The organism is Sulfitobacter sp. M05 (assembly GCF_029285175.1).
Taxonomy (GTDB): Bacteria; Pseudomonadota; Alphaproteobacteria; order Rhodobacterales; family Rhodobacteraceae; genus Sulfitobacter.
Genome location: NZ_JABEDH010000006.1, coordinates 115,343 through 156,742, shown reverse-complemented (window position 1 = coordinate 156,742; position 41,400 = coordinate 115,343). Strand labels below are relative to the sequence as shown.

The 41,400-nt window shown below is 57.4% G+C and carries 39 protein-coding genes (1 of these 39 running past the window's edge); 13 read left to right on the top strand and 26 right to left on the bottom strand.

Annotated features, from left to right (window positions below; all coding sequences use genetic code 11):
* From HKX44_RS18085 to HKX44_RS18075, 3 genes are all read right to left on the bottom strand, one after another.
* A partial coding sequence (locus HKX44_RS18085) for an autotransporter-associated beta strand repeat-containing protein (RefSeq protein WP_276152643.1) occupies positions 1-1,483 on the bottom strand: 1,483 nt, incomplete at its 3' end.
* 587 nt (positions 1,484-2,070) lie between these two features.
* Positions 2,071-2,631, bottom strand: coding sequence for an invasion associated locus B family protein (locus tag HKX44_RS18080; RefSeq protein WP_276152644.1), 561 nt, complete (start codon positions 2,629-2,631; stop codon positions 2,071-2,073).
* Between the two features lie 99 nt (positions 2,632-2,730).
* On the bottom strand, positions 2,731-3,870 hold the full coding sequence (locus HKX44_RS18075) for a pyridoxal phosphate-dependent aminotransferase (RefSeq protein WP_276152645.1): 1,140 nt from the start codon (positions 3,868-3,870) through the stop codon (positions 2,731-2,733).
* A gap of 24 nt (positions 3,871-3,894) precedes the next feature.
* Here HKX44_RS18075 and HKX44_RS18070 point away from each other — a divergent pair, with 24 nt between their 5' ends.
* Positions 3,895-4,653 carry an MBL fold metallo-hydrolase gene (locus tag HKX44_RS18070; RefSeq protein WP_276152646.1) on the top strand — a complete coding sequence of 253 codons (759 nt, stop codon included), beginning with the start codon at positions 3,895-3,897 and terminating at the stop codon, positions 4,651-4,653.
* A 47-nt stretch (positions 4,654-4,700) separates the two neighbouring features.
* Here the strand turns inward: HKX44_RS18070 and HKX44_RS18065 are convergent, their stop codons facing one another.
* From HKX44_RS18065 to HKX44_RS18055, 3 genes are read right to left on the bottom strand one after another with little or no spacing between them, the layout of a single operon-like run.
* On the bottom strand, positions 4,701-5,000 hold the full coding sequence (locus HKX44_RS18065) for a CcdB family protein (protein ID WP_276152647.1): 300 nt from the start codon (positions 4,998-5,000) through the stop codon (positions 4,701-4,703).
* Positions 4,993-5,223: a type II toxin-antitoxin system CcdA family antitoxin gene (locus tag HKX44_RS18060; RefSeq protein ID WP_276152648.1), complete on the bottom strand. Its 231-nt coding sequence runs from the start codon at positions 5,221-5,223 to the stop codon at positions 4,993-4,995. The genes HKX44_RS18065 and HKX44_RS18060 overlap by 8 nt, the downstream gene beginning before the upstream one ends.
* 52 nt (positions 5,224-5,275) lie before the next feature.
* Entirely contained in the window at positions 5,276-5,998 is a 723-nt protein-coding gene (locus HKX44_RS18055; protein ID WP_276152649.1) for an SDR family oxidoreductase, read from the bottom strand.
* A gap of 68 nt (positions 5,999-6,066) precedes the next feature.
* Here HKX44_RS18055 and HKX44_RS18050 point away from each other — a divergent pair, with 68 nt between their 5' ends.
* Positions 6,067-7,230 carry an aminotransferase class I/II-fold pyridoxal phosphate-dependent enzyme gene (locus tag HKX44_RS18050; RefSeq protein ID WP_276152650.1) on the top strand — a complete coding sequence of 388 codons (1,164 nt, stop codon included), beginning with the start codon at positions 6,067-6,069 and terminating at the stop codon, positions 7,228-7,230.
* Positions 7,231-7,283: 53 nt separating this feature from the next.
* Here the strand turns inward: HKX44_RS18050 and HKX44_RS18045 are convergent, their stop codons facing one another.
* Complete coding sequence (locus HKX44_RS18045; RefSeq protein ID WP_276152651.1) at positions 7,284-8,396, bottom strand: aminotransferase class V-fold PLP-dependent enzyme; 1,113 nt, start codon at positions 8,394-8,396, stop codon at positions 7,284-7,286.
* 11 nt (positions 8,397-8,407) lie between these two features.
* Positions 8,408-9,409, bottom strand: coding sequence for a replication initiation protein (locus HKX44_RS18040; protein ID WP_276152652.1), 1,002 nt, complete (start codon positions 9,407-9,409; stop codon positions 8,408-8,410).
* Between the two features lie 615 nt (positions 9,410-10,024).
* On the opposite strand from HKX44_RS18040, the gene HKX44_RS18035 reads away from it, so the two are divergent.
* Together HKX44_RS18035 and HKX44_RS18030 are read left to right on the top strand one after the other, a co-directional pair.
* Entirely contained in the window at positions 10,025-11,227 is a 1,203-nt protein-coding gene (locus tag HKX44_RS18035; RefSeq protein ID WP_276152653.1) for an AAA family ATPase, read from the top strand.
* Positions 11,224-12,213, top strand: coding sequence for a ParB/RepB/Spo0J family partition protein (locus HKX44_RS18030; RefSeq protein ID WP_276152654.1), 990 nt, complete (start codon positions 11,224-11,226; stop codon positions 12,211-12,213). Before HKX44_RS18035 ends, HKX44_RS18030 begins: the two co-directional genes overlap by 4 nt.
* A gap of 157 nt (positions 12,214-12,370) precedes the next feature.
* On the opposite strand, the gene HKX44_RS18025 is transcribed toward HKX44_RS18030, so the two are convergent.
* From HKX44_RS18025 to HKX44_RS18000, 6 genes are all read right to left on the bottom strand, one after another.
* Positions 12,371-13,165, bottom strand: coding sequence for an ATP-binding cassette domain-containing protein (locus HKX44_RS18025; protein WP_276152655.1), 795 nt, complete (start codon positions 13,163-13,165; stop codon positions 12,371-12,373).
* Complete coding sequence (locus HKX44_RS18020; protein WP_276152656.1) at positions 13,162-14,031, bottom strand: ABC transporter ATP-binding protein; 870 nt, start codon at positions 14,029-14,031, stop codon at positions 13,162-13,164. Before HKX44_RS18020 ends, HKX44_RS18025 begins: the two co-directional genes overlap by 4 nt.
* Entirely contained in the window at positions 14,028-14,879 is an 852-nt protein-coding gene (locus tag HKX44_RS18015; protein ID WP_276152657.1) for an ABC transporter permease, read from the bottom strand. Before HKX44_RS18015 ends, HKX44_RS18020 begins: the two co-directional genes overlap by 4 nt.
* Positions 14,872-15,882, bottom strand: a complete 1,011-nt coding sequence (locus tag HKX44_RS18010; RefSeq protein WP_276152658.1) for an ABC transporter permease — start codon at positions 15,880-15,882, stop codon at positions 14,872-14,874. Before HKX44_RS18010 ends, HKX44_RS18015 begins: the two co-directional genes overlap by 8 nt.
* 65 nt (positions 15,883-15,947) lie before the next feature.
* On the bottom strand, positions 15,948-17,474 hold the full coding sequence (locus tag HKX44_RS18005) for an ABC transporter substrate-binding protein (RefSeq protein ID WP_276152659.1): 1,527 nt from the start codon (positions 17,472-17,474) through the stop codon (positions 15,948-15,950).
* Between the two features lie 31 nt (positions 17,475-17,505).
* Positions 17,506-19,074 carry an NAD(P)/FAD-dependent oxidoreductase gene (locus HKX44_RS18000; protein WP_276152660.1) on the bottom strand — a complete coding sequence of 523 codons (1,569 nt, stop codon included), beginning with the start codon at positions 19,072-19,074 and terminating at the stop codon, positions 17,506-17,508.
* A 110-nt stretch (positions 19,075-19,184) separates the two neighbouring features.
* Between HKX44_RS18000 and HKX44_RS17995 the strand changes: the two genes are divergently transcribed.
* The 8 genes from HKX44_RS17995 (at position 19,185) to HKX44_RS17960 (ending at position 29,147) form a co-directional block, all read left to right on the top strand.
* Positions 19,185-19,976, top strand: coding sequence for a cyclase family protein (locus HKX44_RS17995; protein WP_276152661.1), 792 nt, complete (start codon positions 19,185-19,187; stop codon positions 19,974-19,976).
* A gap of 4 nt (positions 19,977-19,980) precedes the next feature.
* Positions 19,981-21,543, top strand: coding sequence for an NAD(P)/FAD-dependent oxidoreductase (locus HKX44_RS17990; RefSeq protein ID WP_276152662.1), 1,563 nt, complete (start codon positions 19,981-19,983; stop codon positions 21,541-21,543).
* Positions 21,540-22,019: a MarR family transcriptional regulator gene (locus HKX44_RS17985; protein WP_276152663.1), complete on the top strand. Its 480-nt coding sequence runs from the start codon at positions 21,540-21,542 to the stop codon at positions 22,017-22,019. The genes HKX44_RS17990 and HKX44_RS17985 overlap by 4 nt, the downstream gene beginning before the upstream one ends.
* 9 nt (positions 22,020-22,028) lie before the next feature.
* On the top strand, positions 22,029-24,179 hold the full coding sequence (locus tag HKX44_RS17980) for an indolepyruvate ferredoxin oxidoreductase subunit alpha (protein WP_276152664.1): 2,151 nt from the start codon (positions 22,029-22,031) through the stop codon (positions 24,177-24,179).
* Positions 24,176-25,714 (top strand): indolepyruvate oxidoreductase subunit beta family protein, encoded by a 1,539-nt coding sequence (locus HKX44_RS17975; protein ID WP_276152665.1) that lies wholly within the window; start codon positions 24,176-24,178, stop codon positions 25,712-25,714. The genes HKX44_RS17980 and HKX44_RS17975 overlap by 4 nt, the downstream gene beginning before the upstream one ends.
* A gap of 46 nt (positions 25,715-25,760) precedes the next feature.
* Entirely contained in the window at positions 25,761-26,495 is a 735-nt protein-coding gene (ispD, locus tag HKX44_RS17970) for a 2-C-methyl-D-erythritol 4-phosphate cytidylyltransferase (protein ID WP_276152666.1), read from the top strand.
* A gap of 95 nt (positions 26,496-26,590) precedes the next feature.
* Positions 26,591-27,664 (top strand): OmpA family protein, encoded by a 1,074-nt coding sequence (locus HKX44_RS17965; protein WP_276152667.1) that lies wholly within the window; start codon positions 26,591-26,593, stop codon positions 27,662-27,664.
* 19 nt (positions 27,665-27,683) lie between these two features.
* Positions 27,684-29,147: a caspase family protein gene (locus HKX44_RS17960; protein WP_276152668.1), complete on the top strand. Its 1,464-nt coding sequence runs from the start codon at positions 27,684-27,686 to the stop codon at positions 29,145-29,147.
* A 54-nt stretch (positions 29,148-29,201) separates the two neighbouring features.
* On the opposite strand, the gene HKX44_RS17955 is transcribed toward HKX44_RS17960, so the two are convergent.
* The 11 genes from HKX44_RS17955 to HKX44_RS17905 all read right to left on the bottom strand — a co-directional run bounded on the left by HKX44_RS17955 (position 29,202) and on the right by HKX44_RS17905 (position 38,721).
* Positions 29,202-29,999 (bottom strand): substrate-binding domain-containing protein, encoded by a 798-nt coding sequence (locus HKX44_RS17955; protein ID WP_276152669.1) that lies wholly within the window; start codon positions 29,997-29,999, stop codon positions 29,202-29,204.
* Positions 29,996-30,712 (bottom strand): ATP-binding cassette domain-containing protein, encoded by a 717-nt coding sequence (locus HKX44_RS17950; RefSeq protein ID WP_276152670.1) that lies wholly within the window; start codon positions 30,710-30,712, stop codon positions 29,996-29,998. Before HKX44_RS17950 ends, HKX44_RS17955 begins: the two co-directional genes overlap by 4 nt.
* Positions 30,706-31,410 carry an ABC transporter permease gene (locus HKX44_RS17945; protein ID WP_276152671.1) on the bottom strand — a complete coding sequence of 235 codons (705 nt, stop codon included), beginning with the start codon at positions 31,408-31,410 and terminating at the stop codon, positions 30,706-30,708. The genes HKX44_RS17950 and HKX44_RS17945 overlap by 7 nt, the downstream gene beginning before the upstream one ends.
* Positions 31,411-31,441: 31 nt before the next feature.
* On the bottom strand, positions 31,442-31,570 hold the full coding sequence (locus HKX44_RS17940; RefSeq protein WP_276152672.1) for a hypothetical protein: 129 nt from the start codon (positions 31,568-31,570) through the stop codon (positions 31,442-31,444).
* 52 nt (positions 31,571-31,622) lie between these two features.
* Positions 31,623-32,819, bottom strand: a complete 1,197-nt coding sequence (locus HKX44_RS17935) for a formate dehydrogenase subunit gamma (protein WP_276152673.1) — start codon at positions 32,817-32,819, stop codon at positions 31,623-31,625.
* An 82-nt stretch (positions 32,820-32,901) separates the two neighbouring features.
* Positions 32,902-33,495 (bottom strand): formate dehydrogenase FDH3 subunit beta, encoded by a 594-nt coding sequence (gene fdh3B / locus HKX44_RS17930; protein ID WP_276152674.1) that lies wholly within the window; start codon positions 33,493-33,495, stop codon positions 32,902-32,904.
* Between the two features lie 12 nt (positions 33,496-33,507).
* Positions 33,508-36,576: a formate dehydrogenase subunit alpha gene (locus tag HKX44_RS17925; protein WP_276152675.1), complete on the bottom strand. Its 3,069-nt coding sequence runs from the start codon at positions 36,574-36,576 to the stop codon at positions 33,508-33,510.
* 115 nt (positions 36,577-36,691) lie between these two features.
* Entirely contained in the window at positions 36,692-36,883 is a 192-nt protein-coding gene (locus tag HKX44_RS17920; RefSeq protein WP_276152676.1) for a twin-arginine translocation signal domain-containing protein, read from the bottom strand.
* A 58-nt stretch (positions 36,884-36,941) separates the two neighbouring features.
* Positions 36,942-37,547, bottom strand: a complete 606-nt coding sequence (locus HKX44_RS17915; RefSeq protein WP_276152677.1) for a molecular chaperone TorD family protein — start codon at positions 37,545-37,547, stop codon at positions 36,942-36,944.
* A complete protein-coding gene (locus tag HKX44_RS17910) occupies positions 37,544-38,164 on the bottom strand; it encodes a DUF3306 domain-containing protein (protein WP_276152678.1) in 621 nt (206 codons plus the stop codon). The genes HKX44_RS17915 and HKX44_RS17910 overlap by 4 nt, the downstream gene beginning before the upstream one ends.
* Positions 38,161-38,721, bottom strand: a complete 561-nt coding sequence (locus tag HKX44_RS17905; protein WP_276152679.1) for a DUF3305 domain-containing protein — start codon at positions 38,719-38,721, stop codon at positions 38,161-38,163. Before HKX44_RS17905 ends, HKX44_RS17910 begins: the two co-directional genes overlap by 4 nt.
* Positions 38,722-39,046: 325 nt before the next feature.
* Between HKX44_RS17905 and HKX44_RS17900 the strand changes: the two genes are divergently transcribed.
* Positions 39,047-40,993, top strand: a complete 1,947-nt coding sequence (locus HKX44_RS17900) for a 4Fe-4S binding protein (RefSeq protein ID WP_276152681.1) — start codon at positions 39,047-39,049, stop codon at positions 40,991-40,993.
* Here HKX44_RS17900 and HKX44_RS17895 read toward each other — a convergent pair.
* Positions 40,987-41,400, bottom strand: the 3' portion of a protein-coding gene (locus tag HKX44_RS17895; RefSeq protein ID WP_276152682.1) for a hypothetical protein. Its footprint extends 312 nt past the window's final position; only the last 414 of its 726 coding nucleotides appear in the window; its start codon lies off the right edge, out of view; the stop codon is at positions 40,987-40,989. The genes HKX44_RS17900 and HKX44_RS17895 overlap by 7 nt on opposite strands.

The window sequence follows — 41,400 nt, the reverse complement described above, 5'->3', positions numbered from 1 at the left end:
TGGTCCCGCTGATGGTAAAACCACCGGTATAGGCCGTGTTATCCCCGCTTAGGGTCAAGGTATCACCGCCGATTTTCGCCAGAGTGCCCGCCCCGGCAAGCGTCCCGCTGAACGTCGTGTCCCCCGCCCCGGCAAGCGTCAGGGTGTTGCTGTTCACATCTACAGTGCCCGCGCCCGCAAGCGTGCCTATCGTCTCGCTGCTCTGCACATCCAGCGTGCCGGTCACCGTCACCGCCGTGCTGTCCGCCAGCGCCATGCCACCCGCGTTGTTCAACACCAAAGTGCCCGCCGTCACCGTTGTGGCACCAGTATATGTATTGGCACCACTCAACGTCTGGGTCCCGCCGCCAGCCATAGCCAGATTGCCCGCCCCCGAGATCACCCCAGAATGAGTTTGCGCCCCACCACCGGTATCGCCAAGCGTCAGCGTAACGCCCGCACCGTTCAGATCAACAGACCCCGCACCGCTCAGCAAACCGACATCTTCGGATGCGTCCACCCGCAATGTGCTGTCCGCCGTCACTGTCACAAGGCCGTCATCATGGATCGCAGACCCGCCGCTGATGACAAGAATGCCGGTTTCAATCGTGGTGTCGCCGCTGTAGCTATTGGTTCCGGACAGTGCAAAAACATCCGTTTCAAGCGCGTTGTCCAACGTCAGGCCAAGCGTGTCCGAAGTACCGTCCTGAACACTACCCGAAAATGCGGCACCGGAAACCGTCAGCACGGCATTGCCTGCACCGCCATTGTCGTTGGTGATCGTGCCATCACCGGACAAACCCGCAGCTGTTGTGTCAAAACCGTTCAGATCAAGCGTACCGGGGGTGTTGACGGTCACCGAGGTTGACGCGCCAAGCGCCGCCGCGCTGCCGATATTCAGTGTGCCCGCCGACACTGTTGTCGCGCCGGTATAGGTGTTTGTCCCCGACAGGGTAACCGCCCCCGAACCGACGGTAACAGCGGTTGCGTCGCTAATCACACCGGAAAGTGTCATTACCGCCGTTGTGTCCAGCGACAACGTGGCCGCCGCACCGGTATTTTTAATTGCCCCGGCAAAATCCATGTTTTCGGTTGCGGTGACCGTTAGGTCGGCCCCGTTCAGGTTCAACGTCAGGGAACTGGCCAAGGCCGTTGAATCGGTATCGGAATAGGTGAGGGTCGAGGCACTGCCGCTGTTAAAATCAAAGGTGCCATTCTTGATCGCCCCAATATCGTTCACCACGACATTCCCGACCGTCACAGAAGCGGCATCAAGGGTCACAGTGCTGGAGGGGGTTCCAGAGAACGTTGCAGTATCATTGGAGACAGGGGCCGAACCAGTGTTCCAGTTCCCGTAGAAGGAATAGCTCCCGTTGGCCGGGTTGTTCCATGTCGCGTCTTGGGCATAGCCGGGGAAGGCAATCAAACCGGAGACCAGCGCCGTGGTTAACGACAGACCGCCAAAATAACGTCCACGCAAAAATACTTTGCCAAAAAGCAGCATAACGACCCCCAGTCCAATACCCCATCCGCACAACTAGAGATAAAGGTATCTAAAATCAACGAGGTCAATTCGATTTGACTCCCTCAAAGCACCATCGGACAGCGGCTCAATCTGTCGACAACAAGGCACCCATGCGGCGGGATTAAGGCGGATCAATCCAGCGGATCATCAATGCGTAATATGCACGGTCTCTACCATGGACGACCACATTGACCTTGGGAATGGCGAGTGTCGCGCAACAGATTGGAAGGCATAGGTGCTTGCCTGCAACCCGCTGTAAAATATGCCAGTTCATCGGTCCAGCGAATCCGCCACAAGAACGGTCGAAAACATTTCTCACCTCAAATGATTGCGGAACCGGCCCCTTTCACCATCAACGGGTTGTCAAATTTCCGGCGTTTCAATAGCGCTTTTGACACCGTGGGCCTGCTTCGCGCGCCACACTTTTGCCTCATTGAATCCGGGTGGTCACTTAGTACAGGCCGTTTTGCCGATGCTCCGCCATGCGGGAAACAATCAACGCCTACCGCCCGCATTGTCCGAGAATCGGACCTGCCAGATGCCAGCGATTCCTTGCCCCTATCAACTCAGGGACGAACGGCATCCAACCCGGTTTCCATGCCATTTAATGAAAACTGAAACAGAAACGGTTCGGTCTGCGCAGAAGGGCGAAAGGCCGCCACCATCGCGTTGTCCTCGGCGGAAAGCGCCGCGACCTTTTCCGCATCAATCTTTAGAATCGCCTCGCAGATTTGACCATTGCAGGACTGCCAGGTGAATTCCATCACGGCCTCCTCGTCCTCGCTTTCGGATTGCCGCATGGCAAAACCGGTGGGCAAAAACACCCCGACCGGCACCCGCGCAATCAGGAAGCTGTCGCCGTCAGGGTTTCGCGTTGCAATGATATCCGCAACAAAGGCTTTATCCGCCGCCCGCAGCACCCGTTGGGTCAATGTGCAATCGGTTTCACCCACAGCCACCGCGACACAGCTGACCGACCAAGCGCCGAACTTCTGGCCGTTCACCACCACTGCTGTTGCAGGTGCTTCCGGGGCCACCGCCGCGTCACGATCTGTCGATGTCTGGGCCGAGGCCGGCAAGGTCAGAACAAGGGCAAGCACAATGAAAACGCGCGTGAAAAAGATCATGGTCGGGCTCCGGACAATACCTGTAAGTTGCGCATAAGGGATCGGTAACTGTCTGGCGTGTCAAGGTGCATACGCCAGACACAGGGGGGCCAACCGGCCTTAGCGCAGTTTCCCAACCGGCCAGTCCTTTAACGCCAGCGCCACCCGCTCAAGCCCCTTGGACAGATTCACCGAAGCGCCGCCACCGACCCCCAGGCGGATATGCCCGGGTTGCCCATAGGCACTGCCTGGCAATAGGAATGTCCGATACGGATCGGCCAGCAAAAACTTGGCAAAGGCGTCGCTGTCGATGCCTTCCGGCAAACGCCCCAAGCCGATCAAACCGGCCCGTGGTGCAACCCAACTCAGCCCCTCCTGCCCCGCGATCCATGTGTTCATTTCAGCAAGGTTTGCCGCCCCTTCACGGCGCGCTTTTTGCATCGCTTGTGGGTAACGGTCTGGGCGCAAAGCAATTTCGGCAATGACCTCGCCCATGATATTCATAATCTCTGATGAATTTTCGCGCCGAATCACCGCGTCCATCACCAAATCGGCGTCACGGCAGATCAGCCAGCCGGTGCGCAGCCCCTGTAATCCCAGTGCTTTGCTCACCGACCCGGTGGTGATTCCCCGGGCATAAAGCCCTGCAACCGATGGCGCACGCGGGGCATCCCATTCAAGACCGGCATAAACCTCATCCACCAACAGCCACGCCCCTGCACGTTCGGCAATACGCACCAGCTCTTCCAGATCGGACCGGCCCAAAAGGTCACCCGTCGGGTTGTTGGGGTTGCTGATGAAAATCAGTTTGGTCTTGCTGGACACCGCATCCGCCATCTGATCCAGCGGCAAACGCCAACCATCCGCCTCACGACGTGTGACCTTAACCACTTCTGCCCCAATGGCGCGGGCCAGGACCTCGGCTTGTGGCCAGCCCGGGGTTTCGATGACAATTTCGTCGCCGGGCTGAAGCAGCTGCATCACACTCAGATAATTTGCCTCTGCCGCCCCTGCGGTAATCAACACGTCCTGAGGGGTACACAGGCGATCAAGGCCGGCCTGCGCCAACACGTGGTTTCGCAATTCCGGCAGCCCGCGAAAGTCGCGATTGTTCCAGTCCAACGACTGGTTCGGATCCAGTTCGGCCAGATAATCCCCCAACACCGGCGCACCAGACAAGGAAAAACCGACAATCGCCTCCGGTGCCGCCTGAGTGGTTTCCAGCAGATATTCGAATAACCTGTGTATCTTGACTTTCATCGTCTCCCCCCGCCCAATGGCCTTATGAATACGCCGATCCACCTTAAGGGCAAACCCCGCCGCCTTGCTGTGCTTGATTACGGGTTGTTTGAGGTGCATGCGGGTCCGCGCACCATCGGCATCTGCGGGTTTGTGATTGAAACCGACGCCGGCGAAGTGGTGCTGATCGACACCGGGTTTCCCGCCAAATATGCCGCCGATGCAACAGCTGCGACCGCCGAGGATGATCTGGGCAGTTTTGGCCGTGTGCTGTCTGTGACACCGGACAACCGACCAGCTGCGCAACTGGCGAAACTGGGGCTTTGCAAAACCGACATCACCCTGATGATTCAAAGCCATACACATATTGATCATCTGGGGGATATGGCGGGGTTTCCCGACATACCGATCCTGATCTCCGCCGCCGAACGCGCCTTACCCCGCCCGCTGTATTGGTCTGGGAAACAGGTGATGGACTGGCCGGACCGCGTATATCAATTGGTGAGCCAAGACATTGAACTTGGCACCAGTTTCGAGGTTTTACACTGCCCCGGCCACGCGCCCGGGCAACTGGCCTTCTTGGTCAGGCTGCCACAAACCGGATGGGTTATGCTGACTTCGGATGCGATCAGCCGCGCCTCGGAGATCAACGAAAAATTCGCAGGGTCATGGGATGTCGATCAGGCGATTTTCCACGGCGACCGGTTGATGCAATTGGCCCGCGACCGTGATGCTTTTGTGATTTATGGCCACAGTCCCGAACAATGGCCTTACCTCAAAAAAGCCCCGCACTGGTTCACTTGAAATGTTCCGCCAGCCTAGGCTGGCCTTTTCAGATTGGCTGGCCCGGCTCAATACCCCTGAAACAAGATGTCCAACGCGCGGGTAAACACATCAGACTGGTCTGACAGATTGGCCACCGGCTGGCGCAGCACCGACTGGGGAACCGCCGCCATCAGATGCGTGACCAGACAATACTGCCGGCCCTCAATCAAAATTTCCGGATGCAAGGCCCCCGCCTGTTTTGCCGCGACGGCGACCGGCAACACAGGCGCAACCATACGCGTGCCTTGAAGCACCAAAAAATCGGACTGTAGATCAAGCAGGTATTCGTCGCGTGTTCCCGCTTGATAAAGGTCAAACCTAGACATTGAACATCCGGTGATTTTCCAACGGCAGGCCGTTTTCCTCGATCCACCTGCCCCATTCGGTAAGGGCCTCGCGATTCTCTTCCAGCCAAGCCTCACGCAGCGCATGGCGCACACCGTCCTCTGCCGCCGCTGAGATATTCACCCCCAAAGCCTTGGCATCCTTTAGCAATTCCTGATCCAGCGACAGGTTCGTCGCCTTCTTACCCGATCCTTGAATACCCATAAATGACAGCCTTTCGATGCGCATAACTTATGCGCATGATCATAACACATCCCTAACGCACATCACGCCCTTGATTGAGGATTATCACATTCCCGCTGGAAATATCCCCCGCAGGCGAGGCCAGAAACCCGACCCAAGCGGCAATTTCCTCGGGCTGCATCGCCCTTCCGTGCGGCATCTGCGCCACCGCTTTTGCCAAAACATCCGCCGTCAACACCCCGAACAGCGGCGTTTCCGTCATCGCTGGCGCAATCGAATTTACCGCAATTCTTTCCTGTGCATAACGGCGCGCCAGATCTTTGGTCAGATTGTCCAACGCCGCCTTGGAGGCGCGGTAATGCGGCGGATCGAACACATCAAAATTATAGGCCCCGTTCGAGGAGATATTCACGATTTTGCGCACCCCGTTGCGCCCCGCCATCAACTTGATACCCGCCTGACAGCAATGAAACGCTGCCGAAAAGTTCAACGTCATCTGGCGTTCGAATTCATCAACCGGAATTTCGGGAAACTCTGACATGAAACAGGTACCGGCATTGTTCACCAGCACATCAAGCCCGCCCAGCATGGCCTCGATCTCGGCAAAACCGGCCCGGATGGCATCGGCGTCCATCAGATCAACAACCATGCCGGCAAACCCGTCTTGCGCCATCTCGGCCAGACCCGTTTCATTGACGTCAAACCCGACAACCGCATAACCATCCGCCAGCAACCGTGCCACAATCGCACGCCCCATGCCACCTGCCGCGCCGGTGACCACTGCAACTTTACCCATACTCCTGCCCTTTCACTTTCCCCCCGGATAGGTGTAGCCAAGGACCAGCAACTTGCCAAGGAAGCGCCATGTCCATCCGCCCTGCCCGCCGCATCACTGACACCTCCCCCAAAAACTTTGGGATGTTTGCCAAGGCGATCGGCATGGAGGGCGATCTGATCCATCTTGAACTGGGGATGCCGGCCGAGGACACGCCGCAACATATCAAAGACGCCACCATCGCCGCCCTACAGGCTGGCCATGTGCATTACTCCGACTTGCAAGGCATCCCCGAATTGCGCAGCGCCATCGCCGAGAAACTGCGCCGCCAGAACGGGCTGGACCTATTGCCGGACGAGGTGATTGTGACCAACGGGCTGACGCAGGCATCCTTTGCCGCATTCATGGCCTTTCTCGATGAGGGTGACGAATGCCTGTTGCTGGCCCCTTATTATTCCCAACATGTGGGTAAGGCCGAGTTGGCAGGTGCCAAAGTAACTATTGCACCGCTTGATGCTGCCGATAATTTCAGTATCAATCGCGCCTTGATAGAGCCTTTTATCACGCCAGCGACCCGTGCCATCGCATTGATCAACCCTTGCAACCCGACGGGGCGGGTTTATTCCCGCGCTGAACTGCAGACCCTTGCGAATATCGCGCTGGATAATGATCTGTTGGTGTTCTCTGACGAAGTCTATTCCGACATTGTCTATGACTGGGCCACGCATGTTTCCATCGCCTCCCTGCCGGGGATGAAAGAACGCACCATCACCATGGGTGCCTTTACCAAATCCCACGCGATGGACGGATGGCGGCTGGGCTATATCGCCGCCGACACCAGCCTGATCGGCCCCTGCATGAAGATGACCAGCAATGAAGTCACCCATGTGAATACATTTATCCAATATGGTGCTGTTGCCGCCCTTACTGGTGACCCGCAGGTCCTGAAAGGCATGGTTGATCGGGACTGCGCGCGCCGCGATTTGGTGGTGACGCGGCTGAACCGGATGCCCCGCGTGACATGTGCGCCGGTCGAAGGCGCGATTTATGCCTTTCCCGATATTTCGGCGACCGGGCTGACATCACAGGAATGCGCCGACCGGTTGCTGGCTGAAACCGGTGTGGTGGTCGAAGCAGGCAGTTTTTACGGCAGCGCCGGCGAAGGCCATCTGCGGGTCTGTTTCGGGTGCGCCGATCTGCCCGTGCTAGAGGACGCAATGGGCCGTATGCATCGTTTCTTCGACACTCTGTAGTTTGCTGAAATGCGCCGGCCCCGCCGATTGGCACAGCCGCGCAAGACCGTTTTTCAGAGCAACGGACCCAGCGTGTCAAACAGCCGGTCCACATGGCGCATTTCAGTCACTGTTCCGGGTGAAATCCGTAATATCCGGCCCCGCGCGTCAACATGGATACCCTGACTGCGCAACCCATCCACAACCGCACCACCATCCTGCGGCAGTTGCACCATAACCGACCCACCACGGCGGGCCTCATCCAAGGGCGTGGCAAACATCAGCCCCGCCGCCTGGGCCCGCGCGATCACCTGCTCTGTCAATGCGCGGTTATGCGCCAACAGCCCGTCTTGCCTCGCGTGCCATTGCAATGCTGGCACTGAGCCGACGCAGGCCAGAACCGACGGGGTGCCATGTTCAAAACGCCGCGCATCGGGAGCATATTCAAAGGCCTCCAAATCCCATGAAAACGGGTTGGCCTGTGAAAACCACCCGCGCAACTCCGGTTTCACCTCTGCCATCAGATCCGCGCCCATCTGGATGATCCCTGCGCCCGGTGTGCCGCACAGCCATTTTAACGAGGTCGACAGGACAAAATCTGCCGGTGTTTGCGCCAATGAAAATGGAATGATTCCAACGCCCTGCGTCAGATCAACACCCACCAACGACCCCATGCGGTGACCGTGGGCAATCAACCCCTCCAGATCACATCGGTGCGAGGCGGTGGAAGTCACGAAGGTGAGCAGCGCCAGACCGACACTTTCATCCCAGGCAGCCAGCATATCCTCGTCACGGACCCAGAAATCCCCTTGCCGCACAGGCACCGTTTCAAGCTGATAGCCCAGCCGGTCCGCCAGCCCGTTCAATAAGAAATGCAGCGACGGAAAACAGTCCGCAGCCACCAAGACCTTTTTGCCGCGCAACCGCTCTGCCGGCAGCCCGCCCAAAACGGAAAACAAAGCCGTTGTCACGTTTTCCGCGCTGGTCAACGTCCCCTCAGGGGCATCAATCAGGGCGCGCCACAGATCCAGAAAGACCGCACGCTGCGCCAAAACATCAGGCCACTGACTGTCGTCAATTGCGCCCCAAACCTGGGCAAACCCGTCAAGTGCGGCGGCCATATCCCGTGCTTTTTCGGGGTACATGCCAATCGAATGGTACAGAAAGTATCCGGGGTCAGATGTCATAAGATCAGTCTCTAAATGGGGTTATTCTCAGCATAGGTTTTGAAAAATGCCAGATAGGCCTTGTCGGGATCACGCGCCGGCGGTTTGCCTGCCGCCCATGCGCGCCACTGGCCTTCAACAAAATAGATATCATAGCCCGGAAAACGCAGTTTAACGGTTTCATAAGTTTCCGAGCGCAAAGCGGCCCCCTTGGCGTCAAGCCAGCTTGGCCGTGGGCGCATGTTTTCGGCTTTGGCACCCACCCGTTCCTTGCGCCCAACCTTGGAGAATTGTAATTCGCGTTCGACCTCGGCCTCGCCACCGGCGTCTTTGCGCCACCAGCGCAGCTCGATATGGGTCACCCGCCGCCCCGTTTTGATCGGTTCAACCTCAACCACAAAATCGGACAAGACAGAGACCTCTTCGACCGCCGGATCAATCGCCCGCAGCTTCAGGTTCGACCAGGAGGTTAGCTTGCCCTTGGGCACACCCAGAACACCGCGCATATCTTCTAGCGAAAATTTCTCGGACGAGCGCCAGCGCAAATTCCCGCGCTTTTGCACCATCTCGTAGAGAGTCAAAGCGTATTTCGACGACAGCGCAAACATCACCTCGCGCTGCAACCGCGCAAACACCGTGCTGTCCTTGATGATCCGGCGCAGCCGTTGCGGAATTTCATATTCCAGCAACCCGTCGCGCCGCGCGGTTTCAACGTTGCCTCCCAACAGTTGCACCCGCTCGATCGCGGGTTCGCCGTCGCGCATGATCTGGATTTTTACAATCGACGCCATCAGCCGCTCGATCGAGGCCCCCACCCTGTCATTCGAGTTATGCGAGCCCCGCAGATCGGATTTGGCAATCACATGGGTTACCGGTTTTTCAATCGCGTCCCATGCGTTCTCTAACAGCTGATTGTAAATGCGACGGTCAGCCAGCGTCAGAGGCGTGACCTCAACAAGATCCACCAGTTCCCCGGGTTTGACCAATGTCTGCGCATTGGGCCGTGCCTCAACCGTGCGATAGGCTTTGCTCATATCCTGCCTTACGTGCAAAACTTACTTTTGTTATTTTCTGGGTGTAAGCTATCACAAGCGCAAGCCTTGGTCTATCACCCAATTTGTAAGCGTTAGATCACCTGATTCTGCGCGACTGATTCGTAAACCCTTGTTCCGCTAAGGAATATTACCACGTCATAGGCACCTCTTTGCAGCCACCCCAAAAGTAAGTCTAAAGACCCATCCAATCTGTAAGCGCAGCACTCCCTGAACGTAAGACCAACCGCCCCGATAGGTAAGCCAAATAGTCCCTAAAGGTAAGCGTTAGGGACTAAAAGCCCAGTAAACTAAGAGTGTTTTGCGACCTGAACACAGAACACTAAGAATCATGAACTATAAGGGTGGTTTCAAATTTTAATTTATTGGACTCAAAGACACGCTGAGAGGTCAAATTGCACACAATCCGTTAAACCTTACAAAATGGGTGCTTAGTAGGAAACAGCTCCACAAAATCGGGGGCACTGTCACAAAAAGCAAATCTTTTGCAGCTCTTTCTCAATTTCCGACTTTTTCAAGGTTTTCCCATAAAATTCACACTTGAGCCGGTCTGCTGAACAGTCCATGATTCGGAGAAACATATATCAGAGGCCCAAAATGCAGCAGCCCGTTCTCCCCCCCGTTACCTTAACCGAGCTTGGCAATTTAAGCGACCGCGCCAGTATCGTCATCGAAAGGCTGCGCGAACGCGTCTATGCCCCCGGAATCGCCAAATCTCTGGACCTTCGGTTTAATGTCCGCAAAGCCGCAGAGATGGTCGGGCGCAGTGACAAATTGATCCGCGATGCAGAAGCCGATGGCCGCCTGCCCGAGCCTGAAAAAGACGCCGAAACCAATCGGCGAACTGGGTATTCGCTGGCGCAAGTCAACACCATGCGCGAGGTTTTCGGCACCCTGCCCCATCGCAGTGCGGATGACCCGGCAATGGTGCTGGCAATCCAGAACTTCAAAGGCGGTGTTGGCAAATCGACCATGGTCTGCCACCTTGCACAGTTCCTTGCGCTTAAGGGGTACCGTGTGTGCGTTATTGATTGCGACAGCCAGGCCAGTACCACCTCGATGTTCGGATTGAACCCTGATGTGGATGTCGATGAGGATGACGACACGCTTTACCCGTTCTTTCGCCACGGTGGCCCGTCCAGCCTGAATTATGCCTTACGCGCTACTTATTGGCCCGGGATTGCGCTAATCCCAGCGAACCTTGGGCTTTATGATGCCGAATACGAATTCGCCGCGCGCATGGCCCGGGACAGCAGTTTTGTTCTGGACCGATTGCGCGACGGAATAGAGTCTATCAAAGGGAATTTCGACGTCATCTTGATGGATCCGCCCCCTGCCCTCGGCATGTTGTCCCTGTCGGTTTTGCGGGCCGCAAATGCGCTGGTCATTCCCGCGCCACCGAATAACATCGATTTCGGATCCACCGCCCATTTCCTCAAGATGATGGGAGCGACTCTGGACGAGCTGGCCCGTGCCGGCGGGGCGCGGGATTATTCATTTGTTAAAATTTTGGCAACCAAGATGAATGACGGGAAGTCCGCCCATGTCGCCATCAAGCGGATGATGGAAGCGGTTTTTCCTATGGATATGTTAAGTGCTGTGCTTAAGGATTCAGCCGAGATCGACAATGCTGCCGCCAATCTTTCGACGGTTTATGAGCTAACCGGTGCAGGCACGCGGACAGAAACGCACAAACGCTGCCGGGCTTATCTGGATGCGGTGAATTCCGAGATCGAGCTGTTGATCCGCAAAACCTGGCCCAGCCACCACAGCGCATTGCGCAAGGAGGGATTGCTATGAGTAAGAAACACGATGCGATTTTCGATGATGTGCTAAGCGGGCTGGATACCCCTGCCCCGCATTCCGAACGTGCCGGCGCGCGGTTTCTCAAACGGTCTACTTCGATCGGGGAACGGATGACCGGCGAACGGCAGGAGAAAACACTGCATCTGGTTGACCCGGCGCGGTGTCGCATGTGGGAGCGGCACAACCGTGACTATGCGCTTTTGACCGAAGAAAACTGCCGGGATTTGATCGACGGAATAAAGGCGCAGGGCCAGCAGGAGTTTCCCGCGATTGTGCGCCGGCTGGATGGCGCAGAACATGATTTCGAAGTTATCTGCGGCGCGCGCCGCCACTTTGCCGTCAGCTGGTTGCGGGCCAATAACTATCCACAGTATCGCTATCTGGTCGAGGTGCGCGACCTGACCGATGAAGAGGCATTTCGCCTTGCTGATATTGAGAACCGGGACCGCGAGGATATCTCTGATTACGAGCGCGCGGTGGATTATGCCGAGGCGATCCGCTTGTATTATGGTGGCGCGCAAAAGGCGATGGCGGAACGGCTGGAGGTCAGCCCGCCGTGGCTCTCGCGTTATCTCGTGCTTGCGAAAATGCCGGAAGAGATTCTGAACGCCTTTGCCAGTAAACGCGACATCCGCGAACGTCACGCCCGTGCCCTAAAGCCGCTGCTGAGCAACCCGGAGCAAGCCGCCGCGATCATGGAAGAAGCCGCATTCTTGGCTCAGACCCAAGCGCGGGCCGCACTGGGCAAGGGCGCCTATGTCGACGCGCAGGATGTCTTTAAACGGCTGGTCGCAGTTGCCAAGCCAAAGGTCAAAACGGCAAAAGTGAACACAGGAAAGCTGTATTCACGCAGTACCGGAGAGCGCGGTATTCTTGTGAAGAAGCAGGGCAAGCAGGTGCATATGGCCTTCGATGCGGACCTGTCTGTCAATTCCTTGCGGGCAGCGTTTGAGAACTATCTGAAAAACCGCAAATCCTGAGTTGCCCATGGGCAATTTTAAAATAAGTATTTAGATTCAATTGGATATGGGTTTTCTCAACAATAGGTCGGAAGGGTGAAACGCGATTGCCTGCAAAGCCATGAATTTGGTCAAGTACTTGAAAATAAATGAAATATCTCGAATTGCCCATGGGCAATTATCTCCATGGCTGATCGGGGTCGGGCAGGGGGATCGCCGCCAGCAGCTCTTGGGTATAGGCCGTCTGCGGCGCATCAAATAGCGCTGCGGTGGCACCCTCTTCAACGATCATCCCATGGTGCAGAACCAGAGTTCTGTCGCATAAACGCCGGATTACCGACAGATCGTGACTGACAAAGGCCAGCGTCAAACCCAGATCACGGACCAGTTCTTCCAAAAGGTTAAGCACCTGCGCTTGCGACGATACATCAAGACCCGAAACAATTTCGTCAGCCAGAATAAACTCCGGGCGCAGGGCAATGGCGCGGGCGATGCCGACTCGCTGGCGCTGGCCGCCGGATAATTCATGCGGATAACGCGTCGCAAAATTTCGCGGCAGGCCAACCATATCAAGCGCCTCATTCACGCGTGAGCGCAGATCTGTCATCCCGTGCAATCTGAGGGGCCCGCTGATGATCGCCCCAACCCTGCGACGCGGATTAAGCGATGACATCGGATCCTGAAAGATCATCTGAAACCGCTGGCGGACTGCGCGCAGATGTTCTTCCGGAGTGTGGGTGATGTCTTGGCCATCAAAACGGATCGTCCCGCCCGTCGGCTCAAGTAGCCGCAACATGGCGCGCCCCAACGTGGATTTACCCGAGCCAGAGCCACCAACGATCCCCAGTACGACACCTTTTGGTACATCGAAACTAAGCCCTTTAAGGACCTCAATGCGCGGAACAGGTCCGAGCAGCGGCTTGCGGCTGATGTCGGGGAAAGACAGTTTCAGATCACGAATTTCATACATCATCGGCTGGCCCTCATATCATGTTCACGCACTTCCCGTTCTGTGGCGTCAATCACTGATTGGGGAACCGGCGTGAGGCTGCCCCGTGGGTTCGTATAGGTGGGGGTGGCCTTTAGTAATGCCGCTGAATAGGGATGGATCGGCCGTGTGAAGAAACGCCGCATGCGGGCCTCTTCGATCACCTTGCCGGCATAAAGAACCGATAGCGTGTCACAGGTTTTGGACACGACACCAAGGTCATGGGTGACAAACAACAGCGCAGTGTCATGGCGTTGCTGCATCTCTGCAATCAAGCGCAGTATTTGCTTTTGCACAGTCACATCCAATGCCGTTGTTGGTTCGTCTGCAATGATCAACTTAGGCTCAGCGGCAAAGGCCGACGCGATCAAGATACGTTGCCGCATGCCGCCGGATAGTTCGTGCGGATAGCTTTTCATCACGCGCGCCGGATCGGGAATATGCACCTCGTGCAGTAGTTCAACCGCCCGCGCTTCGGCATCGGATTTCTGCCAGCCAAGGATATCGACAAGCCGGCGGGTGATCTGTGGTCCGATGCGCTTGGAGGGGTTGAGCGCGGTTAATGGATCTTGAGGGATCAACGCGGCTTTCGCCCCGATTGTCTTGCGACGTTCGGCGGTTGGCAGGCTATTGAGGTTCACACCGTCCAGCCAGATTTCACCCGAAGTGACTTGCAGGGCGCGGGGCAGGGTGCCCAACACGGCCTTGCCGATCATCGATTTGCCGGCACCGGATTCGCCGACCAAACCATGCACCTGACCCGCTGCTACGTTGAGTGACACTGAACGCAGAATCGGCATTCCCGCTTTCAGACTTAGGTTCAGGTTTCGAACTTCCAGAAAACTATTCATCTTAACACCGGATCAAAGCGGTCTTTCAACCCTTCGCCCAATTGGCTGAAACTAAGAACCGTAAGAAACAACGTGATCAGTGGAAACACCAGAACCCACCAGGCCTGATGAACTGACGTGCGGCCCTCGGCAATCATGCCGCCCCATGTCGGGCTGTCGGTCGAAATCGACAGGTTCACAAAGCTCAGGATTGCTTCGATGATGACGGCGATACCCATCTCAAGAGTGAGCAATGCAACGATGGTTGGCAGTACGTTCGGCAGAATTTCCGTCAACATGGTGCCGAACCGTGTCCGGCCTGCGACCTGCGCAGAAGCGACATAATCCATCGCCCCCTGTGACATTGCCTCGGCGCGGATAACCCGCGCAAACCGGGTCCAGTCGATGACGACAATCGCGATGATAATCGAGACCAGGCCCGGCCCCATAACCGCAATCAGCAGAATGGCAAAAAGCACGGGCGGAAAGGCCATCCAGATGTCGACAAAACGGCTTATGATCCGATCCGGCCAGCCGCGGTAGTATCCGGCGATGAGCCCCAGTGTGGCCCCAATGAAGCACGTGAGGCTGCCGGCGACCAACGCCACAATAAGAGCCAAACGCGCCCCATAGAGTATGCGACTAAGCACATCACGCCCCAGTGAATCTGTGCCCAGCAGGTAACCAGGTTCGGCCCCCGTCACCCAGAAAGGTGGCATACGCCCAAGGAACAGATCCTGCATAAGCGGGTCCTTGGGGGCAATGAGCGGCGCACAGAGGGCCGCGAGGACCAACAAGGCAAGCCATGCGCCGGAAAGCCACAGGCGTGCGCCAATGGGGCGGGTAACGTCTCCTCGGGCATCACGCATGGCGAAGCTTTGGATTCAACAAGACATAAAGCATATCAACAACCAGATTTACGATGGTAAAAAGAAAGGCAAAGAGGATCACGATGCCCTGGATCAACGGCAGGTCGCGATTTATCACCGCGTCAATCGCCATATTGCCAAGTCCTTCATAACTGAACAGCCGTTCAATGATGACGGTGCCGCCAATCAGAAAGGTGAATTGCACCCCTACAAGCGTCAGCGTTGGCAGCACTGCGTTCGGCAGGGCTTCGCGGGTGATCACGTGGTTTTCGCCATAGCCTTTGGTCCGGGCAAGGGTCACGTAATCAAGATGCATTGTCTCTTTTAGAGACTGTTTTAAAAGCTGTGCGATGATCGCGGCGAGTGGGATAGCCAAGGCAAGAGCAGGCATGAACATATGCCCGACCAAATCGGCTATAACGTCAAAGCGCAGCCGCAAGATGGATTCGAACAGATAAAAGTTCGTGGAAAAATCGATGTTTAGCGCGGGTGAAATACGACCTGATATGTGAAACACCGGCCAAAGCACCCCAAAAAGTAAGATTAATACCAATCCCCAAAGGAAATCCGGGATGGAAAGTGCCATCCCAGAAGTAATGTCGACGGCAGCTTCCGCCTTGGTCTCGCGAAACCGCGTGCCGGCCAATGCCAAAGCACCGCCAAGCAGCATCGCGATGGTTAGGGCAACGATAGACAGTTCCAGAGTGGCGGGCAGGCGGCTTAACACCAGACCGGCGACGGGCTGCCGGGTTGAAATCGAGGTGCCGAAATCGCCTTGCATCACACCGGATAGCCAGATCATGAATTGCTGGAATATGGATTTGTCGAACCCGTATTGCGCTTGTAGGCGAGCGATATCGGCATCGGTCGCTCCAGGGGGCAACATCATTGCGATGGGATTGCCCGGCACCACGCGAATCACCACGAAAACAATAACTGCAACGCCAAATAGGGTCACAGCTGTGGTCAACAGCCGGATCAGTATATTTCTAAAAACTGTCATGAGAATCCGTCAAAAAAAGGGCGGGGCGGCACCAAAGTGCCCCCCGCCAGACCGAAGGGATGCCGTTAAGAACGGGTCATCAGATGCGGCAGCAAAGCACCGGAGCGATGCGGCACGACGGTGATGCCCGCTGTATGCACAATGGGCTGCACATATTGCAGAAGTGGAATGACCTCGGCGTTTTCCGCGATGCTTCGGTCCACCTCTTTCCAACCTGCGATACGTTTGGCTTCGTCGGCCTCACCCCAAAGCGGCAGGATCTTGTTGAACGTGGCCTCGCCGTCCCAGACCGAATGCGGCGAGGGGCCGAACATGGCAAATCCGGTCGAGGTTGTCGGATCCCCCACAGAGTTGCCCCAGTTGTAGAATGCAGCCGGTGCCAGTTGGTCGGCGGCACGCAGCTCAAAGTGCTTCGCAATTTCGTAGACTTCGATCTCGGCCTCGATGCCAACCCGGCGCCACAGACCGACAATGGCCTGCACCATTTCATAATCCTTGGGTTTGAATCCCTTGGTGGTCTGGATTTTGAATTTCACAGGGTTGTCGGTGCTATAGCCGCTGTCCGCGAGCAGTTTCTTTGACAATTCGGGATCATAGGCGACCTTGATGCTGTCATCGAAGGCTGCGTAATCCGGGGTTTGCAATGTATCGATCGGCACGCCAAATCCGGACAACAGCCGGTCAATGATTAACTGTTTGTCAATCGCATGTGCCGCCGCCTTGCGCACATTCGGGTCTGTCATCACTTCGATGTCATTCAGGAAAATCATCCCGATATCAGAGATGGGTTCAGCGACACCGGCTAGGCCATCCTTGTCCTTCAGGCGGTTATATTCCTCATAAGGGATTTCAAGAGTGACGTGTGAATTGCCGGATTCCACTTCGGCAACGCGGGACGCGGCATCGGTGACAAACTTCACGGTTACGGTTTTGAACTCCGGCGCGCCGCCCCAATAATTTTCGTTGGCCTTCAGGCGCACAAAGGCGTTGCGCTCGAATTTTTCGACCATATAGGGGCCGGTCCCGATTGGTGCTGCCTCAAACCCTTCTGCGCCGACCTCTTGGTAGTATTTCTTTGGCATGACATAGCCCGTAAGGAACGACATCCACTTAAAGAAGGTTGGTTCGTATTCGGGCATATCGGCGGTAACCCGGTTGCCCTCGGCTTTGATGTTGGTGATTTTCCCCCAGATAAACTGAATTGGGCTGCCGGTTTCGGGGTTTGCCACACGGGCCAGCGACCAGGCGACATCCTCTGCCGTCAGGGGGTCGCCGTTGTGCCAAGTGACACCGTCGCGGACGTCCATCCAGATGGTCTTGTTGCCTTCGCCCCAACCGTAATCCGTGATGATACCAGAACCGAAAGACAGATCGGGGTTTTGTGGAATGAACAGATCAAAAACCGACTGGTACAACCCCTGAATTGTTGGGTTTACCGCAGAAAGCCCCACGGTCGGGTCCCAGCTGGGCAAGTTCACGTTATAGGCGATGATCAATTCATCAATCGCCTGTGCGAAAGAGGGCAGGCCAACAGCGGCAAATGCCGCCGCCGCAGCTGAGGTCTTTAACAAATTTCTTCGTGATAGTTTCATGTGGATTCTCCCGTATCCGTTTCTGATTTATTCAATTTCCGGCTAGTTTCCTTGCAAGCATAGTGCCTGATCCCGCACCGGTTCCGGCCCCCGGCCAAACCGCAGCCCCTGTGTGGTAAAGGTTCTTGATTGGTGTCGTGCCGTCGGCATATCCGCGTGCAGGCCGGTTCATAAAATGTTGGTGTAAATGATGGCTGCCGCAGATCTGATCACCGCCGACAAGATTGGGGTTATCCGCCGCCAGCATGTCAGGTGTGACAATATGCTGGCCCAGAATTTTACCGCGGGTTCCCGGCGCATAGCGTTCAAGAATATCCAGCGCCCGATCCGCAAAAGGCTGCGCGGCATCCTGCCAGTTTCTGGCAGCAATGGTGCCGCCGGCATCGCCCTTGATCTGACCCGGTGCCATACGCACCTGCAACCAAAGAACGTGTTTGCCCGCAGGGGCGCGTGACGGATCGACGACGGTGGGCTGACCACAGACGATCACCGGTTCATCAGGTAACATTCCGGCCTTGGCCTGTGCGTAGGTGCGGGCCATCTGGTCGAGTGATGGTGCAAGATGTACATAGGCGAACCGTTTCAATTCCGGCGCGCTCCAATCGGGCAGTGCGTCCATGGCAAGATGGATCATCATTGTGCCTGGCGCGTGTTGATAGGTGGCCATCGCCTGATCGTGCTGCGCATCGCCGGTGCCGTCGGTCAATTTGAGCAGGCCGGCGGGTGATACATTGGCAATCACGGCTTTTTCCGCTTCAATCACGGTACCGTCCTGCAAGATGATGCCAAAGGCCCGGCCAGCGGCATGTTTGATGCCTGTCACCTTGGAGTCGCAATGCACGCTACCGCCGCGCGCTTCGATCATGCTGACCATTGCCTTGGTCATGGTATCGGCCCCGCCCTGTCCCAGCACCATGCCAAACGCCTGTCCCGCCATCGCTTCAAGGTAGGGGAACACGGCCCCGCCAGCGATGTCGGGGGCAAAATCAAGGTGCATACCCCAAGCCGCAAGCGTGGCTTTGACGTGATCGGATTCAAAGGTTTGATCCAGCCAGGCGCGCGGTGACATCATCAGGAATCGGGCCAGATCAAGGGTGCCGCCACCACCGCGTTTGCGCCAGGTATTCCAACCCAAAGTTGAAACAGCGCGTAGGTTCATCGGTGCCCCCAGCACCGCAAAAATCGATTCGGCCTCTGACGGGAAACTCTCGGTCAGGGCGCTCCATGCTCTGGCATCGGCCTGTGAAAACCCACGCACACGGGCGGTCGTCAGGGCCGCATCGTTTGAGATTCCCAGCCAACGCCCATCTGGGAAAACCGAAGCAAAGGGATTGCCCGTGGGCGCAAAGGCCAACCCGTGTTTGGCAAGTTCTTCAGCATTTTCAGTATGAAATGCCGATCCTGCAAAAAGTGACAGGTTCATCGCCGCCCAATCATGGCGAAATCCCGGCTGGGTATATGCGCCGGTTTTGACCGCGCCGCCGGGTTCAGAAGCCTGTTCATAAACAGCGACTTTCCAGCCCCGTGCGGCAAGATGGCAGGCGCAAGCCAGCGAATTATGGCCTGCACCAATGATGATTGCATCCGGCTTGTTCGGCATATTTGTTTCGTCCCCCCACCATAAGATAATTGCAAACGCATATAAATTTGTCTAGCTTTGAATCGGGATACAACCGCGGGGAGAACCTGCGCATTTCAGGGGAGAGTGAAATGAACGGATCAGATGTAGTAGGTAATTTGGGGGCAATGCTCCTTTCTGGCGGGGTCGAAGTTGTCGACCTGACAGGCGTTTTGGGACCGGAGACGCCGATCATCCAGCTGCCGGCAGATTTTGCCAAAGCCACACCCAAAGTCGAGATTCACAAGATTTCGGAATATGACAATGACGGCCCGTTTTTTGCGTGGAACTGGATGGTGTTGGGAGAACACTCTGGCACGCATTTTGACGCGCCGCACCACTGGATCACCGGCAAGGACCACGCGGACGGGTTCACTGACAAGCTGGACGTGCAACGGCTTGTGGCACCGGTCAACGTGATTGATTGTTCAGCACAATCTGCCGAGAACGAAGATTTCCTGCTGACGGCAGAGGGTGTGAAAGCATGGGAAGAAGAGCATGGCGAGATTGGTGCGGGCGAATGGGTTGTCATGCGCACCGATTGGGATTCGCGTGTGGATGATGAGGCCAAGTTTTTGAATGCTGATGAAACCGGCCCGCATTCACCTGGGCCGACACCGGACTGTATTGAATACCTGCTGAGCAAGAAGATTGTTGGTTGGGGCACTCAGTGCATTGGTACGGATGCGGGACAGGCCGGCGGGATGGAGCCGCCCTATCCAGCGCATAACCTTTTGCATCGGGACAACTGTTTCGGTCTGGCGTCCTTGACCAATCTATCGAAATTGCCGGCCAAAGGTGCGGTGCTGATTGCGGCACCGTTGAAGATCAAGGACGGCACCGGATCGCCGATTCGGGCGCTCGCGCTTGTGCCCAAGGCCTGATCCTGTGGCAGCGTTTGATCATCTGATTATCGGCTCGGGCATCAATGCTTTGGTGGCGGCCGCGATGTTGTCGCGCAAAGGCGATAGCGTGCTGGTGGTCGAACGCGAGGACCGCGTTGGCGGCTGTATGTATACTTCTGATGCGGTTACGCTTCCGGGGTTTCATCATGATGTGATGGCGGCAACCTTTGTGCTGTTCCTGACCAGCCCGGCCTATGCCGGACTGGCAGAGGATCTGGCCGAACACGGGTTGGCATTCTGTCACAGCGCCCACCCCACAGCGGCTTTGCGCCCGGACGGCTCGAACCTTGTTTTGGGCATGGACCGGGCGGCCAATGTTGCCGCGTTTAATGCATGTGGCGCAGGGGATGGTGATCAGCACGCCGCCGATGTCGGCGCGATCGAGGCCGATGCCGATTTCCTGTTTGCGCTGCTGGGACAGCCGTTGTGGTCACGACAAGCACTGATGTTGCTGGCAAAACAGGCGTGGAAAAAGGGGCTTGGCCCGCTCAAGACATGGTTTGGCGAAGCATTGGAGCCATCGCGTGGCTGGCTTGAAACGCGGTATGCCTCGGCAGATGTTCAGGCGCTTTGGGCGGCTTGGGTGTTGCATGTTGGTTTGACACCTGAAGCGACCTATGGCGGGCAGATGTCGCGGGTGATTGCCTTTGCTTTGGAAGCGGCAGGTGCCCCCGTGGTCAAAGGTGGCGCAGGGCAGGCGGCGGCGGCGTTCCGGTCTTTGATTGAAGCGAAAGGTGGCGTTGTGCGCACGGGCGTCGAAGCCACCAAGATCATTGTCGAAAAGGGCAGGGCCATCGGCATAGAGACAGCGCAAGAAGAGAAAATACTGGCTAAGAATATCATCGCCAGTACTGCCCCGGGGCAGCTTTATGACGGGTTGCTGGCTGGACAGTCACAGCCTGAAACGACCAAGAAATATCGCCACGGACGCGGTAATTTCCAACTGCATTACGCGTTGGATGGTGCGGTTGAATGGCAAAGTGCCGGGTTGGAGGATGTCGCGCTGATCCATTTGACGGATGGCATTGATGCGGTATCAAAATCCAGCAATGAGGCAGAGCGTGGGATGTTGCCCGCCGTGCCGACCATCTGTGTGGGACAGCCAAACCGGCTTGATCCCGGGCGGTGCCCCGAAGGCAAGGCGATCCTGTGGCTGCAAATTCCCGATGCGCCAAGCGCCATCAAAGGTGATGCCGCCGGCCAGATTGAAACAGTGCCGGACTGGACAGAAGAGATGCGCGAGGCCTTTGCCGACCGGATCGAAGGTATCCTGTCCCGCCACATCAAGAACTGGGACCGGATCAAGCTGAAACGGCGGGCCTATTCGCCGCGCGATCTGGAGCAGATGAATGTAAATCTTGTGGGCGGTGACCCCTATGGCGGCGCGTGTACGCTTGACCAGTTCTTTGTCTGGCGTCCGGTCGCCGGGCAGGTCAATAACGGCACATCGGTGAAGAACCTGTATCATATCGGTGCCTCAACCCATCCGGGGCCGGGGCTGGGCGGTGGGTCCGGGTTAAATGTTGCAAAAGGACTGGGCGCATGAATAAAACAGAGACCTCGCGCAAGGATGCGCCTGACTTGGGCGAAATGGGCCTTGAGAATTTCGCGCCCTATCTGATGAACCGGATCATTGGCCGCTATAATGCGGCGATGGCTAGCGAGATGGCAGAGCAGGGGTTGACCACGCCGCAGATGCGCTCGCTTGCGGTTTTGTCGGTCATCGACGGTATTCTAATTCGTGAACTGGCAGTCTACGCGGTTGTGCAGCAATCGACCCTAAGCCGTGCGTTAGACACGCTTGATCACAACGGGTTGATCCGCCGCGAGACCGATCAACAAGACAGCCGCGCCACACGGGTATTCATTACCGATGCTGGTCGCGAAGTATACGGGCGGCTTTGGCCGCATATGTCCGCGTCTTATGATGCGATGTTCAAAGGTATTGGCGAGGCGGAAAAACGCGCCTTTGTCGGCACGTTGCAAAGCATTTTGCGCAACGTCCGCAAACATGACTTCTAGGGAGAGAAAATGGCTGAACGCTCATTTAAGGCGGAGGTGGAACACCTGCGCAAAGGGGATGGTGATGTCTTTACGGGCGAGGGCATTCTGGCCATCACCAAGGCCTTGTTGGAAAACGGCGTCGGATATGTTGGCGGCTATCAGGGGGCCCCGATTTCGCATCTGATGGATGTGTTGGCGGACGCAGAAGAGTTGATGGGCGAACTTGGCGTGCGCTTTGAGGCAAATGCGTCAGAGGCGGCGGCCGCGGCGATGCTGGCGGCCTCGGTCCATTATCCGATCCGTGGTGCGGTCACTTTCAAAGGGCCGGTTGGGGTTAACGTGGCCTCTGACGCTTTGGCGAACCTGTGTTCCTCAGGTGTGAATGGTGGCGCGCTGATCATCGTCGGCGAAGACTACGGCGAGGGATCGTCGATCATGCAGGAACGCAGCCACGGATTCGCGATGAAATCGCAGTTCTGGATGCTGGATCCGCGCCCGAACCTGCCGTCGATTACCAAAGCGGTGAAAGACGGATTCGAGTTGAGCGAGGCCAGCAATACGCCTGTGATGTTGATGGTGCGAATCCGCTCCTGTCATGTCACCGGCAGTTTCGCGACCCGCGATAACGTGCGGCCGCCGATGACGGTTAAGGATGCCATAGCCAACCCGCAGTCCGACTTTAACCGTGTGGTTCTGCCGCCGATGTCCTATCTGCATGAACAGGACAAAATCGAAAACCGTTGGCCGGCTGCCGAAAAGTTTATTGTCGAAAACAAGCTGAACGAGGTGTTCGGGCCACAAAAAGCCAAGCTGGGCATCGTCGTGCAGGGCGGCATGTACAACGGGTTGATCCGTGCGCTGCAACGGCTGGGGCTGGCGGATGTGTTTGGCAACACTGAGGTGCCGATCTATTGCCTGAACGTCACCTACCCTATTGTTAGAGACGAATTTGACGCCTTTTGTGACGGCAAGGATCACGTGATGATTGTCGAGGAAGGGCAACCGGATCACATCGAACAACAGCTTGGATCGTTTCTGTTCAAAGCGGGCCGGCAGCTGAAGCTTTACGGCAAGGATGTGCTGCCGATGGCGGGGGAGTATACCGGTCAAGTGTTGTTGGACGGGGTAACAGCGTTTTTGAAATCCGCCGCCCCCGAGATGTTGCCCGGTCAGGTGCGCGCGCCGAACATGGAGGCACCGGCGATACCCGATCTGAGTGAAACCGTGCCGATCCGTCCGCCAGGGTTTTGCACCGGCTGTCCGGAACGCCCGATCTTTGCCGGGATAAAGCTGGTCCAGCAGGAGCTGGGCAAGCACCAGATCACCGGCGACATCGGCTGTCATCTGTTCGGGTCTTTGCCGCCGTTTGAAATTGGCGGGGCGACCATGGGATACGGGCTTGGCCCTGCGGCGAATGCGGCCTTTGACGGGGGCGGGGAGCGTCGCGCCATTTCGATGCTGGGCGATGGTGGTTTCTGGCACAACGGGCTGAGTTCCTCGATTGGCAACATGGTGTTCAACAAGTCTGACAATGTGGTGGTGATCGTCGATAACTATTATTCGGCTGCGACGGGCGGGCAGGATGTTCTTTCAAGCCGCGCGCAGAATGACACCAAATCCACCGGCAATCCGATCAAGGAAGCCTTGAAAGGTGTCGGCGTGGAATGGATTCGCCAGATTGATCACACCTATGATGTGGGTCATGTGCGTGACACCGTGCGCGAGGCGCTGACGACGGATTTCAAAGGGCCAAAGGTGATCGTTGCCTCGTCTGAATGTATGCTGAACAAGCAACGCCGCGAGAAACCCATTCGCAATAAGGCGATCAAGGAAGGCCGGCGCGTGGATGTGCCCCGTTTTGGTGTGGATAGTGATGTTTGCACCGGGGATCACGCCTGTATTCGGTTGTCTGGCTGTCCTTCCCTATCGTTAAAGCGTCTGGATGATCCGCTACGGGATGATCCGATTGCGCATATTGATCAGACCTGTGTGGGTTGCGGGAACTGCGGCGAAGTTGCCGATGCGGCGGTTCTATGCCCGTCGTTCTACCGGGCGGATGTGGTGCATAACCCCAGCGGGTTCGAGACATGGCGCGCCGGTTTGCGCAGCAAGGTCATCGGCTGGTTGCAGACCCGCCGCGATAACCGGCGGTTGCGGCTGGAAGGGGCGGTTCAATGAACATGGTGTTACCCCAAAAGACCCCCGATCCGCGTACTGGCCAGATTATAAAACTGGTGATTATGGCTGTGGGCGGACAGGGTGGTGGTGTTTTAACCAGCTGGGTCGAATCCGTGGCGCGGGCGCAGGGCTATACCTGTCAGGCCACCAGCGTTGCGGGGGTTTCCCAACGCACAGGTGCCACGGTGTATTACGTCGAGATGATGGCGGCGGCGGACCAGTCGCCGGTTTATGCGCTGGCCCCGTCGGCGGGGGATGTTGATATCCTGATCGCGTCAGAGATGATGGAGGTAGGCCGGTCAATCATACGTGGGTTTGTGACTCCGGACCGAACGGTGTTGATCGGATCGACGCATCGCGCCCTGGCGGTTTCGGAAAAGATGGCACCGGGGGATGGTATTGCCAATGCCGATGAGGTGATTGCCGCCGCAGAGATTGCTGCGCAACAGCTTGTTCTGGCGGATATGGACCGGTTGGCCGTTGAACAGGGATCGGTGATTTCATCCAGCCTGTTCGGGGCGCTTGCGGGTTCAGGGGCGTTGCCCTTCCCGCGAGAAGCTTTCGAAGATGCAATCCGGGCAAGTGGCAAGGGTGTCGAGGCCTCCTTGCGGGCCTTTGCTGCCGGATTTGATGTGGCTGTAAACGGGCCGGCAGAGGCGACGGAAGTCGAGGCCCCGGCACCGGTGTCTGCGTTGCAGGGGCCTGCATCGGAGTTACAGACGTGGCAAGGGCTGTTGGCACGGGCGAACGGGTTGCCCGAACCGGTGCGTGACATGGCGCTGGCGGGGTTGACCAAGGTCGTTGATTTTCAGGACTGTGCCTATGGGCGTGTCTATCTTGACCGGCTGGAAGATGTGGTTGCGCGCGACAGTGTCGTGCAGGAATGGGCGCTAAGTGCGACGGCGGCGAAATACATTGCCAATGCCATGGCCTATGATGACATCATCCGGGTGGCCGATTTGAAAACCCGTGCCCCGCGACTGGACCGTATCCGTCAGGAAATGGGGGCAGGTGATGCCAATCTGGTTGAGTTGACCGAGTTTTTTCACCCCCGCGCCGAAGAGGTGGCGAGCCTGATGCCCGCGGGCATGGGGGCGAAATGGGAGGCCAACCCGAAGCGTATGGCCTTGCTATCGCGGTTGTTTGGCAAGGGGCGGCGGCTGCGCACCCATACATTACGCGCATTTATCATGCTGCATTTTCTGGGTGGTCTGAAACGATATCGTATGAAAACCCGGCGCCATCAGGTTGAGGAGGGGCATCTGAAGGCCTGGCTTGCCGATAGTCTGGCGGTATTGGAAAGCGATTATGCGCTGGCGGTCGAGATGTTGAAGAACCGGCGTTTGGTCAAAGGGTATTCTGACACTCATGCGCGGGGGCTGACAAAGTTCAGCAGCGTCATGGGGGCGGCAGAATTGTTGAAAGGGCGTGATGATGCTGCGGCGTGGATGAACCGCTTGCGTGAAGCGGCCTTGCAAGACCCGGAAGGCACGGCATTAGATGGTGCGCTGCGCACGGTGCGCAGTTTTGTCTGACGCGCGGCTGTCACGGAACAGATAATGTTGTAGATGTGCAGGTGATATGAACGAGTCACCTGCACATTTGAGTAACACAACGGCGGTCTTAATCGTCGCGGCAGGCCGGGGCCGCAGGTTCGGATCCGAAACGCCGAAACAATATCTGCCGGTGGCGGGTGTCTGTGCGCTGCGCCGCTGTCTGGAGACCTTTTTATCGCTGCCGGAAATATCGCTGGTTCAGACCGTAATTCATGCGGATGATCAGGGCCTGTATTCACATGCGTTGCAAGGGGTGGAAGACTGCCGTCTTTTGCCTGCGACCCATGGCGGAGAAACGCGGGTGCAATCGGTTTTGAACGGTCTTGACGCTCTTGCCGGTCACGCGCCAGACAGCAGGCCCGCTCAGGTGTTGGTGCATGATGGCGCGCGGGCATTTGTAACGCCGCAAATTGTGCGTGATGTCATGGCGGGACTAACAGAGGCCCAGGCCGCCTTTGCGGCGTTGCCGGTTGTCGATGCCTTGTGGCGTGCTGAAGAAGGGGCAGCGATTGCGCCGGTGGCGCGTGATGGTCTTTGGCGCGCGCAGACACCGCAGGGGTTCCATTTTGACACCCTGCACCGCGCCCATCTATCCTATGTGGGCGACGCAGCCGATGATGTTGAAATTGTCCGGGCCATGGGAACGCGGGTGCAAATCGTGCGCGGTGATCCGGCGAATTTCAAGATTACTACACCTGATGATCTGTTGCGGGCAGAACGATTTGTGGCCGGCGAGGCCACGCAGGGCCGCGGGCAATAAAAAATCTATGGCCCGAAAGCCGGTGTCGTGTAAGAATACCGGTGATTTAAGCCAAACCGCTCTTGCCCGGATTTTCGGGCATACTGGAGAATAAAATGATTTTTTTGAGAAGATTCCGAGATATCGGCGTTGCCGTTGTGCTGGCCGCCAGCGTCTTATTTATGGCCTTTGGCGCGGGGGCGCAGGCACAACAGAATCCGTTTTCGGGTGGCTGGACCTTGCAGCCGGAAATGTCCGCGCTGAATTTTCAGTCGGTAAAGAAACAGACTGTGGTGGAATCCAGCAGCTTTGCCACACTGGAGGGCACGATTGCGCCAGACGGGGCAAGCGAAGTGCGGGTCCTGCTGGATTCTGTGGATACAAAGATTGATCTGCGTAATGTGCGGATGCGGTTTCTGTTTTTTGAAACTTTCAAATTCCCGACTGCGGTGATCAAGACACAGATCGACGCCGCGGTATTGGATGATCTGGAGAAAGTGCGGCGCAAGACGGTGCCGGTCAGCTATACGATGGATTTGCACGGGGTCAGCAAGACATTTGATGCGGATGTCGCCGTGACTCTGCTGAGTGAAGACCTTGTTTCCGTGGCAAGCACCACACCGATTTCGGTGAGCGTGGATGACTTCAATCTGACCGAAGGTCTGGGCAAGCTTCAGGATGCGGCGAATGTGACGATTGTGCCCTCGGCAACGATTTCATTTGATTTCGTTTTTGGCCGCTCCGGTACAACAGCGGCGGTTGCACCGGCAGCGACAGAAGAACCGGCATCGGTTGCGCTTGAGGTGGAAGGGGATTTTGACCGTGAAGCCTGTAAAGGGCGGTTTGAAATTCTCTCCCGGACCGGGAATATTTACTTTCCATCAGGCAGTGCGCGCCATGATCCCAAAAGCGAACCCTTGTTGAACAGTCTGGCCGGCATCATCGCCCGTTGCCCCAATATGGTTATCGAAGTGGGCGGGCATACGGATTCTGTTGGCAGTGAGGCCAGCAATCAAAGCCTGTCGGAAAAACGCGCGGCATCGGTCAAACGGTATCTGCAATCGCGCGACCTTGATCCGAATGTTCTGGTCAGCAAAGGCTATGGCGAAAGCAGCCCGATTGCCACGAACGATACCATTAAGGGGCGTTGGGCGAACCGGCGCATTGAATTCAAAGTGCTGAGTAACTGATGACAAAAGGGCGTTTGACGTGAGAGTAACGATTGGCCGGATGGCCTTGATGATTGCTGTGGTGCTATGCGCGGTGGCTGGCATTGCCGCGGCGCAACAGGATGCACCACGCATTGCCCTGATCGTGGGCAACGGCGGGTATAGTTCGGTGGCCCCACTGGACAACCCGGTGCCCGATGCGGAGCTGATGGCGAAAACGCTGGAGGCGCGCGGGTTTCAGGTGACAATGTTGTCGGACGCCAGTCAGGTCACGATGAATCGGGCCATTGCCCAGTTTGGCCGCGATCTGCGCAAGGGCGGCAAGGAGGCGACGGGCCTGTTCTATTATGCCGGTCATGCGGTGCAGTCCTTTGGGTCGAACTTTCTGTTGCCGACCGATGCCAGTCTTGGCAATGCAGCGGACCTGAGCCTTGTGGGCGTGCCCGCGCAGGCGGTACTGCGGCAGATGTTTTCGGCGAAGAACAAAACCAACATCGTCATTCTGGATGCCTGCCGGAACAACCCGTTCGATGCCATTCCGGAGTTGAATGACAACGGTCTGGCCGAGATGAAATCGCCAACCGGGACTTTTTTGTCCTATTCCACAGCACCGGGCGCGGTGGCGCTTGACGGGACCGGGGACAACAGCCCGTTCACACGGGCGCTGGCTGATCAGATCCCGGTTGCGGGTGTGCCGATTGAACAGGTGTTCAAGAATGTGCGTGTGGAAGTGATTGCCCAGACCGATGGTCAACAGACACCGTGGGACAGCTCGTCCTTGACGGGAGATTTCTTTTTCACGGCGGGGGTTCCCCTGAGTGAGGAAGAACAAGCGGAAGAACAGCTTTGGGCATCGGTCAAGGACAGTACCGATCCGGTGCCGGTGGTCCTGTTTATGCGAGGATATCCGAACAGCAAATACATTGAGGAAGCGCGCGCCTTGCTGGATCGGATTGTGGATGCAGAACGGACCCCAGCGCAGGAACCTGCCGACACCAGTGCAGAGCAGCAGCGCCTGATCGGCGTTGCCCAAAGCTCTGGCAGTGCTGCGGATTACGAGGCCTATCTGACGGCCTTCCCTGAGGGGATTTATGCAGAGTTTGCAGCCTTTGAGTTGAAAATTCTGGCCGAAAAGGCCAAGCGTGACAACGCTGAGCCCGCAGCGGAAGAGACGGTTGTTGCCTCCCGCGCGGCGGCGGCACCGATGGGGCCTGAGCTGACTTTTGCCATGCCATTCACCAGTGGCGATCCGGCGATCATGGAGAAAAGCATTGAGGAGCTGGTGACTTTGTCACCTGTGTTTGCGCCGATCGAGGGGTTGCCAGAGGAGCTTTGGAAAGAGCAGTCCTGTTCCAATTGCCATCAATGGACCAAGGAGGCCTTGTGTACCCAAGGCACCACCTATGTGAATGCGGGCAATGACACTGCGGTCTCAAAGAAACACCCCTATGGGGGCGGTTTCAAATTGAACCTGCGGGCCTGGGCGTCAGGCGGGTGCAAGTAAACCTGGGGCGGGCAACATTCAGATTGCCCGCGTCGGTATTCACGAAAATTGTGTTCAGGGTTTGGCGTTGAACACGAACAGGGCCTCGCCGTTGATTTTGTAATCGTTGATCAACTCTGCGGCTTTGGGCGAGACCAGCCATTCCTCCAATGCGGCGGCGGCGTCTGTTTTGACATGGGGGTGGCGTGCGGGGTTCACCGGCAGATAGGCATATTGGTTGAACAGGACCGGATCACCCGCAAACAGCAGTTCGAGACCGGCTTTATTGCCAAAGTTTAACCAGCTGGCGCGGTCGGCCATGATATATGCGTCAAGCCCCGATGCGGTGTTCAGGCTTGCGCCCATGCCGGCCCCGACGGCCTTGTACCACGGTCCAAAGGTTTCGGGGTCAAGATTTGTCGCCTGCCAAAGGGACAGCTCTTTCTTGTGGGTGCCGCTGTCGTCGCCGCGGCTGACAAAGGGGGCCTTGGCTTTCGCGACATGTTGCAATGCGTCAACTGCTGTGGCGCTGCCTTTGATCTGAGCAGGGTCGGCGGCGGGGCCGATCAGCACAAAATCATTGTACATGATTTCACGACGATGGGTGCCATGGCCACCCGCCAGAAATGCCTCTTCGGCGGGTTTGGAATGCACCAGAATGGCGTCGACATCGCCGGCTTCGCCCAGACGGATGGCCTGTCCCGTACCCACGATCAGCAGTTGCACTTCAAGGCCGGTATCCGATTTGATTTCCGGCAGAAGCACATCCGAAAGGCCGGAATTGTTAAAGCTGGTGGTCACCGCGAGCTTCATGGTTTCGGCATGAAGCTGTGTGGTAAAAACAAGCATAAGGGCAAGAATTGAGCGTATCATTCTACGATGTCTCCTTTGAGAAAGGCCCGGGCCTCGGGGGTGTGCGGGGCATTGAAAAAACCGGATGCGGTACCGCGTTCATGCACCTTTCCGTTGAGGAGAAACAAGACGTTTGTGGCCAGTCTTTCGGCCTGGCCGATATTGTGGGTCGTCATGATGATCCGCGTGCCTGCTTGGGTTGCGGTGCTGAGCAGAGCTTCGATCTCGCGGGTGGAGCGCCCGTCCAGATTGGCGCAGGGTTCGTCAAGAAACAGCACCTTGGGGTGGCGGATCAAGGCCCGCGCCAGCGCAAGTTTCTGTTTCTCGCCACCCGACAGGCGCGGCGCGGGAAAATCAAGCGCATCCTCCAGTCCGATTTGACCCGCCCAATGGGTGACACGGTGGGCGATTTCGGATTTTGGCACGCCCAGCAGCTGAAGCGGGTAGGATAGATTTTGCCGCACGGACCGGCGCAGCATGATCGGACTTTGGAACACATAGGCCTGCGCCTGTCGGGCCTGATCATCGGGCAGCGACCAGTTCACCGTGCCGGCGGAAATGCGTTCGACCCCGTGCAGCACCTTGAGCAGGGTGGTTTTGCCCGCACCGTTCGGGCCGATCACGATGGTGAAGCCATCCGTGCCAAGGTCGAGGTTTACCGGACCCAGCACGGTTTTACCGCGCCGTTTCACCACCACATCGGCAAGGGTGACTGTCATCTGCGGCTCTACCATGTGCCCTCGCGTTCGGTGCGTGACAGGGCATGGATGGTCAGGTTAACCACCAGCGCAAGCGCGATCAGGACAAACCCCAAACCCAATGCGAGGGCAAAATCACCCTTGCCGGTTTCAAGGGCAATTGCCGTGGTTAACACACGGGTTGCATGATCAATATTGCCACCAACAATCATGATGGCCCCAACCTCGCCAATGGCGCGGCCAAAGCCCGCCAGTGCGGCTGTCATCAGGGTGCGTCTGCCGTCCCAGATCAGGGTGATGACGCGCTGGCGTTTGTTGGTGTTCAGCGAAATCAGCAGGTCGTGGTATTCGGCCCAAAGTTCGCGCATCGACTGATGGGTGATCGAGGCGATCAGCGGTGTGATGATGATGACCTGTGCAATGATCATTGCCGTTGGTGTGAACAACAGCCCCAGCACGCCAAACGGACCTGAGCGCGACAGCAGAAGATAGACAATCAGGCCAACCACAACCGGCGGCAGCCCCATCAGCGCGTTCAGTGTGGCAATCGCGGCCCGCCGATAGCGAAACCGGCGAATGGCCAGCCATGTGCCAAAGGGCAGGGCAATCATTGAGGCAACCACCAGCGCGGACAGGCTGACCTGAAGTGACAGCAATGTGATCTCTACCAGATCAGCATCAAGCGTCAGGATCAGCCGGAAGGCGGCCTGAATACCAGCCCATATATCGGTCATTGACGGTGTTTCCTAACCGGCCCGGTTGGGTTCAGTGGCTCAGGCGGACCGCAGGGCCAGCCATGCGATCCTGAACAGAGAACCCGGCCTGTTCAAGCACTGTGTTTGCGCCGACAGCGATGACGGCAACAGCCAAAAAGGCGAGCAGCATGGCTTTCATCTTGGGTCTCTTTCAGTAGCGTTTCGGTGTGTCGGTCTAGGGCTTAGCATGGTTATTCTGCCGGCGTCGCCTTGGTTGTGGATTTTGTATCCGGCGGCATCACCTCGTCAACCCAAAGGGAATGATGTTCGCGGGCCCATTGTTCCTCTACCTCGCCGGTGGTCATGGCGTCGGCGGCCCCTTCCATGCCCACGGTGCCGATATAGATATGGGCAAGAATGATGGCCATCAGGACAAAGCTGACGCCGGCATGCCACAGCTGCGCGTACTGCATTTCCTCATGTGGTGCCAGCACTTCGCGCAATTCGCCAAACCCAAGCAGGCCGGAAATACCAAGGGCGTTTAGTTTGGCAAAGGTTGCGGCAAAGATGTTGATTTCGAAGGGGAACAGCAGCGAAACGCCGGAAACCGAAATAGAGGTGCCCAGTATGATCACCGACCAGAAGATCATCTTTTGACCGGCGTTGAATTTCTTGGCGGGGGGGTGTCCCTTGGAGAAAATCCCGCCGCCTTTCACCAGCCAGTTGATATCGGTGCGGTCGGGCAGGTTATGGATGACCCACATGACAAGGATCATCACCAGCCCCAGAATAAAGGCCCAGGACACATTATTATGCACCCACTTGGAGCCGACCGCGAGAAAGGCAAAAGCCTCGTGGCCAAAAGCCGGGATCAGCACCTTGCGTCCGAACAGGGAAATTAGGCCGGTCAGACCCAGCAGGAGAAATGAACCTGCGAGCAACCAATGCCCGAAACGCTCGATCATCTTGAACCGCAGAAGCTTGTGACCGGTTTTTTCGCCGTCGATAGTGATGCGGCCCCGGATCAGATAAAACAGGCCCAGCAGAACAATCGTGCCGATCAACAGATAGGCGCCATAGGTTGCCAGGGGTCCCTGACGGAACAGCAGCCATTTCATGCCACCGTCCTGCACCAATACCGTGGCGGCCGGCCCTCTGTTTGCAGTGGTGATATCAGCCGTGCCAAAGCGCAGCGCGCGCCAAAGCTCGGGGTCGGATGTGCCGCCCAAAGTGCCAAGCTGTTCTGCCATGCCGGCGGCGCTGTCAGGGTTGCCGGTGGCCTGACTGCGGAATGCATTGTCCACTTGCGCGCCGTTCTGACGGGCCAGAATATCCTGTAGGGTCTGTGCCCCGCCGGTGGCACTTCGGTCGGGCATTGCGGTGTCTTGGGCAGTTGCGGATGAAACAAACAACAGGGTCAGCAACAAAGCGGTCAGGGCGCGCAGCATGTCAGATCCTTACAGGGTGTTGGGCGAAAAAGGGCGACCCGCTGGACCGCCCTTTGGTGTTCACATATTCGGGCAAAGGGGTTCAACCGCCTTTTTGATCGTAGGCCGTGCCCCAGCCCCATGCACCGGAACCGAAGCCGCGGGCAACGACGCGCTCGCGGTAGATGCCGGAAACGATGTCGCCGTCGCCCGCCAAAAGCGCCTTGGTTGAACACATTTCGGCGCAGATCGGCAGTTTGCCTTCAGCGATCCGGTTGCGCCCGTATTTGGCGAATTCTGCCGTCGAGTGGTTTTCCTCTGGGCCACCAGCACAGAAGGTACATTTGTCCATCTTGCCACGGGACCCAAAGTTACCAGCCTGCGGGTACTGTGGTGCGCCAAAGGGGCAGGCATAGAAACAGTAGCCACAGCCAATGCACAGATCTTTGGAGTGGAGAACCACGCCTTCTTCGTTCTGGTAAAAACAATCCACCGGACAGACCGCCATGCAGGGCGCGTCGGAACAATGCATACAGGCCACGGAAATCGACCGTTCGCCCGGTTTGCCGTCATTGATCGTGACGACCTTGCGCCGGTTGATGCCCCATGGAACCTCGTGTTCGTTCTTACAGGCGGTGACGCAGGCGTTGCATTCAATGCAGCGTTCGGCGTCGACGAGAAACTTTGCTCTTGCCATTGGTTAGTCTCCTTATGCTGCTGAAATTTTGCAGAGAGTACATTTTGTCTCCTGCATTTGGGTGACTGAGTCATAGCCATAAGTCTGGGCGGTGTTGGTGCTTTCGCCCAGTACGTAAGGGTCGGCACCATCAGGATATTTGCTGCGCAGGTCCTTGCCCTCAAGATGACCACCAAAGTGGAACGGCATAAAGGCGACACCTTCGCCGACCCGTTCGGTGACCATGGCCATGACTTTGACCTTGCCGCCTTCGGGGCCTTCGACCCAGACCTGTTTGCCGTCACGTACCCCAAGGTTGTTGGCGTCGCGTGTGTTGATTTCGACAAACATGTCCTGCTGGAGTTCGGCCAGCCACGGATTCGAGCGGCTTTCATCGCCGCCACCCTCGTATTCCACCAAACGGCCCGATGTCAGGATGATCGGATAGTCTTTGCTGAAATCCTGTTTCTGGATCGAGGCGTACATGGTCGGAAGGCGATAGAACTTGCGATCCTCATATGTTGGGTAATCCTCAACCAGATCACGGCGGTTGGTATAAAGCGGTTCGCGGTGGACCGGTACCGGATCGGGGAAGGTCCATACAACCGCACGGGCCTTGGCATTGCCGAAGGGCGCACATTCATGGGCAATCGCAACCCGCTGGATGCCGCCGGAAAGGTCGGTCTTCCAGTTGATTTTGCTGGCCTTCTCGTTGAAGTCCGACGGGAAGGGCGACATGGATTGTTCACCGACTTCTTCGTCTGCGCCCTGTGTACCGGTGCCTGATGTCAGGCCACTGGCGGATGCCGTGTCGGTTGCCGCTTCGCCATCATCGGCATTGCCGACATCCCCTTCTTTGACATCCCCAAGCGAAACACCGGCGACCTGTGCGATCGAACGACGTTCGGCGTCTGTCAATTCCTTGTCCCAGCCCAGATCTACCAGCATCTGGAACGTGAACTCGGGATAGCCGTCCTGAATGTCGGAATCCTTGCTGTAGACGCCTTCGGCCAGCAGATTGTCACCGTCGCGTTCCACACCAAAACGGGCACGGAAGGTTAGCCCGCCCTCTGACACACGTTTGGACATGTCATAAAGGTTGGGTGTGCCGGGATGATTCATCTCGGCGGTGCCCCAGCAGGGCCATGGCATGCCGTAGTAATCGCCATCTGCGGGGCCACCAACGGCCTGCAGCGTTGTGCGGTCAAAGGTATGCTGGTTCGCCATATGCTTCTTGATGCGCTCGGGCGACTGGCCGGTATAGCCGACAGTCCACATACCACGGTTGAACTCGCGGGTGATGGATTCAACATTGGGCGTTTCGGCATCGTCCATTTCGATGTTGCGGAACAGGCGGTCTGCCCAGCCGAATTTTGTGGCGAACTTGGCAATGATCACCTCGTCCGGCAAGCTTTCGAACAGGGGATCGACCACTTTGTCACGCCATTGAAGCGACCGGTTGGATGCTGTCACCGAACCGCGTGTTTCAAACTGCGTACAAGCGGGCAGCAGATAGACACCGTCTGTGCGGTCGTGCAGCACGGCGGAAACCGTTGGATAAGGGTCGATCACGACCAGCATATCCAGTTTTTCCATCGCGGTTTTCATTTCCTTCTGACGGGTCTGAGAGTTTGGCGCATGTCCCCAGAGAACCATGGCGCGCACCTTGTCGGGGTTGTCCATGTTGTCGGGGTCTTCAAGCACCCCGTCGATCCAGCGCGACACCGGAATACCCGTGAGGTTTTGCAGCGACTTGTCTTTGCCATCGGCGCTTTTGGTCATGGCAAACTGGTTCTTCAGCCATTCGCCATCTTCGCCCCAGACCCGGCCCCAATGTGCCCAGGCCCCTGCAGACAGCCCGTAATAGCCGGGCAGGGTGTGCGAAAGCACGCCCAGATCGGTTGCGCCTTGCACGTTGTCGTGGCCGCGGAAAATGTTGGTGCCGCCGCCTTCGGTGCCCATGTTGCCAAGGGCCAGTTGAAGCACGCAATAGGCGCGGGTGTTGTTGTTACCATTGGTGTGCTGCGTGCCACCCATACACCAGATCACGGTGCCGGGGCGGTTGTTTGCCAAGGTGCGGGCCACCCGGCGCAGCTGTTCTGACGGCGCACCGGTGACGCGCTCGACTTCTTCAGGAGTCCATTTGCTGACTTCGTCCTTGATCTGGTCCATGCCCCAGACACGGGTGCGGATGAATTCTTTGTCCTCCCAGCCGTTTTCAAAGATGTGCCATAGAATGCCCCAGACCAGCGCCACATCGGTGCCGGGACGGAAACGCACATACTCATCCGCATGGGCCGCCGTGCGGGTAAAGCGGGGATCACAGACGATCACCGGTGCGTTGTTCTGTTCTTTGGCTTTCAGCAGATGCAGCAGGGATACAGGATGCGCTTCGGCGGGGTTGCCACCGATGATAAAGATCGCTTTGGAATTGTGAATGTCGTTGTAGCTATTGGTCATGGCGCCGTAGCCCCATGTGTTGGCGACACCCGCAACCGTTGTAGAGTGACAAATCCGCGCCTGATGGTCGACGTTATTGGTGCCCCAATAGGCGGCGAACTTGCGGAACAGATAGGCCTGTTCGTTGTTATGCTTGGCTGATCCCAACCAGTAAACGGAATCCGGCCCGCTTTCCTCGCGGATGTCCATCATGCCATCGCCGATCTCGTTGATCGCCTGATCCCATGAAATGCGTTTCCATTCGCCACCCTCTTTCTTCATCGGGTATTTCAGGCGGCGTTCACCATGGGCATGTTCGCGCACGGCGGCCCCTTTGGCGCAATGTGCCCCAAGGTTGAACGGGCTGTCCCAACCGGGTTCCTGCCCGGTCCAGACGCCATTACTGACCTCGGCAATCACGGTGCAGCCCACAGAACAGTGGGTACAAACGGATTTGATGGTTTCAACTGCGCCGTCAACGGCGGTTGCCGCATTGGCCTGTGTGACCGAACCGGCAGTGGCCGAGATCGCGGCAAGCCCCCCGATGGCCAGACCGGACCCGCGCAGGAATGCACGGCGGTCAACAGATTTTTCAGCGATGTCAGACAGGATGCCGGTCCGCTGGGGGCGTCGCGCAACCCCGTTGGTCTTTTTCCTAAGCATTTTCGTTCTCCCTTGCTTGCGCGGGCGTGGCCCTTGCTTGCTTGGTTAATATTTTGGCCTCAGACAGTCGGGCGTCACGCAACCAGTCGTCTTTGGATCGTCTGTTTACGGCGTCCTAGAAGCGGGCGCTGTCAAGGTATGCGCGGGTATGCGCCGTGTCTTGCATGGTTTCGGATGCAAGGTCGGTCGGTTTGGCCTCTGCCGCTGATGTGCCTGCGGTCAGCGCCACGGCCGCAGCAGGTGCCGCAGTACCGGCAAATTTTAGAAAATCGCGCCGGCTCGCGCCGTCTTCGGTCTTCTTGGTCATGGGGATGTCTCCCTCCCTTGTGTTGGCGGGCATCCCCGCCGGTTAAACGCGGCCCCGATCAGGCCGCTGTCATTCTGAATGCTTCGCGTTCGATTTCCATGAACGCCCGTCCGACGCTGCCCACGGAAGCATAAAGCACCGAGTTTTTCGCCGCTTCGAGGTCAGAAAAGAAATGTCCGGCCCATGGTGCGATATGTCTGTTGAAGAACACCTTTTGGTCGGCCAGCGTTGCAGGGGTGCTGAAACGCCCAACGATCATGCCGCCCATCATTTCCATCAGTGACGCGATGTTGTCTTCGGGTTCATAGACGTTGGGCGAGCGGGTCATGCCGCGCATCGCCATATCCGTACGCAGGCTGGCCAATGGTTTTTCGTTCAGAAACCCCGTTAGGTAATAGCTGGCATAGGGCAACAACTCGCCCCGGCCCAGCCCGACAAACAGAGCGTTGAATTCGCTTTCAACCTTGGCGGGTTTGCACACGCCTGCGACTCGCGACAGGCTGCCAATGGCCTTGCCCAGATCACTGGCGTCGCCGGTCAGGCCCGCGCATTGATCCAGCAAAATTTGCCCCGGTGGTCCTGACAACAACAGGCCAAGGAAATTGTACAGATCGGCGCGCAAGCGGTCTTCGGAAGGGATCTTTGTGTCTTCGATAGTGGTCACGCGGCGCCCTCCTTAAGTATTGTGAATTTCATTCTGCGCGGCGTTGCTTCGGGATGAATATCATCTGCATCCTCCATTGATGCGTCAACCGGTGCGATGGTCGTAGATGCGGCCTGTGCCGCGACTGGTGCATCGCTCAAATCCGGATCGTCTTGTGATGCGGGTGCGTCATCGGGTTCGTGTGCCTGCACCTGCGGCGGGGTCTCTTGTTCTTCTGCCTGACGGGCCATTTCTTCGATGTGTTTCAACATGCCCTTGCCGACCTGATAGGCGGTCTGCATGTTTTCAACGACCAATGCAGAGTCGGTGAAATCCTCGCCGTAATCGACCAGCATATCCACATTTGCCAGAACCGGGTTCGACCGCCAAAGCGTGCGCAACGCACGCCGGCGGATTCTGTCCGGCACGGCCTTGGCCATGAACGCCGAAAAATCATCACCCATTTGTAATTGGTCAGGATCGGGCAGGTCCAACTCGGCAAGGATATCGGCATCGGATTTCTCTTCTAATGCCGCTTGCTCTTGGTGTAGCGCTTGTTGTTCCAAAGCGCGCTTGGCCGTTTTTTCTTCGGCCAGAACGGCGGCCTTGCGACGGGCCCAGAAATCATTGCCACTCATTGCAGTGCAGCCTTTTTGGAAGGGGCGCGATAGACGTCTGCGGTCTGGCGGATGCGGGCATCGCCGATGCCGTCCTGCTGGTGATCGACGCGGGATTTGTCGCGACGCCGTTTCACGAACACCTCGTCCTCGTGATGCTTTTCGACATAGTCCCGAACCCAGGCGATCAGCCCCTCGGGCATTGGAACCTTCTCAACCAGTTCCTCGCCAGTGTCGGCATAATCCTGCGCCTCGTAGGGGGAGGCGGTGGCCAATACCACCTCAAGCGGGTGCGGCCTGCCGGTTTCGCGCATCACTACATAGATTGCGGGTACCTTGGCGGACAGCCCGTGCAGATAAGCTTCGGTATCGGTGCGAAACAGTTCAAGCGGCAGGGTGGTGGCGTGATACTCCACGGCATCGCCGTCGCGGCGCAGCTCTTTCCATGCAGCATCAGTGGCACCGGGCAAAACCGCAACCGCCTGCCAGACGTGCGATGCCCATCGTGTCACACCGGGCACTTTGCGGATCACAATGCCGAGCGGAAGCGAAACAGACTTTCGTGAACTTTCGGTCAAACGACCCCCGGAGTTTTCTAGAGCATGTCCTGAGTGTGACCGACGGTGACGCAAAGACAAAGTGATTTTTACCGCAAACCCGAACCGCCGCGCGCCTTTCGGCGGTGCAGCAAGAACGGATATTCCGGAATCGGGGCAATAGCGTGCTGGATTGGGGGCTGGAAGTCCGTTTTTGGCAACTTGGCGATTTTTGAAAAAATTTCTTTTGCGAGCGCAGCATTTTCGCGGATGACGGCAAAGGGCAAAACATGGTTTACGCCGCGGGTGAATCACGGCTAGCCTGACGGGCGCGCCTTTGTTGGGCCGTATCAAGGGGGGCGTTTTCATGTCGAAGAAACTTGTTCTATGTGATTGTCTGGGGTCGCAACACCTTGATTCCGATGCGCTTTCCAATATGACGGGGCTTGCTTGTTCAAAGGTCTACACCAACCTGTGTGGCATGCAGATTGATGCCGCTGCGCAGGAGATAGCGCAGGGCGATGCGGTGCTGGCCTGTCAACAAGAACGTCAGCGATTTGAAGAGCTTGCCGAAGAAGTGGACGCGGAAATTCCGCAATTTGTTGATCTGCGGGACCGGGCCGGTTGGGGCGAAGGGGATGCCACGCCCAAGATGGCAGCACTTGCCGCCGAAGCCGCGATGTCGGTGCAGACTGGCCGTTCCGTTGATGTGATTTCCGAAGGTACATGTTTGATCATCGGGGGTGATGCAGCCGTAAAGGCGGCAACGGATCTTTGCGATACATTGGCAGTGACGGTTTTGTTGAGTTCGGCGGATCAGATTCCGACTGACCGTCGGTTTGACTGTGTGGTTGGAAAAATACGCCGTGCAAGCGGTGCATTGGGTGGGTTCACGGTGCATTTCGACGGGCTGCAACAACTGACTCTTGGCGGGCGTGGTGCCTTTGAGCTGGGCGCGCCGCAAAGTGGTGCCGTGTCGGAGTGCGATATTATTCTGGACCTGAGTGGTGGGCTGGCCCTGTTTCCTGCCCCTGAGAAACGCGAAGGGTATCTGCGTGCCGATCCGCAGCATCCGCCGGCGGTTGCGCAGGCTGTTCTGGCAGCGTCGCAAAGCATCGGCACCTTTGAGAAACCGCTGTATGTCCGGCTGGAACCCAGCCTTTGCGCTCACAGCCGCGCCGAACAGCCGGCCTGTTCCAACTGTCTGAATGTGTGCCCGACCGGTGCCATCCTCTCCGCCGGTGAACATGTGGCGATTGACCCGATGATCTGCGCCGGTTGCGGCTCTTGTTCTGCGGTCTGCCCCTCGGGGGCGATCAGCTATGATGCGCCGCCGGTTGATACGCTGTTTCGCCGGATGTCTTTGCTGGCTTCGACCTATCGTAAGGCGGGCGGCGCACAGGCGCAGCTGTTGGTGCATGATGGCGGTTTCGGGGCCGAAATGATTGCACTGGCCGCACGTTTCGGGCGGGGTTTGCCGGCGCGGGTTATCCCGCTTGAGGTCGATGCCCTGTCCGGTTTTGGCCATGCAGAGATGTTGGCGGCCTTGGCCTGCGGATTTGAACAGGTCAATATTCTGATGTCCCCCAAAGCAGAGGGGGAGGTCATAGAAGCACAGGCGGTTTTGGCGGATGCCCTGTCTGGCGCGCGGGCTGTGCTGTTGTTGCACCCGGTTGATCCTGACGGGCTATGTGATCTGCTTTATGCGCAGGGTCCAGCACCGGTGTCCTGTGATCCAGTGCTGCCAATCGGCGCGCGTCGTCAGGTGGCGCGGCTGGCGGCCAAGGCGTTGCAACCCGATGCGACGCTGGTGGCCTTGCCGGAAAATGCGCCATACGGGGCCGTTCTGGTGGATACTGACGCCTGTACGTTGTGCCTGTCTTGTGTGTCGCTTTGCCCGTCGGGGGCCTTGGCCGATAATCCAGACATGCCGCAGCTGCGCTTTCAGGAGGATGCCTGCCTGCAATGCGGTCTGTGTAGCAATATCTGCCCCGAAAATGCGATTACGTTAAAACCGCAGATGGATTTGACTGATGCGGCCTTTACCCAGCGGGTGCTGCACGAAGAGGAACCATTTGCCTGTATCGAATGCGGCGGGTTGTTTGGTGTGAAATCCACCGTGGAAAGGATCACTGAAAAGCTGGCAGGTAAACATGCGATGTTTGCAAATTCGGAAGCCGCCAAGATGATCCAGATGTGTGATAACTGCCGCATTCAGGCGCAGTTTCATTCCAGCGGCAATCCGTTTCAGGGCGGCGCGCGTCCACAGGTGCGCACCTCTGAGGATTACTTCTCCAAGCGTAAGGATCATTGAGATTGGAGCGGCGCACCCAGATCGGCAGCGTCGATCAAGGCAACAAAGCTGACGATTGCTGCAATATCGTTCAGGGTCACCTCTATCGGTGCGATGGGCGGGGGCCGGTTGGCCGCAAAGGCGCTGGTGACATCGGCCACCTGAGTAAAGGCAGGATGGGGTTTGCGCAGGAAGAATGTTTCGAACCGCTCTTGCCAGTCGTCAAAGCTGCGCAGCAAGGCAAACGATGGGGTCGAACCGATGGCCTTCATCCGGTTGCTGTCGTTCACCACATGGCAGCGCCCGCAGCGTTCAAGGCTGACGGTTTCGCCCAGAACCGTATCGCCGGTCAGGGCCAGGGGGTCACTTTCCGCCGTTGTCGCAACCTGCGCGCTGAACAGGGGTACGCCTTGCGGTGCGAAAGCTTC

Coding starts and splice junctions, on each gene's coding strand:
- HKX44_RS18080 (WP_276152644.1), bottom strand. CDS start 2,631: ATGATCTTTTTCACGCGCGTTTTCATTGTGCTTGCCCTTGTTCTGACC.
- HKX44_RS18075 (WP_276152645.1), bottom strand. CDS start 3,870: ATGAAAGTCAAGATACACAGGTTATTCGAATATCTGCTGGAAACCACT.
- HKX44_RS18070 (WP_276152646.1), top strand. CDS start 3,895: ATGAATACGCCGATCCACCTTAAGGGCAAACCCCGCCGCCTTGCTGTG.
- HKX44_RS18065 (WP_276152647.1), bottom strand. CDS start 5,000: ATGTCTAGGTTTGACCTTTATCAAGCGGGAACACGCGACGAATACCTG.
- HKX44_RS18060 (WP_276152648.1), bottom strand. CDS start 5,223: ATGGGTATTCAAGGATCGGGTAAGAAGGCGACGAACCTGTCGCTGGAT.
- HKX44_RS18055 (WP_276152649.1), bottom strand. CDS start 5,998: ATGGGTAAAGTTGCAGTGGTCACCGGCGCGGCAGGTGGCATGGGGCGT.
- HKX44_RS18050 (WP_276152650.1), top strand. CDS start 6,067: ATGTCCATCCGCCCTGCCCGCCGCATCACTGACACCTCCCCCAAAAAC.
- HKX44_RS18045 (WP_276152651.1), bottom strand. CDS start 8,396: ATGACATCTGACCCCGGATACTTTCTGTACCATTCGATTGGCATGTAC.
- HKX44_RS18040 (WP_276152652.1), bottom strand. CDS start 9,409: ATGAGCAAAGCCTATCGCACGGTTGAGGCACGGCCCAATGCGCAGACA.
- HKX44_RS18035 (WP_276152653.1), top strand. CDS start 10,025: ATGCAGCAGCCCGTTCTCCCCCCCGTTACCTTAACCGAGCTTGGCAAT.
- HKX44_RS18030 (WP_276152654.1), top strand. CDS start 11,224: ATGAGTAAGAAACACGATGCGATTTTCGATGATGTGCTAAGCGGGCTG.
- HKX44_RS18025 (WP_276152655.1), bottom strand. CDS start 13,165: ATGATGTATGAAATTCGTGATCTGAAACTGTCTTTCCCCGACATCAGC.
- HKX44_RS18020 (WP_276152656.1), bottom strand. CDS start 14,031: ATGAATAGTTTTCTGGAAGTTCGAAACCTGAACCTAAGTCTGAAAGCG.
- HKX44_RS18015 (WP_276152657.1), bottom strand. CDS start 14,879: ATGCGTGATGCCCGAGGAGACGTTACCCGCCCCATTGGCGCACGCCTG.
- HKX44_RS18010 (WP_276152658.1), bottom strand. CDS start 15,882: ATGACAGTTTTTAGAAATATACTGATCCGGCTGTTGACCACAGCTGTG.
- HKX44_RS18005 (WP_276152659.1), bottom strand. CDS start 17,474: ATGAAACTATCACGAAGAAATTTGTTAAAGACCTCAGCTGCGGCGGCG.
- HKX44_RS18000 (WP_276152660.1), bottom strand. CDS start 19,074: ATGCCGAACAAGCCGGATGCAATCATCATTGGTGCAGGCCATAATTCG.
- HKX44_RS17995 (WP_276152661.1), top strand. CDS start 19,185: ATGAACGGATCAGATGTAGTAGGTAATTTGGGGGCAATGCTCCTTTCT.
- HKX44_RS17985 (WP_276152663.1), top strand. CDS start 21,540: ATGAATAAAACAGAGACCTCGCGCAAGGATGCGCCTGACTTGGGCGAA.
- HKX44_RS17980 (WP_276152664.1), top strand. CDS start 22,029: ATGGCTGAACGCTCATTTAAGGCGGAGGTGGAACACCTGCGCAAAGGG.
- HKX44_RS17975 (WP_276152665.1), top strand. CDS start 24,176: ATGAACATGGTGTTACCCCAAAAGACCCCCGATCCGCGTACTGGCCAG.
- ispD (WP_276152666.1), top strand. CDS start 25,761: ATGAACGAGTCACCTGCACATTTGAGTAACACAACGGCGGTCTTAATC.
- HKX44_RS17965 (WP_276152667.1), top strand. CDS start 26,591: ATGATTTTTTTGAGAAGATTCCGAGATATCGGCGTTGCCGTTGTGCTG.
- HKX44_RS17955 (WP_276152669.1), bottom strand. CDS start 29,999: ATGATACGCTCAATTCTTGCCCTTATGCTTGTTTTTACCACACAGCTT.
- HKX44_RS17950 (WP_276152670.1), bottom strand. CDS start 30,712: ATGGTAGAGCCGCAGATGACAGTCACCCTTGCCGATGTGGTGGTGAAA.
- HKX44_RS17945 (WP_276152671.1), bottom strand. CDS start 31,410: ATGACCGATATATGGGCTGGTATTCAGGCCGCCTTCCGGCTGATCCTG.
- HKX44_RS17940 (WP_276152672.1), bottom strand. CDS start 31,570: ATGAAAGCCATGCTGCTCGCCTTTTTGGCTGTTGCCGTCATCGCTGTC.
- HKX44_RS17935 (WP_276152673.1), bottom strand. CDS start 32,819: ATGCTGCGCGCCCTGACCGCTTTGTTGCTGACCCTGTTGTTTGTTTCA.
- fdh3B (WP_276152674.1), bottom strand. CDS start 33,495: ATGGCAAGAGCAAAGTTTCTCGTCGACGCCGAACGCTGCATTGAATGC.
- HKX44_RS17925 (WP_276152675.1), bottom strand. CDS start 36,576: ATGCTTAGGAAAAAGACCAACGGGGTTGCGCGACGCCCCCAGCGGACC.
- HKX44_RS17920 (WP_276152676.1), bottom strand. CDS start 36,883: ATGACCAAGAAGACCGAAGACGGCGCGAGCCGGCGCGATTTTCTAAAA.
- HKX44_RS17910 (WP_276152678.1), bottom strand. CDS start 38,164: ATGAGTGGCAATGATTTCTGGGCCCGTCGCAAGGCCGCCGTTCTGGCC.
- HKX44_RS17900 (WP_276152681.1), top strand. CDS start 39,047: ATGTCGAAGAAACTTGTTCTATGTGATTGTCTGGGGTCGCAACACCTT.